The sequence below is a fragment of the Hydrogenophaga sp. genome, assembly GCF_019635465.1.
Classification (GTDB): Bacteria; Pseudomonadota; Gammaproteobacteria; order Burkholderiales; family Burkholderiaceae_C; genus Hydrogenophaga.
In genome coordinates this window covers 55,607-110,579 of the sequence record NZ_JAHBZK010000015.1, presented here as the reverse complement: position 1 = coordinate 110,579, position 54,973 = coordinate 55,607, and the positions used below count along the sequence as shown (strand labels likewise).

Genomic DNA, 54,973 nt, shown 5'->3' with positions numbered 1-54,973 from the left:
TGTGCACCGCCACGCTGTTGACGGTGGCGCCGGCCAGCACGGTGTTGGCGTCCACCTCGCCGACCTTGACGGGCTCGGCCGGGTCGCTCAGGTCGAGCACGTCGAGCCGGCCCGATTGGGCATTGACCACGAACACGCGCTGGGTGCCGGCGTCGTAGGCGGGGATCTCGGCCGCCGACACGCCGAACTGGCCGGTGCTGTAGCGGCCCAGGAATTCGAGTTCGATCGTGTCTTCGCCGCCTCCGCAGGCGGCCAGGGCCGCAGCGGCCACGACGGAAGCGCCCAGCCAGCGCAGCGGGCGCGATTGCAAAAGTCTCATCGGGTGTCCTTGTTCGGTTGGGAAATGTCCGCCCAAGGTTCTAGTGGCCGCGCGTGACGTGACCGTGACGGTCACATGACGGCGCCCGCCCTCACTGCCCGAAGCGAGGGCCGTCTTTGAGGAACTCGATCTCCTCGGGCGTGCTCTCGCGCCCGAGCACCGCGTTGCGGTGCGGAAAGCGCCCGAAGCGCACCACGATGTCGCGGTGCAGGCGGGCGTAGCGCAGGTGGTCGTCGAGCGTGGCGTGGTGCTCGGGGGCGGCCTGCGCGCGCAGCCGCTCGAAGCTGGCCACGCAGCGGTCCTGCAGGGGCAGCGATTCGGCGTGCGTGAACGGCATGCAGAGAAACACCCGGCCCACCAGCGGCAAGACCTCGTCGACGCGCGCATCCTGCGCGGCGGCGGCCACCTGCTGGGCGCGCGCGTCGCCGGCAAATGCGCGGGCCTGGCGCCGGTACAGGTTGCGCGGCAGCTGGTCCAGCAGCAGCACCAGGGCCAGCGTGCCCAGGGGGGTGGCGGTCCAGTCGCCCAGACCGCCGGCAATGGCCTCGTCCACCAGGGCGCCAAAGCGCGCGCGCAGCTCGGCGTCGTGCTCGGGTGTGGCATTGAACCAGTGGTCCGGAATCTGGCTGGGCCAGCCGATGGCCAGGCCGTCGGCGCACCAGGTGTCGAGCAGGGCCCGGGCGTCGGGGGGCAGGGTGGGCGCGGAGGGCATGAAGGGCATGAGGGGCATGGAAGGGGTCATGGGCGTCGTTTACGTGTTGCAACAGGTTTGACTGTGCATGCGGATCAGGCGATACACAGCGGGCATTCAATGGCGAGACGGCAGCATGCCGCACCACGGAGACCCACGATGCAAACCGCCCGAATCCCCCACCCCGCAACCCTGGCCAAAGGCCTGGGCGTGCTCGCCCTGGCTGCCAGCGCCTGGGCATTGTCCGGCACCGCCACCCAGGCCCACGCCCGCGACGACATCCAATGGTCCATCGGCGTCAATACCCCGGGCGTGAGCGTGGGCGTGTCCAACGCCCCGACCGTGGTCTACGGCTACCCGCACTACGGCTACCCCGTCTACAGCGCCCCGCCCGCGGTGGTGTACTCCCGCCCCGTGGTCGTCTACCCGCGGCCGGTGGTGGTGCAGAGCTACCCCGTGTACGTGGGCCCGCGCTGGGAAGGGCGCCGGCACGGCCATCGCCACGGGCATCGGCACGGTGGGCGGGGTTGGGACGATTGATGCGCCAGACCTCGCTTTGACAACCGGAACGGCCCGCGCGACGGGTCGTTTTGCTGTCTGCGTGGGCGAACGCGAGCTCACATCGCCCGAAACCGGTCTGCGTAGAGGCGGCTCACGCCGAACGATTCGCTCAGGCCTTTGAGGCTTAGGCGCCATTTGCCGGCTTCGTCGCGGGTGACGCGGTCGATGGCGTCGGCGCGCACCACGGTGCCGCGGTGGATCTGCCAGAACACCTCGGGGTCGAGTTGGGGCAGCAGGTCTTTGAGCGGGGTACGGATGAGGAATTCGCGCTCGGTGGTGAGCACGCGCAGGTATTTGTCGGCGGCTTCGATGGCGAGCACGTCGTCGATGGCGATGCGCTGCACGCTGTTGCCGACACTGGCCATGAGGTGGCGCAGAAGGGGTGTGGGTGCATGTGTTGGTGGCTGTGCGGCGGCATTGGCAAGCAAGGCACGCAGGCCGGCCCAGTCGGGCTCGGCGCTGGCGTTGCCGATGGCCTGCTGGCGCGCGGCCAGTGCGTCCTGCACGCGTTGCACGGTGCGCGCCAGGCGCTCGGACTGCACGGGCTTGAGCAGGTAATCCACCGCCTGGGCCTCGAAGGCCTGCACGGCGAAGGCGTCGTAGGCGGTGACGAACACCAGCACCGGCAGCGGCGTGTTGCCGGGCCAGTCGTGGGCGATCTCGGCGGCGGCCTCAAGCCCGCTGAGCGCGGGCATGCGGATGTCGAAGAACAGCACCTCGGGTTGCAGGGCCAGGGTCTGCTCGACGGCGCTGGCGCCGTCGCCCACGGTGGCGAGCACGCGCAATTGCGGCCAGGTGCGCACCAGTTCGGCTTGCAGCGCCTGCGCCAGCAGGGGCTCGTCTTCGGCGATGAGGGCGGTGGCGTTCATGCGGGGTGGGTGGCGCCGGGTGCGGACGACGCATTGGGGGCAGGCACGGTGTTGGATAGGGGCAGGTGCAGCGTGGCCGCGGTGCCCTGGCCCGGCGCGCTGCGCCAGTCCAGCCGGGCGGCGTCGCCGTACACGGTGTGCAGGCGTTCGCGCACCTGCGTGAGGCCGAAGCCGCCGTCCGCGTTTCGATCGGTGCCCACGCCGTTGTCGCTGATGGTGAGGCGCAGGCCGTTGGTGTCGGCGTGGGTGCCGGCGTCGGTGTCGGCGGCGGCCTCGATGCGCACCTCGCCGCCCGCGGCGCTGGGCTCCAGCCCATGGCGGATGGCGTTTTCCACCAGCGGTTGCAGCAGCAGGGGTGGCACGGCTTGATCGGCCAGTGCGTCGGGCAGCGACAGGTGCACCCGCAGGCGCGGGCCCATGCGCACCGCCATGAGCTGCAGGTAGTCGTCCAGCCGCGCGAATTCGTCGCGCAGCGTGTGGCGGCGCTGGTGCGCGTCGGTGCGCGAGGCGGCCAGCGTGGCGCGCAGAAAGCCATTGAGGCGGTCGAGCATGGCGATGGCGCGCGGTGGGTCGGCGGCAATGAGCGCGCGCAGGTTGGCCAGCGTGTTGAACAGCATGTGCGGCTCCAGCTGCGACTCCAGCAGCCGCAAGCGCGCCTCGCTGGCCTGACGCTGGGCTTCCTCGCTGGCCAGGCGCGCTTGCGCCAGCAGCTCGCGGGTGGTGAAGAAGTACGCGCCCACGCCACCGGCCACCAGCGACATCAGCAAGAGCACCAGCGTGCTGCGCGGCAGGTTGGCCAGCCCGAGCAGCAGCGGGCGTTGCAGCAAGGCGTTGGCCAGCATGTTGCCCAGCAGGTACCCCCCGAGCACGCTGAGCACCACCAGCACCGACAGGCGTTTGGCCCCTGGCCAGCCGCGTTCGCCGGCAAACAGGTAGCGGCCGAGATCGATGCCGATCCAGATGAGCCCGCCGATGCAGTGCGCGTAGACCAGGTTGACCAGGAAGCGCTCGTGCGTGCCCAGGGTGATGGCGCCCGCGATGAGGGTGTTGACGATCAGCACGGGCACCGCGTGGCGGCGCAGTGCGACGGAGAGGGGCATGGGCATGGGCGCAGTATGCAGGCAGGCAGGTTGTGCGTTGGGCGTTGGGCGTTGGGCGGGAGGATGCCGTGAGCGTGGTCGCTCAACGCTCAACCCCCAACGCAAAACGGCCCTCAGGCCTGCGGTCAGTGGAGATGGCGCTGCGCCTGCAGGCGGGCGCGTTCGTCGGCCATCCAGCGCGCGGTGAGGCCACCGCCGCCCAGGCCGACCCACACGCCCAGTCCGTGCAAGGCCAGACCCAGGCCCCAGCCCAGTGCGGGGTAGATGGCCCAGGTCTGGCCCTTGGCCATGGCCAGCGCGGCCAGGCCGAGGTTGACAGCCAGGTACACCAGGGCGTGCATGAACCAGCCCATGCGCATGCCGACGCGGCGGCGGGCGATGCGGTCGAGGTCGGCGTCGGTGGATTGGGGGGAGAGGTGGTGGGTTTTCATGGTTGTGGTTCCTTGGGGGTGGTTTTCAGGGTGGGGGATGGGGCGGCGTCAGGCCAGGCCCAGCCATTGGCCCAGCACCAGCTGACCCAGGTAGCGGTCGGGCATGAGCGTGAAGCTGCCGGCCACCAGGCAGCCGCCGATGTACAGCGCCAGCATGGAGCGCTGGTGGGCCTGGATGCGGCCTTTGGCCAGGTACCAGAACGCGATCGCCAGCGTGCCCAGGGTGATGGGCACCAGTAGATGGATGGGGGTGTAGCCCGCCAGGTTGGGCAGCTTGAAGTCGCGGATGAAGACTGCCGAGACGGAGGTGACCAGCATCAACGTGACCCAGGCGTAGCCGGCCGCTCGGTGCAACCGCGTGCGCACATGGCCACGGCGGCGCGCCCACAGGGCGATGGGGCCGATCACCGTGGCGGCGAGCGCGGCACTCAAATGGATGGCGATGAGTGGGGTGAGTTGCATGGCGGGCTCCGGTGGGGGGTCTGGGGTGGGCGTTGTGTGTTTTGCGTTGGGCGAACTGTCGGCTTGCCGGGGCGGCGACGCCATTGGCTTGGGACGGAACCGCGCATGGGTGGCGCGAATCGACATCGACGCGCCGTGAAATGCAGCCTCGCTTCCCTGTTGGAAGCGCTGCGGGCTTTACCAAACCGATACCTGAGCAGCACGGCACAGACGCAGCCCATTCCTACAATCAGGGCCTGTTTTCACCACTTTTCCGAGATGCGTTGCGAATCAAAACGGCCATGCGCAAGACGCGAAACGCAGACGGGCCGGTGGCCCGGCGAGGCTTCGCAACGCGGCGCATGGTCGTTTTGGCTGCAACCCGGAGGGAACGGGGTCAAAACAGCGCCACTCTTCGTTGCACTCCTAGGCCAGGCAGCCAGCCTGGCCGTCGTCCCGCGCCTTGATTGGCGCTGTTTTGACCCCGTTCGCACTCGGAAGAGTGGTGAGAACAGGCCCTAGCCACATGAAAAAGACGCTCTCGATCGCAGCCGTGGTGCTGCTGGCCCTGGCCGCAGGTGGCTGGTGGTGGACGCACCGGGGCAGCGCCGATGCCGCCACTTACCGCACGGCCGCCATTGAGCGCGGCGCGCTGCAGGCCAGCGTGTCGGCCAGCGGCACGGTCAATCCGGTGACGCAGGTGTCGGTGGGCAGCCAGGTGTCGGGGCAGATCAAGGCCATCAACGTCGACTTCAACAGCGAGGTCAAGGCCGGCCAGCTCATCGCCGAGATCGACCCGCAGAGCTTCGAGTACCGCGTGAACTCGGCGCAGGCTGACCTCGACGCGGCCGAGGCGGCGGTGGCGATCGCCGTGGCCAACGCCGCCTCCAGCCGAGCCAACGTATCGCGCGCGCAGACCGACCTGGCCGAAGCGCGTCGGGCCCACGAGCGCAACCTGAGCCTGGTAGCGCAGGCCTTCATTGCGCAAAGCGAGGCCGACCGCACGCGCGCCGCGCAGGCCTCGGCCGAGGAGGCGCTCAAGGCCGCGCAGGCGCTGGCCGGCGTGAGCGAGGCGCAGATCCAGAGCGCGCGCGCCAACGTGGCGCAACGCCGTGCCGCATTGGCCCAGGCCAAGGTGGACCTTTCGCGCACGCGCATCACCTCGCCGGTGGACGGCATCGTCATCAAGCGCGCCGTCGAGCAAGGCCAGACGGTGGCCGCCAGCCTGCAGGCGCCCGAGCTGTTCGTGATCGCGCGCAACCTGTCGGACATGCAGGTGGACACCAGCATCGACGAAGCCGATGTGGGCCGCATCCGTGCCGGGCAGAAGGCCACCTTCACCGTCGACGCCTTCCCCGGCCGCAGCTTCAGCGGCGAGGTGCGCCAGGTGCGCAAGGCCGCGACCAATGTGTCCAACGTCATCACCTACGTGGCGGTGGTCAATTTCGACAACGACGACGGCCGTCTGCTGCCCGGCATGACGGCCAACGTGCGTGTGGTGACCGAGCAGCGCGAGAACGTGCTCAAGGTGCCCAACGCCGCGCTGCGCGTGCGCATTGCCGGGGTTGAGCCGGCCGCCAAGGCACCGACGGATGGGTCGGCGCCGGCCACCGCCACCGCTGCGGGCGCGCAGACGCAGGCGCAGACGAAGCAGGCCGCGGCGGCCCGCGCCCCCGCGGCATCGGGTGGCGCGGGCGGCGGTGGCCGCGCAGGCGTCACCCGCGGGCGCCTGTACCTGCTGGGTGCCGACGGCAAGCCGGTGGCTTTCAACGTGGGCGTGGGCGTGAGCGACGGCAGCTTCACCGAGGTGCTGGTGCGCCCGGGCTCGCCGGCGGCCGAGGCGGTCAAGGAAGGTGCGCAGGTGATCACCGCGGCCACGGGTGGGGCGACCACCGGCGCGCCGGGCGGACGCCCGAGCGGCCCGCGCATGCCGTTCTGAGGCCGGCGCCATGGCCCTGATTGAAGCGCGTGCGCTGACCAAGACCTACGCCATGGGCGACGAGGCGGTGCATGCGCTCGCTGGCGTCTCGCTCGACATCGAGGCTGGTGACTTCATTGCCATCATGGGTGCTTCGGGTTCGGGCAAGAGCACGCTCATGAACATTCTGGGGTGCCTGGACCGGCCCGACAGCGGCCACTACCAGCTGGCCGGCGAAGCGGTCGAATCGCTCGACGGCGACGCGCTGGCGCGGGTGCGCAACCGGCGCATCGGCTTCGTGTTCCAGCAGTTCAACCTGTTGCCGCGCACCAGCGCGCTCGAGAACGTGGAGCTGCCGATGGTCTATGCCGGCGTGCCCACCGCCGAACGCCAGCGCCGCGCGCGCGCCGCGCTGGAGCGCGTGGGCCTGGGCCAGCGCGTGGCGCACACGCCGGCCGAGCTGTCCGGCGGTCAGCAGCAGCGGGTGGCCATTGCGCGCGCGCTGGTGAACGAACCTTCACTGATCCTGGCCGACGAGCCCACCGGCGCGCTCGATTCGCACACCAGCGAAGAGGTGATGCGCCTGCTGGCCGAACTCAACGCCCAGGGCATCACCGTGGTGCTGGTGACGCACGAGCCCGACGTGGCGGCCTGGGCCAAACGTCGGTTGACCTTTCGCGACGGGCAGGTGGTGGAGGACGTGCGGCAGACGCCCAGCCACACTGCGCAATCTCCAGCGGAGGCCGCATGAACACGCTGGCCGCCATTCGCAGCGCCTGGCGCGCGCTCACCGCCAACGCGCTGCGCAGCGTGCTCACCATGCTGGGCATCATCATCGGCGTGGCCGCGGTCATCACCATGATCGCCATCGGCGCCGGCGCCACCCAGCGCGTGCAGGACCAGATGCGTGCACTGGGCTCCAACATCATCCTGGTCACGCCGGGCAGCGTCACCTCGGGCGGTGTGCGCCTGGGCGCACAGGCCGGGCAGGGGCTGAGCGAGGACGACGCCACCGCCATCGCGCTCGAGATTCCCGAGGTGCAGGTGGCCGCGCCCAGCTCGCGCTCCAGCGGGCAGATCGTGGGCGGCGGCAGCAACTGGGCGACGCAGATCTTCGGCACCACCAACGACTACCTCATCGCGCGCGACTGGCCGATCGCCAGTGGCCGTGGTTTCGAGGCGGCCGAGGTGCAGGGCTCGGCCAAGGTGGCGTTGATCGGTCAGACGGTGGCGCGCGAATTGTTCGGCGACGCCGATCCGATCGACCAGGTGATCCGCGTGCGCACGGTGCCGGTCACGGTGGTCGGTTTGCTCGATCGCAAGGGCCAGAACAGCTTCGGACAGGACCAGGACGACGTGGTGATGCTGCCCATCTCCACCTTTCGCAACCGCATTCAGGGCGGTGGCGGTGGGCGCTTGAAGCGCATCGGCGCCATCAGCGTGAAGGTGGCCGACGGTCAGAACATGAGCAACGCCGAGCAGGGCATCAAGGACCTGCTGCGCCAGCGCATGCGGGTGCAACCAGGCGCCGACGACCCCTTCACCGTGCGCAACCTGACCGAGATCCTGCAGGCGCAGGAGGCGTCGAGCCGCATCATGACGCTGCTGCTGTCGGCCGTGGCCGGCGTCAGCCTGGTGGTGGGGGGCATCGGCATCATGAACATCATGCTGGTGAGCGTGACCGAACGCACCCGCGAGATCGGCCTGCGCATGGCGGTGGGCGCACGCGGCAAGGACATCCTGGCCCAGTTCCTGATCGAGGCGGTCACGCTCAGCCTGATCGGTGGCGCGATTGGCGTGGTGCTGGGCGCGCTGGCCACCTGGGCCACGGCGCAGTTCGCTGGCTGGCAGGTGAGCATGACGCTCAACTCCATCGGGTTGGCGGCCGGCTTCTCGGCCCTGGTGGGCATCTTCTTCGGCTTCTACCCGGCGCGCCGCGCCTCGCGCCTGCTGCCCATCCAGGCTTTGCGGCACGAGTGAGGATGACCAATGCCATCGCCGCGGTGCGGCGCTGATGACAGATGACTTCGCTGCTGCGCAGCGTGGATGACCAATGACGGAGACACACCCGTCATGGCGCAGCGCAGCTGCGCAGTCATCAAGCCGCAGCGCGGCGATGTCATTCGTCATGCCGCCCACCCACCCGTGCCCAGTTAGGATGCCGGACTTGCCAGCCAACACCCACGTTTCATGGACATCGCATTGCTGATCAAGGCCGCCCTGATGGGGGTGGTCGAAGGCCTGACCGAGTTTCTGCCGATTTCATCCACCGGCCACCTCATCCTCGCGGGGGCGCTGCTCGGTCTCAACGACGAAAAGGCCAAGGTGTTCGAGGTGGTGATCCAGACCGGCGCCATCTTCGCGATCGTGGCGGTCTACGCCCAGCGCCTGCTCGCCACACTCAAGGGCCTGCCCACCGGCGACCTGGTGGCGCGCCGGTTCACGGTCAATGTGCTGGTCGGGTTCTTCCCGGCGGCGTTGCTGGGCTTTCTGTTCATTGGCGCCATCAAGAGCGTGCTCTTCAACCCGCTGGTGGTGGCCACCAGCTTTATCCTGGGCGGGCTGGTGATCCTGTGGGCGGAACGCCGGCAAACGCGGGTGACCGAACACACGGTGCAGGCGGTCGATGACATCCGCTGGCCCGACGCGCTCAAGGTCGGGCTGATCCAGTGCCTGGCGTTGGTGCCGGGCGTGAGCCGCTCGGGCGCGACCATCATCGGCGGCATGCTGGTGGGCTTCAATCGGCGCGCGGCGACGGAGTTCAGCTTCTTCCTGGCCCTGCCGGTGCTGGTGGGGGCGGCGGTGTACGACCTCTACAAGCACCGCGCGCTGTTGTCGGCGGATGACCTGCCGTTTTTCGCGGTGGGCTTGGTGGTGTCGTGGCTGGCGGCCTGGGTCTGCGTGCGTTGGCTGCTGCGCTTCGTGGCCTCGCACACCTTTGTGGCCTTTGCCTGGTACCGCATAGCGTTCGGCGTGCTGGTGCTGGTCACCGCGCACTTCGGCTGGATTGCCTGGACCGACTGATCTGCCGGCGCCTGGCCAATTGCCTCAGCGCTTGCGTCAACCTTCGAGGTAGCGCTCACCCGACGGTTGCAGTGTGAAGGTGAAGGTGGCGCCCTGGCCAGTCTGCGCCTGCGCCTGCATCCAGCCTCCGTGGCGCACCACGATGCGCCGGGCCGTGGCCAGGCCGATGCCCAGCCCCTTGAACTCGTTGGGCATGTGCAGGCGCTGAAACGGCTGGAACAGCTTGCTGGCGCGTGCCATGTCAAAGCCGGCGCCGTTGTCGCTCACCGAAAACTCGCGCACGCCGTTGTGCCAGCGGCCGCTCACACGGATGCGCGCCTGGGCCGTCTGGCCGGTGTACTTCCAGGCGTTGTGCAGCAGGTTCTGCAGCAAGGCCTCCACCAGCGCGCCGTCGGCCATGGCCAGCAAGCCGGGCTCGACTTCCCATTGCACGTTGCGTTCGGGTTCGCTGGCGGCAAGCTCGCGCAACTGGCGCGTGGCCATGCGGCTGAGATCGACTGGCTCGCGCTGCAGCTCGCCGCGCGCCATCTGCGACAGGTGCAGCAGGCCGTCGATGAGCTCGCCCATCTTCTTGCTCGCTTCGCGAATGCGCTCCAGGTGCTTGCGGCTTTCGGTGTCGAGTTCGGGGTTGTCTTCTTCCAGCGCCTGGGCAAAGCCGTTGATGATGCGCAGCGGTGAGCGCAGGTCGTGCGCCACGGCGTACGAGTAGCTTTCGAGCTCGTCGTAGGCGGCCTTGAGTTCCTGGGTTCGCTCCTGGATGCGCTGCTCCAGCGAGGCATTGAGTTCGTGGATGTGCAGCTCGTTGAGCTTGCGCTCGGTGATGTCGAGCACACAGCCGAGGCCTGAGCGCACCTTGCCACGCTCGTCGCGCTCGAACTCGCCACGCACCTGGTACCAGCGCCAATCGTCACCCGACATGCGCAGGCGGTACTCGATGTTGTAGGGCGCGCCGTCGCGGAAGGTGGCGCCCCAGTTGGCCTTCACGTACTCGAGGTCGTCGGGGTGGGTGCGGTCGAGCATCTCCTGGTCGGTGAATCGCTGGGCCGGCAGCGACAGCACCTCGTCGGAGTTGCTCAAGGTGGTGAAGGTGCGCGTTGGCGCGTCGTAGAGCCAGCTGGCCATGCCGGCGAGCTCCTGCGCCTGGAACAACAGGCGTTCGGTGGTGCGCAGCTGCTCTTCCATGCGCTTGCGCTGTGAGATGTCCTGCACCACGACCACCAGGTAGTCGGGGGCGCCTTCGGCGGTGCGCATCATCGACACCGACAGCACCACCCAGATGGTGTGGCCCTGGCGATGGATGTAGCGCTTCTCGATGGTGTAGCTGTCGCCTTCGCCGCGGATCAGCGTGGCCAGGTGGTCGAGGTCGAGTTGCAGGTCCTCGGGATGGGTAAATCTGCGCCAGTCGCTGTCTTGCAGCTCGGTGCGGCTGTAGCCGATGAGGTCGCAGTACTTCTGGTTGATGCGGATCCAGGTGCCGTCGACGCGGGTGTGCGCCATGCCGGTGGCGCTGTGCTCGAAGGTGTCGAGCATCTGCTGGTGGCTGCGCTGCGCCAGGTTCATCGATTCGCGCAGCATGCGGTATTGCCGCTGCATGAGGGCAATGGCGCCCACCACCACCACCTGGGTCAGCAAGTGCCACAGGTTGAGCCAGAAGGCCTCGACCGGGTTGTCGAACGCCAGGCTGAAGTACGGCTTGACCAGCAGGAAGTTGATGAACAGCATGCCCAGCAACGTGCTGAACATGCCCACGCGAAAGCCGCCGTAGAGCGCGCACACCGCCGCCGCCAGCGACAGCGTGATGAAGCGCCCGCCCGATTCCGCCGGCGCCAGTGCCACGCGCATCCAGGCCAGCAGGGCGGTGACCAGCGCCGCCACCAGCAGGCGCTGCCACATGGGGCGGCGCGAAGGCTCCCAGGACGCCAGCCGCACGCGCCACCAGCTCAGTGGCGTGTGGGCGGTGGGGGTGGGTGGCGATGCGCTCACGGCGTCGAGGGTACACCTGCGGCGTTCGCCTGCCGTCCCCGGGAAAACGCCCGGTCGATTCGGCTCACTTGGGGGTGAGGGCGCTCAGCAGCTCGTCGATGGCGGCGGCGGTTTCCTGCGGACGTTCCATGGGGAACAGATGGCTGCCCTCGATGAGCCGAAGGCGCTCGGGGTGCGCCTTGCCCACCAGCCGGTGCGTCATGGTCATGCCGACCTGCTGCATCTCTTGCGAGCGGGTGCCACCCAGGAAGGCGACCGGGCATTGCAGCGGGTGGCGGCGCAGCAGGCGGTCGAGGTTGTGCGGCAGGGTGTTGTAGATGGCGGTCTCGACATCGCGCGAGAAGCTGAGCACGCGCTGGCGACCCTGCGGCGTGTCCTCGTCGTGCATGGCGTGGTCCACGTAGTCGCGCAGGCATTGCGGGTCCCAGTGGGCGAAGGCGCGTTTGTGCTGCAGGTGCGCCAGTGCGGCGGCGGCGTCGGGCCAGCGGTCCCGGCGGCGCTGACTCACGCGACCCGGCGAGACGGCACCAACCAACTGCGTGCGCTTGATGAGTTCGAGCGTTCGCGCGCGCCATCCGCCCAACACCGGCGAGTCGATCAGCAGCACGCCGAGCACACGCTGTCCACCCAGCACCGGATGGCGCGCCGCGCACATCAGGCTGAGGAAGCCGCCCAGGGAGTGCCCCACCAAGTAGGCGGGTTGCCCCGCGCGGGCCATCTCGGCATCGGCGAAGTCGGCCAGCTGCTGCACCAGGTGCGGCCAGTTGCTGGTGACCGGGTAGCGCGGGTCGTGGCCAAACCTGTCCACCGCCCGCACGGTGTGCCCGCGCGCGCGCAGCGAGCGGAACAGGCTCTGGTAGGTGGCCGCCGGGAAGCTGTTGGCGTGCGAGAAAAGAATCATGTTCGTTCGGCGTTGTGCGTCGGGCGTTCAGCGAGGGGGCGTTCACGCCCAACGCCCAACGCCCAACGCAGAACGCTCAACCTCAGATCAGTTTCTCGCGCGAGTTGGTGATCTTCTTCAGCGGGCGACTGCGCTCGCTCTCGCACAGCAGCGGCACTTCGGTCGCCTCGCCCTCCCAGGACGGGTCTTCGATGCCGTCGAAGACTTCGCGCAGCTTCTGGCCCCAGGAGTTGCGCACCATCAGGAAGTAGGGGTTGTTCTCGTCGATGCAGACGATCCGGTCGGTCTTGAGGGTGTCGGCCTCATAGACCACCATGTCCAGCGGCAGGCCCACCGACAGGTTGGACTTGAGCGTGGAGTCCATGGACACCAGTGCGCACTTGGCGGCTTCGTCCAGCGGGGTGTCGGGGGTGATCACGCGGTCGAGCACCGGCTTGCCGTACTTGGATTCGCCCACCTGGAAGAACGGCGTCTCGGCCGTGGCTTCGATGAAGTTGCCGGCGGCATAGACCTGGAACAGGCGCATGCCTTCGCCGCGGATCTGGCCGCCGAAGATCATGGAGACGTTGAACTCCACGCCAGCGCGCTTGAGCGATTCGCCGTCGCGCTGCCAGACGTGGCGCACCGCCGAGCCCAGCACGCGGGCGGCATCGAACATGCTGCGCGCGTTCCAGATGTTGATGGGGTCACCGCCTTCGTGGTCTTCGATCTGCTCGACCTGCAGGATCTCGCGCACCGACTGCGCCACGCTCAGGTTGCCCGCCGAGAGCAGGCACATGAAACGATCGCCCGGCTTCTCGTAGACGATCATCTTGCGGAAGGTGCTGATCTGGTCGAGGCCCGCGTTGGTGCGCGAGTCGGACAGGAACACCATGCCGGCCTTGAGTTTGACGGCGACGCAGTAAGTCATGGGGGTGGGGCGCGGGGCGTTGGGCGTTGTGGGTTGGGCGTTCGGCGCGGGGGTGAAACCGCCTTGGGGCGCTATTGGGCCATCTTTTTGAGCTGGTAGAGCTGGTCGAGTGCGTCGCGTGGCGTCAGCGCATCGGGATCCAGGGCCGCGAGGGCCGCCACGAGAGGGTGGGCCTCGGGTGCCTCGGCCACGGGCGGCGGCGCAAACAGGTCGACCTGGGTCTGTTGCTCGGCGCTGTGCGCCTCCAGCGCCGACAGGGTGTGGCGCGCGTGCTGCACCACCGCGGCGGGCACGCCCGCCAGCCGGGCCACCTGAATGCCGTAGCTGCGGCTGGCCGGGCCGGGTTCGATCTGGTGCAGGAACACGATGCCCTTGCTACCGCCCTCGGTGGCGCTTACGTGCACGTTCATGGCGGCGTGGTGCGTGGCCGGGAACTCGGTCAGCTCGAAGTAGTGCGTGGCAAACAGCGTGAAGCAGCGCACCTTGTCGTGCAGGTGGGCGGCAATGCCGCTGGCCAGGGCCAGGCCGTCGAAGGTGGACGTGCCGCGGCCAATCTCGTCCATGAGCACCAGGCTTTGCGGCGTGGCGGTGTGCAGGATCTGTGCGGCTTCGGTCATCTCGACCATGAAGGTCGATTGCGCATTGGCGAGGTCGTCGGCCGCGCCGATGCGGGTGTGGATGGCGTCGAGCGGGCCCAGGCGACAGGCCTGCGCCGGCACATGGCTGCCCATGCTGGCCAGCAGGGCGATCACCGCCACCTGGCGCATGTAGGTGCTCTTGCCGCCCATGTTGGGGCCGGTGATGACCTGCATGCGCGCCTTGCTGCCCAGCACCGTGTCGTTGGCGATGAAAGCGCCGCTGCTGGTCTCGGCCAGCCGTGCCTCGACCACCGGGTGGCGACCGCCGCGAATCTCGATGCCGGGCTCGCTGGTGAACGTCGGCTCGCACCAGCCCAGCGTGAGCGAACGCTCGGTGAGCGCGCACAGGGCGTCGAGCGCGGCCAGCGCGCGGGCCAATCGCGTGAGCGGGTCGATGAAGGCCTGCAGTTCGTCGAGCAGGCGCTCGTAGAGCCATTTCTCGCGCGCCAGGGCACGCTCTTGCGCCGACAGGGCCTTGTCCTCGAAGGCCTTGAGCTCGGGTGTGATGAAGCGCTCGGCGTTCTTGAGCGTCTGGCGGCGTTTGTAGTCGTCGGGCACGCGGTCGAGCTGGCCTTGCGTGACCTCGATGTAGAAGCCGTGCACCTTGTTGAACTGCACGCGCAGGTTGGCGATGCCGGTGCGGGCTCGCTCGCGGGCTTCCAGCTCGATCAGGAAGGCGTCGCTGTGGTTCTGGATGCCGCGCAGCTCGTCGAGCTCGGCGTCGAAGCCGTCGGCCATGACACCGCCGTCGCGCACCAGCGCGGCGGGTTCGGGCAGCAGGGCGCGTTGCAGCAGGTCGGCGCAGCCGGCGGGCGGTTGCAGGGCCTGGGCGATGTGACCCAGCAAGGCCTGTTCGGCGAGGGGTGTCAGCCCGTTGGCCAGCGCCTGCGCGCGCCCCAGCGTCTGGCCCAGGCCGACCAGCTCGCGCGGTTTGACCTGGCGCAGCGCGGTGCGGGCGGTGATGCGCTCGACGTCGCTGCAGCCCTTGAGTTGCGCCCGCAGCGCCTGCCAGGGCCCGCTGCGCAGCGCGCCGATGGCGGCCAGCCGGGCGCGGGCCTCGCTGCGATCGCGCTGCGGCTCCAGCAGCCATTGGCGCAGCGCACGGCTGCCCATGCCGCTGGCGCAGGTGTCCAGCAGCGAGAACAGGGTGGGGCTGGGATCGCCGCGCAGGGTCTGCACGAGTTCGAGGTTGCGCCGCGTGGTGGGCGGCAGGTCGATGCGCTCGTCGGCGCGCGCCACCTGCAGGCTGCGCACATGGGCCAGCGCGCGGCCCTGGGTGTGCTCGGCGTAGGCGAGCAGGGCGCCGGCCGCTGCATGGGCGGCGCCCATGCCCTCGGCGCCCCAGGCGGCCAGGCTGGCGGCCTGCAACTGCTCAAGCAACTTGCGCTCGCCCACGGTGGCGTCAAAGGCCCAGGCGGGGCGCAGCACGGCCACCAGCTTGCTGCCGGCAGCACCCGACTGCGTGGACAAGGCCTGCACGCGCTGCTCGAAGGCCGGCGTGGCGTCGGCGCTGTAGAGCAGCTCGCCCGGCGCGATGCGCGCCACCCAGTCGGCCAGCTCGTCGCTGGCGCACTCGGCAAGAAAGACGATGCCCTGCGTGAGCGACAACCACGCCAGGCCGCAACCGGTGCGCGCGCCGGCGTGCACCGCCATCAGCAGCGATTCGCTCTTGTCGGGCAGCAGCTCGGCATCGGTCAGTGTGCCGGGGGTGACCACGCGCACCACCTTGCGCTCCACCGGGCCCTTGCTGGCGCCCACCTCGCCCACCTGCTCGCAGATGGCCACCGATTCGCCGAGCTTGATGAGCCGGGCCAGATAGGTGTCCACCGAATGAAACGGCACGCCGGCCATGACCACCGGTTGCCCGGCCGACTGACCGCGCTGGGTCAGCGTGATGTCGAGCAGGCGCGCGGCTTTTTCGGCGTCGGCGTAGAACAGCTCGTAGAAGTCCCCCATGCGGTAGAAGACGAGCGTGTCGGGGTACCCGGCCTTGATGGCGAGGTACTGCGCCATCATGGGTGTGTGGGCGTCCAGCGGGGCGGTCACGGTGGGCAGCAAGGGTGCGGGCGGGCCCCGCAACAGGGGCACGCTTGGGTCGACGACGGCGCCCCGAGAGGCGCAACAAAAACAGCCAGCGACTGTAGCCGATCGACCCGGCTCAGCCGCCTTGTTGCTGGCGTCCGCGCGCCTGCACCTGCTCGCGCCGCGCGGCCAGTTCGTCGGCGCTCAGGCGCGCGGTCCAGGCCCGGTTGCGCTCGCGCTCCAGGGCCAGTGCCTCGCCCAGTGGCAGGCGGTGGCCGTCGTCGATGAGGCGTTTGTAGGTGACCAGCATGGCGCCGTCGGCGCTGGCGATGTCGGTGGCCAGCGCAAGTGCGGCTGGCAGCAGCGCCTCGGGCTCGACCACCCGGTTGACCAGGCCCCAGCGCTCGGCGGTGGCCGCATCCACGAAGTTGCCCGACATCGACATCTCCATGGCGCGCGAGCGGCCGATGAGGCGGCTGAGTTTTTGCGACAGCCCCCAGCCCGGCACGATGCCGATGCGCGCGTGGGTGTCGGCCACTCGCGCCTGGCTGCTGGCGATGAGGATGTCGCAGGCCAGGGCGAGCTCCAGGCCGCCGGTGATGGCCACGCCGTTGAGCGCGCCGATCACCGGTTGCGGCATGGCGTGCAAGGCCATCACCGGGTCGTTGTGGGGGCCGCTGGGCGGCATGCCGCCTTGCCCGAGTTCCTTCAGGTCCAGGCCGGCGCAAAAACCCTTGCCGGCGCCGGTCAGCACCACGGCACGCACGCTGGTGTCTTGGGCGACCGTCTGCAGGGCTTGCACCAGGGCTTCGCGCAGCGCCACCGACAGCGCGTTGAGCGCGGCCGGCCGGTTGAGGGTGATCAGGGCCACGCCCTCGTGCGGGCGTTCTAGGGTGACCAGTTCGGTGGCGTTCATGGCGCTTCGTTCGCTGATGGATCGTCAGCGGCGCATTGTGCGCAGGACACCGCCGGGTGTCCGTTCCTGCGCGACACCCCTGTTGGGGCCGGGGTGCTCAGTCCTGCGCGAGCAGGCGATCGCGCAGGCGCTGCCGCAGCGCTGGGCTCAGACCCATGGGGCCGGCCAGGTAGGCATCGATGCCGCCGAATTCTTCGTCGATGCAGCGCCAGGCGGTGTGCAGAAACGCGGGTTGCACCTGCCACAGCACTTCCAGCACCTCGGGCGGCGCCGGTTCTTCCACGCGCGCGTCGCGGCGGTAGAGGCGGTTGGTGAGCAGGTAGTCGGCCATGACGTCGTCGCGGTGCACGCCCAGCGCGCCCAGCAGCAGGGCCGCCGTCATGCCGGTGCGGTCTTTGCCGGCGGTGCAGTGAAAGACCAGCGCGGCGCGCTGCTCGGCGATGCGGGTGAGCACCTGGCCGAACACGGCGCCGTGCAGGCGCACGAAGTCGCGGTAGGTCTCGCACATCAGCTCGACCGCTTCGGCGCGGCCCAGGCCATGGGCGCTGGCCATGCGATCGCGCACACGGCGCAACACGGTGGGCTCGATGCCCAGGTGCTCCACCAGCACGCCGGGCAGCCGGTTGGGCAGTGCGCGCCGCTCGGCCTCGCCCCGCAGGTCCACGCAATGGGTCACGTCCAGGTCGGTCAGGCGCTGCAGGTCGGCCGAGCTCAGGCGGCCCAGGTGGTCGGAGCGGTAGACCAGGCCCCGGCGCACCGTCAGGCCGTCGTGGCCAGCGTGTCCGCCCAGGTCTCGGAAGTTGGATGCGCCCTCGAGCGAGACGGCGAGTTCGGTGCAAGCGGTCGTCATGGGGTGGGGGGTATCAAGCGAGGGCGCATTGTGCGCCGGTTTTCGCTGCAGTGCAGCATGCTCGCGACACCCCCTGTCGGACAGCTCAGCCAGCGTGAATTGCTTGGTGTAAGTCGAAATGGTGCATCAGTTCGCGCAACACCAACAGCAGCGCGGCCGCCCGACGCCCGGTGGGCAGGCCGACCAGCGCCTGGGGCTGGCCCAGTGCGCCGCTGGCCAGGCGCTGAAACAGGGTTTCGACCGTTTCGCGGTCGAGCGACTGACCCATTGGCAGGGTCGCCATGAGTTCGGCGACGCCAGGGTCGTCGCTCACCAGGGTGTGGCGCCCGCTGGCCCAGGTGGCCAGGCGGGTCAGCTCGTCTTCCACGTGATCGATGGCGTGTTCCAGCTCAACCGGGCGCGGCAGGTCGGCGCGGAAATGGCGCTCGGCGATGCGCTGCGGGGACAGCGCCACGGCCTCGGTCTGCCAGCCGCCTTGCCCATCGTCGCGGACCAGCCAGGCGTTGGCGTCTGCGACGTGAAAACCCAGCGCAGACCGACCGTCGACGGCGGCGTCTCGCAAAGCCCGTGCGAGGGTCGCTGGCACGGCGATGGCGCTTGGGGCGTTCATGGCGGCAGCCTACGCCGGGACTTGCGCGGGCGCGGTGCCGCCGGGCAGGTGGCGTTGCACGGCGGCCAGCGCGCGCAGGTCGATGCTGTGGCCCATGCCGTCGACGATGTCCAGTGACGCGGGCGATTGCAGCGCGGCCAGTGCGTCGCGTGCGTCGCGCGCGCACTGCACGGGCATCACCGGATCGGCGCTGCCATGCACCAGGTGCACGCGGGTGTCTCCCAGGGGGCGCTGGGGCGGCTGGGCAAAGCGCCCGGCGATGGCCGTTACCGAGTGCGCCAGGCCCGGTGCGTGCTGTGTGGATTCGAGCGCCATGATCGCGCCCTGCGAGAAGCCGATCAGGTCGGTGGCCTCGGGGCCCACGCCGCAACTGGCCTGCCAGTCGCGCACGGCCTGCACGAACAGCGGCATGGCCGCGGCCACGCGGGCGGGCCGGTTGGCCTCGGTGACCTCGCGCACCGAGAACCACTGCCAGCCTTGGCCCAGATCGCTGGCGAAGGGCGCGCGCAGGCTGGCCACCAGCGTATTCGGCCTTGATCTGGCCAGCGCCTGACCCAGGGGGACCAGGTGGTGCGGTTGGGCGCCCACGCCGTGAAACAGCAACAGCAGGCGGGCCGGACTGGCCAGCCGATGGATCATTACGGCGTTCTGGATGACGTCTGGCATGGGTACCTCAGGCGCTGGCCGCCGGGGCGAACAGGAATGCGTCCATCGCCAGCACGCCGTAGGTGATGCCGCCGTCGATGAGCGAGCCCGTGACGCCAACACCGGCTGCGCCCGCCGCCACCATCAACGGCAGCAGGTGCTCGGTGGTGGGGTGAGCGCGCCGCGCATGGGGCGCCTGGGCCATGGTGGCTTGCAGGCGGGTGCTGTCGCCGGCACCCACGACCTGGCGTACCCAGGCCGCGAACTCGGTGGCATAGGCCTCGCCTTCACTCTGGCCGGCCCGCACTTCGTACAGGTTGTGGGTGAGGCTGCCGGAGCCCACGATCAGCACGCCTTGCTCGCGCAGTGGCGCCAGTGCCTGGCCAAAGCGGAAGGCACCCGCTTCGTCCAGCCCGGCTGGCAGCGAGACCTGGAACACCGGCACGTCGGCATCGGGGTACAGGTAGAGCAGCGGCACCCAGGCGCCGTGGTCCAGGCCGCGGGCTTCGTCGCCCACCACCGGCCAGCCGGCGTCGTGCAGCAGTTGCAGGGTCTGTTGCGCCAGCTCGGCATGGCCGGCGGCGGGGTACTGGATCTCGTAGAGCGGCTGGGGAAAACCGCCGAAATCGTGAATCGTGGCGGGTTGCTCGCTCAAACCGACGCGCACGCCGCGCGACATCCAGTGCGGCGACACCACCAGCACTGCGCGCGGGCGCGGCAAGCTGCGGCCCAGCGCCTGCAGCTGCGGGCCGGCCAAGCCGGGTTCCATGGCGAAGGTGGGGGCGCCGTGCGAAACAAAGAGGGTGGGCATGCGGTTCATGAGGGGCTCCGTTGGGCGCATTGCGGCCCGTGTGGACCCGGCAGCGCGCGATGAAGTCACTGTAGGAGTTGCGGAACAAGAGATAAATCGGGTTCAATGCAACTTACTGTTCCGATATGTGAGACAAATGGACCGATTCGATGCCATGCGGGTGCTGGTGGCGGTGGTGGATGCGGGCAGCTTCGTGAAAGCCGCCGACGCGCTGGGCATGTCCAAGGCGGCGGTGTCGCGCCACGTGGCCGACCTCGAGGCGCACCTGGGCGTGCGGCTGTTGCACCGGACGACACGCCGCCTGTCGCTCACGCCGGAGGGAGAGCTCTACCACCTGCGGTGCCTGGAGGTGCTGGCGCGGGTGGACGAAGCCGAAGCCGAAATCACCTCGCGCAGCGGCGAGGTCAGCGGCGTACTGCGCATCAACGCGCCCTTCACCTTCGGCCTGCTGCACCTCGCACCGCTTTGGATGGAGTTCATGGCCTTGCACCCCAAGGTGACGCTGGACGTGACCCTGGCCGACCGGATGGTGGACCTGGTAGAGGAGGGCTTCGATCTGGCAGTGCGCATCGCGCGCTTGCCCGACTCCAGCCTCATCAGCCGCCAGCTCAGCCGCACGCGCGTCGTGCTGTGTGCCTCACCTGAATACCTTCACCGCCACGGCACGCCCTCGCATCCGGCCGAGCTGGCGCGCCACAGCGTGATCAGCTACAGCCTGTTTTCCATGGGCGAGCACTGGGTGTTCGATGGCCCGGAAGGGCCGGTGGGCGTGAAGGTGAACCCGCGGCTGCGCAGCAACAACGGCGATACATGCCGCCTGGCCGCGCTGCGCCATCAGGGCATCGTGCTGCAGCCGTCGTTTCTGGTCGGGCCCGACATTCAGGCCGGGCGCCTGGTGGAGATCCTGCCCGAGTACCGTTCCGTCGAACTGGGCATCTACGCGGTCTACCCCTCGCGCAAGTTCGTGGCGCCCAAGGTGCGGGTGCTGATCGACTTTCTGGCCGAGGCGTTCGCGATGCAGAGCTGGGGGGCGCGCGCCGCCTGAGCCCGCAAGGCGCGTGGCACACCTGAGCGCGTCGCTGTCACCGGCCCTCTTTGGCCGAGCCGCTGAGCGCGGCCGCCAGCTCGATGACTTCGCCGGTGATGGCCTCCTGGCGCCACTGGCGCTCCTCGGCACGCAGCCCTTGCACCATGCGTTGCACGTTCTCGCTGGCGGCGGCCATGGTGCGCAGGCGGGCCAGCTGTTCGGCCGCGTGCCCGTGCAGCACGGCGCGCGTGAGCTGTGCGGCGACGTATTCGACCAGCAGGTCGTCAATCAGGCGCGCCGGCTCCACATTGAGCCGCGGTGCCTTGGTCGGTGGGCGATCGTCGGGTGCGGGTTGTGGCGTCAGGTTTCGGCGGCGGATCAACAGGTTTTCGCCTTCGTTGGAAACCGCCAGTTCGCTGCCGATGATTTCCACCGCATCCAGCGGTTCGCTGGCGAGCGCCCGGGCCAGGGCGGTGTGCAGTCGATCGCCCAGCGTGGACGCCGCGTCGGCATGCGCCACCATGGGCGCAAACCACTGGGGTGTGCAACCGCGGGCGTGTGCCAGCCGGCGCAACTGCGATCCGACCATCAGCACGCGGCCGCCGGTGGCTTCACCGGCCGCGTCCAGCACCCGCTCGCTCAAGCCGCCGTTGAAGCCCTGCTCGGCGCCGATCAGCACGGTCAGCGTCACCCTGGGCGCGGCTGCACCCGGCGCGCGCGCGGGCGCTGGCGGCAGCAGCGCACGGGCCTGGCCCATGGCGGCCGTCACCGTGCGGGTGTAGTCGTCGATGCCGGCGATGAGGGTGCGGGCTTGCTGCAGCCGGGCCGCGGCCACGCCCCGCATGGCGTTGGCCAGATCGCCGAACGCGGTGACCGTGCCCAGGCGGTGGTGCAGGTCTTGCGCGCTGGCGTCCATGGCTCAGGCCTTGATCAGTCGGGCCACGCTTTGCAGCAAGGCCTGGCGCTGGTCCGCGTCGATGTGCTCGCGCGTCGCCAGGCGCGCGCTGAGCTCGGGGTCTGCGCGCAGCGCCTCACGCAGGCCGCCCAGGCTGTCTTTGACCTGGGCGGGTTCGAGCGGGTCGAGCACGCCGCCCTGCAAGGCCAGCAGCAAGGCCATCTGCAGGGCGACCGTCTCCGGTGCCAGGCGTGGCTGGGCCAGCACCGCGCGAATGCGGCGACCACGCGCGATGCGGGCCTTGACGTGCTCGTCCAGTTCGGTGCCGAAGCGTGTGAAGGCTTCGAGCTCCAGGAACTGCGCGTAGTCCAGCCGCAGCGAACTGACCACCTCGCGCATCAACGGCGCCTGGGTCTTGGCGCCGACGCGGCTCACGCTCAGGCCGGTGTCGATGGCCGGCAGTTGCCCGAGGTGGAACTGCTTGGTGTCGAGCACGATCTGGCCGTCGGTGATCGAGATCAGGTTGGTCGGGATGTAGGCCGACAGGTTGCCGGCTTCGGTACGGGCAATCGGCAATGCCGTGAGCGAGCCGCCGCCGCGCGCCGGCGACAGGCGCGCGGCGCGTTCCAGCAACTGTGCATGCACGTGGAAGATGTCGCCAGGGTAGGCCTCGCGCCCCGGGGGCTGGCGCATGAGCAGGGCCAGCTCGCGGTGCGTGGACGCGTGCAGGCTGAGGTCGTCGACCACGATCAGCGCATGGCCGCCCCGGTCTCGAAAATGCTCGGCCATCGAAAAGCCGGCAAAGGGCGCCAGCCATTGCAGACCCGGCGCGTCGGCACCGGTGGCCACCACCACGATGCAGCGCTGCAGCACCTGCGCATCGCGCAAGGCCTTGACGACCGCCGACACCGCTTCGGACTTCTGCCCGACGGCCACGTAGACGCCCACGATGTCGCTGTCGCGCTGCGCAATGAGCGCATCGATCGCGATCGAGGTCTTGCCCGTGCCGCGGTCGCCGATGATCAGCTCGCGCTGGCCGCGCCCCAGCGGAAACAGCGCGTCCAGCGCCAGCGTGCCGGTGTGCACCGGCTCATGCACCGCGGCGCGGTCCAGGATGCTCGGGGCCGGGCGGTGCGCGGGCAGGCGTTCGGGTGTGACCAGTGGCGGTCCGCCGTCGAGCACGCGGCCCAGGGGGTCGACCACGCGCCCCAGCAGTGCATTGCCCACGGGCACGCGCACCACGTCGCCGGAACGCGCCACCGCTTGCCCGACCTCGATCGCACGGTGGTCGTCCAGCAGCACACAGTGCGCGCTGTCCTCGTCGAGGGCGGCCACGTAGCCCTGCCGCCCGCCGGGAAAGTGCACCAGCTCGTTCAATCGCACGTCGGGCAGACCCGACACCTGCGCGATGCCATCGGCCGCAGCGCGCACCCGGCCCCGCTGCACCAGTCGGGGCCCGATGGGCAGACCGGCCACGCGCGCCAGGCCGCGCTCGCGCCAGGCCTGTGCGTCGAGCAAGGGCATCTCTTGTGGGGTCATGGCGAAGGTGGTGATTGCAGTGCGGCTTTCGCGCTCGCCAGCGCATCGGCCCAGTGGTTGGCCACCACGGCGTGATCGAAGCGCAGCTCCACGCCCCTGATCAGGGCCGCATCAACGGCGAAACTCAACGTCAGTTCGGGCGAGACCAGTTCGCGCAGCGCCTCGCTGGCCTGCCGCTGGGCCGCGGCGTCCAGCGGGTGGGCGCTGACCAGCTGGGCCGACGGTGGTTTGTCTGCGTCCAGCCAGGCGCGTCGCTGTGCGGCCGCTGCTTGCCGGACCTGCGCCAGCGCAGCCTCCAGAAACCCCGCGTCGCCTCCCTCGGGGGCCTGGCTCAGCAAACGCGTGGCGAGCGTCTGCGCTACCTGCGCCGCCTCATCGGACAGGTGGGTTGCGGCGTCGCGGCGCGCCGCGGCGATGTCGTGTTGCGCGTCGTCCATGGCGGCCTGTGCGGCCTGTTGCGCGCGCTGCGCAGCGGCGTCGCGTTCGCGCGCCGCTTCGGCCCGTGCTTCGCTCAGCACCGCCTGGCGCGATGCCTCGAGCGCCGCCTGGCTGTCGCTGAGTGTCTGCTGACGCGCGTCGGCGGCGGCTTGCGTGGCCTGTGCCTGGGCCATCGCGTCGGCCACCTGACGGCGGCGCTCGTCGATCAGCCGCAGCAGCGGGCGATAGAACAACCAGCGCAGCAGCGCGAGCAGAACCAGCAGGTTGATCAACTGCAGCAACAGGGTCCAGCCATCGATCTGCACGCCTTGGGTCCTCAGCGAATGAACGGGTTGGCAAACAGCAGCAGCAAGGCCACCACGAGACAGTAGATGGCCGTGGTCTCGATCATGGCCAGGCCCACGAACAGGGTGCGCGAAATGGTGCTGGCGGCCTCGGGCTGGCGGGCGAGCGCGTCCATGGCGGCGGCCACCGAGCGGCCCTCGCCCAGGGCCGGGCCGAGCGCGCCGAAGGCGACGGCGAAGACGGCGCCGGCAATGCTGACGATCTGGATCCAGGGGATGTCCATGGGCTTGCTCCTTGGGATGTGGGGTGTCGGAAAGTGATGGGTGGCGTCAGGCGGTGCCATCGCCGGCGGCGGCGGCGATGAACACCATCGCCAGCACGGTGAAGATGTAGGCCTGTATGAAGCCGGTGAGCAGCTCCAGCGCCATGAACGGGATCGGCACCAGCAGGCCCGCCAGGCCCAGCACCACGGCGGTGATGAACATGCCGCTCATGATGTTGCCGAACAGGCGCACCGTCATCGAGACGACGCGGGTCACGGCCTCCAGCAGGTTCAGCGGCAGCACCAGCACATTGGGTTGGGCATAGGTCTTGAGGTAGCCCCACAGGCCATGGCGGTGCAGCCCGGAGACCAGCACCGCGGCAAACACCAGCAGCGCCAGCGCCAGATCGGTTTCGAGCGCGCCCGTGGGCGGCTCCACACCGGGCACGAATCCGCTCAGGTTGGCGCCGAGGATGAACACGAAGATCGTGCCCAGCAGTGGCAGAAACGGCGCGGGGTCGATCTTCATCGTCGAGCGCATCTCGTCGGCGAGCGTGCTCACCAGCAGCTCGGCGCCGGCTTGCAGGCGCCCGGGCGACCACAGCGACAGGCGCCGGGTGGCGCTCCAGCCCAACAGGGCCAGCAGCGCCATGACGCACCAGGTGATCACCACCGGGCGGGTGATGGGCACCGGCCCGAGTTGCCACACGACCTCCAGGTGGAAGGGGTTTCGGGTCATGGGGTCACATCCTTGCGCACCTGGCCCACGAGGAACTGGCGCGCGAGCAGCACACCCAGCGCGAACGCGATCAGCGCACCAGCACCACTGGTCACCGCCCACCACATGGCAGCGCCCATGGCGGCAATGCGCGCCAGGTGCACCAGTGCCAGCAGCCACCACGTGCGGGTGTTGCGCTCGATCAGGCGGTGCACCAGCCAGCGCAGCGAGCCGAAGTACGCCGCACCGGCCAGTCCGCCGGCGCCGGCATGGCCGATCAGGGTCCACCAGTCGTTCATCGTCAGGCCCATCGTCATCGTGTGTGTACCCAGTGCCATGCGCTCCAGCAACCCAGGGCCAGGCCGACGAGCAACAGCGCCGCCGTGAACGTCAGGCCGGTGTGCCAGAGCCGGTCCAGCCAACGCCCCAGCGCAATGCCGCCCAGTGCGGGCAGCACGATCATCCAGCCAAGCACCCCCACCGCGGCCAGTTGCCGCATCAGCGAGGGTTCGCCCTCGCGCCGGCTGAGCTCGGCGCGCTCTCGGTGCCCGCTGATCTGGCGCGCCAACTCGTCTTCGCTGCTCATGGCAGTGTCCCCAGGTCGGTGTGCGCAGTGACTGCGCTGCGCCGCAGGGGGCGCATGAGTTCACGCAGGGCGCGCAGCTCCAGTTGCCGTGTCTCGCGCTGCGCTTCGTCCTGCGCGAGCTGGCGCGAATGCAGCCGCGCGATCACCGTTTGCTCCAGCAACTGGAGGTCGTCGCCGGCAATGGCTTCGCGGGTGGCCACGTGGATGTCGTTGCCCTGGCGCATCGCCAGCACGCCGCCGCGCACCGCGCAGTGGTGCCATTGATCGCTTTGGTCGCGCCAGCTCACAACGCCCACGGTCAACACCGCGAGCAGATCCTCGTGCCCGGGCCACAGGCCGAAGCCGCCGCTGGCGTCGCTGGCGCGCACCGAGCGAATGCCCTGCGCGTCGATGGCCACGGCGCCAGGGTCGGCGATGCGCAGATGGATGTCTCGCGCCTGAGGCCAGGGGGGTGAACCGCTCATGCCTTGTCCACCCGTGCGCGGGCTTCGTCCAGTGTGCCGACCATGAAGAGCGCGCTCTCCGGCCAGGTGTCGCATGCGCCGTCCAGGATCGCCTGGCAGCCATCGAGGGTCTGAGCGCGCGCCACCCGGCGCCCGGGATTGCCGGTGAAGGCCTGCGTGACGGCAAAAGGCTGGGTCAGGAAGCGCTGCAGTTTGCGCGCGCGGTCCACGAGGCGGCGGTCGTCGACCGACAGCTCTTCGACACCCAGCAGCGCAATCACGTCCTGCAGTTCCCGGTAGCGGGCGATGGTCTCGCGCACCGCACGCGCCAGGTCGACGTGGCGCTGACCGACCACCTGCGCATCGAGCAGGACCGATTGCGACGCGAGCGGATCGACCGCGGGGTACATGCCTTCGGCGGCGAGCGCGCGCGAGAGCATGACGCGGCTGTCGATGTGCGTGGCCAGCGCGGTCACCGCAGGGTCGGTGAAGTCGTCGGCCGGTACGTACACCGCCTCGATGGCGGTGAGCGAGGCGTGCTCGCCGCAGGCGATGCGCTCCTGCACCGCCGCGACCTCGCTGGCCAGGGTGGGCTGATAGCCCACACGCGACGGCAGGCGACCCAGCAGGCCCGACACCTCGGCGCCGGCCTGCACGAAGCGAAATACGTTGTCCATGAGGAGCAGCACATTGCGGCGCGCCTCGTCGCGGAAGTACTCGGCGATGGTCAGCGCGGCCAGCGGCGTGCGCCAGCGTGCGCCCGAGGGTTCGTTCATCTGCCCGAAGACGAGCACGCTGTGGTCGATCATCCCGGAGTCGCGCATGTCCTGCAGCAGCTCCTGCCCTTCGCGGCTGCGCTCGCCCACACCCGCGAACACCGACAAGCCCTGGTAGGTGCTGGCCATCACCTGGATGAGCTCCATCACCAGCACGGTCTTGCCGACCCCTGCGCCGCCGAACATGGCCGCCTTGCTGCCCATGGCCAGGGGCGCGAGCAGGTCGATCACCTTGATGCCGGTCTCGAACACCTCGACGGCGGCACGGCGGCGCTGCATCGGCAAGGGTGCCTGGTGAATCGCTCGCCAGGGCGTGTCCGCCGGCAGCGCCGGGCCACCGTCGCCGGGTTGGCCCACCACGTCGATCAGGCGGCCCAGCAAGCCCTCGCCGACCGGCACCGTGAGCGCATCGCCGCTGTCCACCACGGGCGTGGCGCGGGCCAGGCCGTAGGTCTCTTGCAGTGCCACGGTGCGCACGGTGCGCTCGTCCAGCTGGGCCTGAACCTCCAGCATCAGCGGGCCGGCCTGATCCCACTGCACCTGCAGTGCCTGCGTCACGGGGGGCAGGGCGCCGGCATCGAATCGCACGTCCACCACCCCACCGTGCACCGCCACCACGCGGCCGGTGGCTGGGTGGGTGGTGGTGGCGGGCGTCGATGCGGGCGTGGGCATGCGGGGCGTCGGGCGGGTTGGTCAGGCGGGTCGGTCAGGCGGTGATGTGAAAGCCGTTGTCGGCGAAGGTGACCGACCCTGTCAATGGGGCACCGGCGTCGCTGGCCAGAAATGCGGCGATGCGGCCGATGGCGGGCAGGTCGGTGAGTTGGTGGCCGGGGGTGCGCGCCCTGACGCTGTCGATGAGTTCGTCGAAGTGGGCAATGCCCGACGCCGCACGCGTGTTCACCGGTCCGGCGGACAGCGCATGCACGTGCACACGGCGGGGCGCCAGCTCCACCGCCAGCGAGCGCACGCTGGCCTCCAGGGCGGCCTTGACCGGCCCCATGAGGTTGTAGTGGTCGACCACGTGCTCGGCGCCGTAGTAGCTCACGGTCATCAACGCGCCACCGTCGCTCATCAGCGGCAGGGCCAGCCGGGCGGCGCGAATGAAGGAGTGGCAGGACACGTCCATGGCCAGCGCAAAGCCCTCGGCCGAGCTGTCGATGAGGGGCGCGTGCAGATCGTCGCGCGGGGCGAAGGCGATCGAGTGCAGCACGAAGTCGAGCCGCCCCCAGGTGCGCGCGACCTGCTCGAACACCGCTTCGAGCTGGCCGGGCACGCTCACGTCGCAGGCCAGCATGAGGTCGGCGCCCAGGGCCTCACCAAGCGGGCGCACATGGGGCTCGGCCTTGTCGTTGAGCCAGGTCAGCGCAAGGCGGGCGCCGGCGTCCACGAAGGCTTGTGCGCAACCGAAGGCGATGCTGTGCTCGTTGGCGATGCCGATCACCAGGCCGCGTCGCCCGTCGAGATCGATGGGGGAACTCATGCACTGGCCTCCAGCAGATGCAGCATGTCGTCGACGATGGTGCGCTCCTCGTCGGTGGCCAGCACGTAGGCGCGCAGCCGGCTGTCGCGGCTGGAGATGCAGGGCCCGTGGCGCTGGTTGGCCGCGTCGTCGAGCGTAAGACCCATCCAGGTCAGGCGCTCGGCGATCATGGCCCGCAGGGCGGCGTCGTGCTCGCCGATGCCGGCGGTGAACACCAGCGCATCGAGCCCGCCCAGCGAGGCGGCCAGGCGCGCGACTTCGCCGGCACAGCGCATGGCAAAGATCGTCAAGGCCTCGCGCGCCGCCGGGGCCGGGCTGGCGTGCAGGTCGCGCACGTCGGCGCTCACGCCCGACAGACCGAGCAGGCCGCTGCGGTGGTACAGCAGATCCTCGACCTGCTGCACCGTGAGCCCCTGCGCCTGCAGCAGGTGCAGCACCACGCCAGCGTCGAGCGCGCCGCAGCGCGTGCCCATGGGCACGCCGTCGAGGGTGGAAAAGCCCATGCTGGAGTCGACGCTGCGACCGTCCAGCATGGCGCACAGGCTGGCGCCGCTGCCCAGGTGCAGGGCCACCACGCGGCCACTGGCGTCGGCTGGGGCAAAAGCAGCCAGGGCACGCGCGATGTAGGCATACGACAGACCGTGAAAGCCGTAGCGGCGCACGCCCGCGTTGTGCCAGTGTTCGGGCAGGGCGAAGCGGCGCACGGCATCGGCCTGTGTGCCGTGGAACGCGGTGTCGAAGGACGCCGTCTGCGGCAGGTCGGGCCGCAGCGCCTGCACGGCGCGGATCAGGCGCACGCTGTGCGCCTGGTGCAAGGGCGCCAGGGGCGTGAGTGCCTCGATCGCGTCCAGGGTTGTGGCATCGATGGCCACCGGCCCGTGAAAGTGCAGGCCGCCATGCACCACCCGGTGGCCGACCGCCCCGAGTTCGCCCAGGGCGTGGTGCGATTCCAGCTCGGCCAGCAGGGCATCGGTGACTTCGTGCAGGGACTCGGTCACGGGCGCATTCAGCGTCAGCGCGTGCGCCTCGCCGTGGAGTTGAAGGCGCAGCACCAGCGGCGTGCGATGAAGGTCCAGCGCACCGCGACCCACTTCGTGCGCCGCCTGATCGCGCACCTCGTACAGCGCCAGCTTGATGGACGATGAGCCTGCATTGAGTGTGAGCAGCAGCATCGGCGTCACCGCGATGGGCCGAGCACGCCGCGCCTGGCCGACACCAGGCGGGCCAGTGCCACCGAAGCCAGCCGCACGCGAACGGAGTCGGCGCGGCTGGTGAGGATAATCGGCACCCGCGCGCCCACCGCCAGCCCGGCGGCATCGGCGTCGCTGAGGTAGATGAGCTGCTTGGCCAGCATGTTGCCGGACTCGAGGTCGGGCACGAGCAGGATGTCCGCCTGACCCGCCACCGGCGATTCGATGCCCTTGGTGCGGGCAGCGGCCAGGCTCACCGCGTTGTCAAAGGCCAGCGGGCCATCGACCTGCGCACCCGTGATCTGACCCCGGGTCGCCATGACGGTCAGTGCGGCGGCGTCCAGCGTGGCCGGCATGGCGGCGTTGACCGTCTCGACCGCGGCCAGCACCGCCACCCGGGGCGTCTCCAGGCCCATGGCGTGCATCAGGTCGACCGCGTTCTGGCAGATGTCGCGCTTGTGCGCCAGGGTGGGTGCGATGTTGATGGCGGCGTCGGTGACCAGCAAGGGCTTGGGGTAGCTGGGCACGTCCATGGCGTACACGTGGCTGATGCGACGTTCGGTGTGCAGCCCCGAGCCAGGCGCGACGATGGCGCCGAGCAGCTCGTCGGTGTGCAGGCTGCCTTTCATCAGGGCGCTCACGCGCCCCTTGACCGCCAGTTCAACCGCCCGCGCGGCGGCCGCGTGGCTGTGCTCGACCGCTTCGATGTCGATGCCGGCCAGCGAGATGCCGGCCGCGTCTGCCACGGCGCGCAGCCGCGCCTCGGGCCCGACCAGCACCGGGTCGAGCAGGCCCTGCTCGCGCGCTTCCATAGCCGCCTGCAGCGCCTGCGCCGAGCAGGGGTGCACGATGGCGGTGGGCATGGCGCCCAGGCCGCGCGCGTCGCTCAGCGCCTGGGCGTAGCGGCTGTGACGCTGCACCGCCACGTCCGGCATGGGCATCATGGGTCGGCTGATCTTGACCTTGGGCGCCAGCACCACGGCCTGGCCCGACAGCACCACCTGACCGGTCTGGTCGGTGCAGGTGGTGGTCAGCTTCACCTGGCCGCGGCTGGCGTCTTTTTCGATCACCTCGACGGTGGCGGTGATCTCGTCGCCGGGCTGCACCGGCTTGCGAAACCGGATGTCCTGGCCCAGGTAGATGGTGCCGGGGCCAGGCAGTTGTGTGCCCAGCACGGCAGAGATCAGTGCCGCGGTCCACAGGCCGTGCACGATCACGTGGCCGAAGCGGTCGTCGGCGGCGTAGGCCGGGTCCATGTGTGCCGGGTTCATGTCGCCCGACGCAGCCGCGAAGAGGGCGATGTCGCGTTCGCTGGCGGTGCGTGTGATGGACGCGCGCTCGCCAATGGTGAGTTCGTCGAAGGTGCGGTTGTGCAGCAGGGTCTCGATGGTCATGCGTGGCCCTTCAGTGGCTCAGCGCTCGAGCACATAGCTGCCCGGCGCGTCGGCCAGCGGCGGGAAGGTGCGGGCACCCATCGACGGCGGGCGAACCGCTCGGGGGCTGCCGTGCCCGCTGAGCCAGTCGTGCCAGGCGGGCCACCACGAGCCCTCCTGCGCCACATGGTTGGCCTCCCAGTCGTCGGCGCTCTGGTGCAGGTCGCCCGGCATGCGGGTGGCCAGGCGGTAGTGGCGGTGCGGGTGGCCGGGCTCGTTGACGATGCCGGCGTTGTGGCCGCCGTTGGTCAGCACGAAGCACAGCTCGGTGTCGGTGAGCTGGTGCAGCTTGTAGACGGAGTGCCAGGGCGCCACGTGGTCGCGCTCGGTGCCGACCAGAAAGATCGGCAGCTTCAGGTCCTGCAGGGCCACCGGGTGGCCGTCCACCACGTAGCGGCCGCTGGCCAGGTCGTTGTCGAGGAACAGCCGGTGCAGGTATTGCGAATGCATGCGAAACGGCATGCGTGTGGCGTCGGCGTTCCAGGCCATCAGGTCGATCATGGGCGCGCGCTCGCCCATCAGGTAGTCGTGCACGGCACGCGACCAGACCAGATCGTTCGACTGCAGCATCTGGAAGGCGCCCGCCATCTGGTCGGCCGTGAGGTAGCCGCGCTGCCACATCATGCTGTCGAGCATGTGCAACTGCGCCGGGTCGATGAACAGCCCGAGCTCGCCGGGTTCGGTGAAGTCGGTCTGCGCGGCGAACAGGCTCATCGAGGCCAGGCGCTCGTCGCCGGCGCGCGCCATGGCGGCGGCGGCGATGGTCAGCAGCGTGCCGCCCAGGCAATAGCCCACGGCATGCACCTTGCGCCGCGGCACGATGGCGTTGACCGCGTCCAGCGCGGCCATCACACCCTCCTGGCGGTAGTCGTCCATGCCGAGGTCGCGCTCGGCTTCGCCCACGTTGCGCCAGGACAGGCAGAACACCGTGTGGCCCTGTTCCACCAGCCAGCGCACCATGGAGTTCTGCGGCGACAGGTCGAGGATGTAGTACTTCATGATCCAGGCCGGCACGATCAGCACCGGCTCGGCCTTCACGTGGTCGGTGGTGGGGCTGTACTGGATGAGCTCAACCAGGCGGTTGCGCATGACGACCTTGCCTGGCGTGCAGGCCAGGTTGCGACCCACCTCGAAGGTCTCGGTGCCGGCGGGCGGGCGGCTGCTCAGGCGCCGGGTGGTGTCTTCCCAGGCGTTGTTCAGGCCGTTCCACAGGTTCAGGCCCTGCTGCTGGCGGGTCTGGTCAATGACTTCCGGGTTGAGCCAGGGCAGGTTCGACGGCGACCACATGTCCAGCAACTGGCGGCAGGCGAAGGCGGTCACCGCCTCGCTGTGAGGCGCGGTGCCCGGTACGTTGTGCGTGGCCGCGCGCCACCAGGCTTCGGTGCGCAGGAAGGCGTCGGCCATGCCCTTGAGCCAGGGGTGTTGCTGCCACGCGTCAGCACGGAAGCGGGGGTCGCGTGCCAGGTCCGGGTTGGCTTCACCGCAGGCGAAGGCGGTCGCGCTCTGGGTCATGGCCGTCAGCAGCGCCAGGCGCTTGCCGGGTGCCCCCGCGAGGTGCATCGCCCAGTCGGCCCAGGCCAGCGCCAGCGATTCCGGCGAGAGGCCGCCGGTGGCGCGGGCCATCCAGGCCTCCCTGAGGCAGTCGAGGGCGTGCGGTGTGTCGGGTGCAGTGGGTAGGTCGGCCATGCGCGGTCGTGGGCATCAAATGGGTGGATGGCTGGCCCGTCCCTTTCGGGCTGACCAAGTTCGGTCGATTCTGGGCAGGGTTTGTGTCGCTCTTATTGATGCAGCGCAACATGCGGGCCTGCGTTGGTGTTGGCGCCAAGCTGCAAGCACCCGGGTGGCGCTCGGGCATCCACAGACTGTGCTGGTCAGTTGGGCACAAGCTTGGTTCAATCCCGTCGCGATGACAGACCCTTGGAGACACGGATGCTGATTGCCCAGGTATCGGACCTGCACGTCTGCGCACCGGGGCGGCGGCTGGACGGTCGCGTCGACACGCACGGCATGGCGCAGGCGTTTGTGCAGGCTTTGCTCAAGCGGCGCCCCTTGCCCCAGGCCCTGGTGCTCAGCGGCGACCTGGTCGACGCCGGGCGACCCGAGGAATACCGCCACCTGCTCGACGCGCTGGCGCCGCTGGCCCTGCCGCTGTACCCGGTGGCCGGCAACCACGACGAGCGTCAGGCCCTGCGCGCGGCCTTCGGCGAGCGCTTCGGCCCGCACCAGCACGCCATGGACAGCCACCTGCAATACGCGGTGGACCTGGGTGAGCTGCGGCTGCTGGTGCTGGACACGGTCGTGCCGGGCGCGCCCCATGGCGAACTGTGCGCGGCGCGCCTGGCCTGGCTGGCCGACCGGCTGGGCGAGGACCCGCGCCCCAGCGCCATCGTGATGCACCACCCACCCTTTGCCACCGGCATCGGGCACATGGACGCCATGGGGCTGTTGGCCGGTGCCGTCGAACTCGAGGCCCTGGTCAGGCGTCACCCGCAGGTGCAGGGCATCTGGTGTGGTCACCTGCACCGCACCATCGTCACCGGCTTCGGCGGCGCACCCGCCGCAACCAGCCCGAGCTGCGCGCACCAGATCGCCCTGACCCTGCAAGGCCATGGCGCCGATGGCTACACGATGGAGCCGCCGGGCTTCATGCTGCACACTTGGCACGGCGGTCGACTGGTGAGCCACGTGGTGCCGATCGGCGATTTCGGCGGAACGCACCCATTCTGAATGCGGGTTCACACCCAAGGCGGGCGCGGCGGGGCATGGGGCACAATGGCCCGGCACTGCCGCCGACTGCGCCTTGGAAACCGAAGCCTCACGCCCGTCTTCACACCCGGTCGATGCAACCGACGCGTTGCCGTTCCGCGCGTTCTTCCTGGCCTTGCCGGTGGCCGCGGCCATTTCGCGCCGTGTGGATGGGCGACTGATTGAAGTCAACCCGGCCTGGGAGGCCCTGACCGGCGATTCGCGGGCTGAAGCGATCGGGCGCACCACGACCGAGCTCGGGCACTGGCGCGGCCTGGACCGCGAAACCTTTCTGGCCCATATCCCCGGCGAGATTCCGCCGACGCGCCTGCACTTTCACGGCGGCGTGGCGCACCTGGTGCGCATGCACGTGGCCGTGTACGGCGAGGGGCACGAGCAACTGCTGCTGGTGCAGATGATCGAGGCCGAGCGCGAGGTGGAGGCCATCCAGGCGCGCGAGCAAAGCGAGCAGGCCTTGTGGCAAGCCAACATCGAGCTGCAGCAGCGCGTCGAGTTGCACCAGATCATCGAGAAGACGGCCCGCGTCGGGCACTGGACCAATGCCGAAAACGACCAGGAGGTGATCTGGTCCGACGGCCTTTATGCGATTACCGGCATGACGCCGCACGACCGCATGACGCGCAACGACGGACGCAGCGGCATTCACCCCGACGACATGCCGACCTGGTTGCGCCTGCGCAAGGCCCTCGACGGCGAGGAGATGGTGTTCCGCTGGACACGCCCCGATGGCGAGATGCGCTACATGCGCACCCGCATGGGCCAGACCACCGTCAAGGGCAACCCGCAGACCGATTTCGGTGTGTTGCAGGACATCACCTCGGAGCGGGAGATCAGCAACCGGCTGTCCGAGCAGCTCAAGCTGCTGCAGAACATTGCCGCCCGTGTGCCCGGCGTCATTTACCAGGCGGTGCTGGGCGCCGACGGTGTGAGCCGCATCACCTATGCGAGCGAAGCCGTGCGCGATCTGTTCGGTGTCGAGCCCGAGGCATTGACCAGCGATGCCGCGTACCTGTTCGACATTCTTCATCCCAAGGACAAACCGCTGGTGATGGTGGCGCTGGCGCGCTCGGCCGAAGACCTGGTGCCCTGGCGCCAGACGTATCGCGTGGTGTTGCCAGAGCGCGGGGTTCGCTGGCTCAGCACCGAGGCCTTGCCGGCGCGCGAGGCCGACGGCAGCGTCGTCTGGCATGGCTTCAGCACGGACGTCACGCTGGAGCAGGAGGAGCGGCAGCGGCAGGCGCGCATCACGCGGATGCTGGCGGCGATTTCCCAGGCCCAGTCGCATTTCATCGAGGGCAACGACCAGCGGCTGGCGTTTGACGGTCTGCTGGCGGCGTTTCTGTCAGTGACCGGCAGCGGCTACGGTTTTCTGGCCGAGGTGCTGTACGACGACGAAGGCGCGCCCTACCTGCGCACCCGTGCGATCACCGACATCTCCTGGGACGAAGCCTCGCGCAACTTCTATCAGTTGCACCGCGACAAGGGCATGGAGTTTCGCAACCTCAATACCTTGTTCGGGCACGCCTTGCGCAGCCGCGAGCCGGTGATCGCGAACGACCCGGCCAACGATTGGCGATCGGGCGGCATGCCCGGCGAGCACCCCGATCTGGACGCGTTTCTCGGCATTCCGCTGTCGGTGGGTGACCGTCTGGTGGCGATGGTGGGCCTGGCCAATCAGCCGGGGGGCTACAGCGACGCCGATGTGGCGTTTCTGGAACCCCTGCTGGGTTCCTTGCGCCAGTTGGTCGTGGCGAGCCGGGCACAAGAGGAGCAGTTGCGCACACGCGCCCAGCTTGAGGACACGTCGGCGCTGCTGGCCGACAAGAGCCAGGCCTTGCGCCTCACGCTCGACAGCATCAGCCAGGGGCTCGTGAAGATCGAGGCCGACGGCCGCATCGGCATCTACAACACCCGCTTCCTTGAATTGCTGGACCTGCCTGAAGAGGTGGTGAGCAACCACCCGCAGCACGACGATGTGATCCGTTTTCAGACCGAGCGCGGCGACTTCGGCCCCGATCTGACCTGGGTCGACTCGCATGCGCGCGAGTACATCAGCCTGCGGCCGGACGCGCAGATGCCGGCGGACTTTCTGCGTCGCACGCGCCAGGGGCGCACGCTGGAGATCCGCACGTTCCAGTTTCCCGATGGCGGCATCGTGCGCACCTATGCGGATGTGAGTTCGTACATCGCCGCCCAGGATGCGCTCAGGGACGAACGCCAGCGCCTGGCCTGGGTGCTGGAGGCCACCCGCCCCGGCATCTGGGAGACCAACCTCAGCGACCGCACCATGGTGGTCAACGAGCGATGGGCCGAGATGATCGGCTACACGCTGGACGAGCTGCAACCCATCTCCTACGACACCTGGTACTCGCGCGTGCACCCCGACGACCGGGCAATGGCCATTCGCCTGCGTGAGCGCCACGCCGCCGGCGAGTTGCCGTATTACGACTGCGACATCCGAATGCGGCACAAGGACGGCCACTGGGTGTGGGTCAACACCCGCGGGCGCGTGCACAGCCGCGACGAGCACGATCGCGCGCTGTACATGTCGGGTACCCACCTGGACGTGAGCGACCGCGTGGCCGCGCAGGAGCAGATCCGCGCGCTCAACGCCAGCCTGGAGCAGCGCGTGAGCGAACGCACGGCGCAGCTGGAGCGGTCCATGCGCGACATGGAGGCCATCTCATATTCGATTGCGCACGATCTGCGCGCGCCACTGCGCTCGGTCAACGGCTTTGCCCAGGTGGTGGCCGAAGAGGAGATGGAGCGCCTGAGCCCGCAGGGCCGCGAAATGTTCCAGCGCATCTCGCGCTCGGCGCGCAACATGGGCCAGATGATCACCGACATGCTCGAGTTGCTGCGTGTGGTGCAGGTTGAACTGGAGCCACGCCCGGTGGACATGGTCGCGCTGGCCCATGCGGTGGCCGAAGCGCTGGGCCCTCAAGCACCCAACGCACGCATCGACGTGGGCGAGATGCCACTGGCCATGGGCGACGCCACCTTGCTGCGCCAAGTGCTCAGCAACCTGGTGGACAACGCCATCAAGTACTCGCGCCAGAGTGCGGCACCGCGGGTGGTGGTGGGCTATGACGCGGCGGTGCGCGCGTATTTCGTGCGCGACAACGGCATTGGCTTCGACATGACACGCGCGGCCAAACTGTTCGGTTTGTTCCAGCGCCTGCATGCACAGACCGACGTGCCCGGCATGGGCGTGGGCCTGGCCATCGTCTCGCGCATCGTCGAGCGCCACGGCGGGCGCGTGTGGGCCGAGTCAGCGCCGGGGCAGGGCGCGACGTTCTGGTTCAGTCTGCCGCGCGCCTGAACTGGGAACACCCCGCCGCGCTGCGCGCGACCCCCTCAAGGGGGCTGAGGGCCGCGGCTCCAAGCCTGCCTGCGCAGGCTTGGACGGCCCGAAGAGGCAGCGACTCAGGCGCTGTCGCGGCCTGCAAGGCACACCTGAGGCCCGGCAAAGCCGGTTCCTCGGCGTCTCTGGATGAAGTCCCGTCACTCCGCAGGCGAGTCGTCCGTCTTCGGCGCTGCCACCGTCTTGCGTGCGGCAGCGCGCGCCTGGCGCACGGCCGCCTTGTCGCCCGCACTGGCGAACTTGCTGTACTTGGCGGTCAGGGCGACGAGCTGGCCATAAACCTTGGGGTTGGCGGCCAGGCATTCCTTTTGTTCGAGGAAGTCCGGCTCACCGGTGAAGTTGCCGATCAGGCCACCGGCCTCGGTCACCAGCAGGGCTCCAGCGGCCACGTCCCAGGGCGACAGGCCCATCTCGAAGAAGCCGTCGGAGAAGCCGGCCGCCACATAGGCCAGGTCGAGTGCGGCCGACCCTGGGCGGCGCACGCCGGCCACCTTGGGCATGACTTCGCCGAGCATCTGCATGTAGGTCTGGAAGGCGTCGCCCGGGCGGAACGGGAAACCGGTGGCGAGCAGGCAGTCGCGCAAGGCGATGCGCTTGGCCACGCGGATGCGGCGTTCGTTGAGGTAGGCGCCGCGCCCGCGGGTGGCGCAGAACAGGTCGTTTCGGGTGGGGTCGTAGACCACGGCCTGCTCGATGCGCCCATCGACCATGAGCGCAATGCTCACGCAGTAGACGGGGAAGCCGTGAATGAAGTTGGTGGTGCCGTCCAGCGGATCGATGATCCACACGTGGTTTTTGTCGCGGCCCTTGCCGGGCTGCTGCCCGGACTCCTCGGCCCAGATGCCGTGATCGGGGTAGGCCGTCTTGAGGGTTTCGATGATCGCGGCTTCGGCCGCGTGATCGATTTCGGTGACGAAATCGTTGGTCTGCTTGGCGGTCACGCGGACCGTCTCAACGTCGAGCGCGGCGCGGTTGATGATGGCGCCGGCGGCGCGTGCGGCCTTGATGGCCACATTGAGCATGGGGTGGTAGCTGGACGACATGAATTGTGACCCTCGCACGGGCGCGGGTGTGAAGAGCGGGTTGGGGGCCGCCAGGCGCCCGGCGATGCGGGGCAGCGACAATGGCGGCGATTTTACCCGGCCCTCATGAAAACCCGTTTTGTCCTGATCGAAACCAGCCACGCCGGCAACGTGGGCGGTGCCGCCCGTGCCCTCAAGGTCATGGGCTTTGATGATCTGGTGCTGGTGCGCCCGCGCTGGCCCAACGTGCTGCGCAAGGAAGAGACCATCCAGCGCGCCAGCGGCGCCAACGACGTGCTGGCCAGCGCCCGGGTGGTGGATACGCTGGACGAGGCGTTGGAGGGCATGACGCACCTGTGCGCCACTGCCATGACGCCGCGCGACTTTGGCCCGCCCACGCGCTCACCGAGAGAGCACTTCGGTGAGCTGCTGGCCTCGGCGTCGCCCCCGGCGGGCATCGCCTTCCTGTTCGGCAGCGAGCGCTTCGGTATGGCCAACGACGACGTCTACCGTTGCCATGTGGCCCTGTCGATTCCCACGGCACCGGGTTATGGCTCGCTCAACCTCGCGGCCGCGGTGCAACTGGTGGCCTACGACTGGCGCCAGGCGCTGGGGGGCTTTGCCGTGGCCTCGCCCGCGCCGGTGCGCGAAGCAGCCGACGCCGCCGCCGTGGCTGGCATGCTCGATCACCTGCAGCAGGCGCTGGTGGCGGTGGACTTTCTCGACCCGGCCGCGCCCAAGAAGCTGATGCCGCGCCTGCAACAACTCTTCAACCGCGCGCAACCGAGCGAGGAAGAAGTCCACATTCTTCGCGGTGTTGCCCGCGCCATGCTGCAGACCGCCGAGCGCGCGAAACGCTAGACTGGCCAGCCTTTCCGATCTGGCAACGCCCATGTTCAAGCGACTTCGCTCCGACATCCAGTGCATCCTCGAGCGCGACCCTGCCGCGCGCAGCGCCTTCGAGGTCCTGACGTGTTACCCGGGCTTGCACGCCGTGGTGCTGCACCGTCCGGCGCATTGGTGCTGGACGCACGGCTTCAAATGGCTGGGGCGGTTCATCTCGCACATCGGGCGCTTTCTCACCGGCATCGAAATCCATCCCGGTGCGGTGATTGGCGAGCGCGTGTTCTTCGATCACGCCATGGGCACCGTGGTGGGCGAGACGGCGGTCGTGGGTGACGGCTGCACCATCTACCAGGGCGTGACGCTGGGCGGCACCTCGCTCTACAAAGGCACCAAGCGCCACCCCACGCTGGGCCGTGACGTGGTGGTGAGCGCCGGTGCCAAGGTGCTGGGCGGCTTCGAGGTGGGCGATGGCGCCAAGATCGGCAGCAACGCGGTGGTGATCAAGCCGGTGCCGGCTGGCGCCACGGCGGTGGGCATTCCGGCGCGCATCATTCCCAGCAAGACCGGTGAGAGCGCCGACGTCACCGAAGACGCCAAGCCCAAGTTCTCGGCCTACGGCGTCACGCAGGAAGACGATCCACTGTCGCAGGCCATGCGCGGCCTCATCGACAGCACGGCGGGGCAGGAGCACCAGATCGCGCTGCTGTGGCAGGCGATCGAGAAGCTGGCCGAAGCCCGCGAGCGCGACTGCGTACCCAGCGACGCGCAGCGGCAAGAACACTTCGAGGCCGACAAGCTCAATCAGCTGGTCGGCAAGTAGGGGCTGGCAGGGGGCGCGCCCCCTTGCTCAGTGGTGGTGCCCGTGGGCGCCGTGGGCGTGCCCGTGCTGCACCTCTTCGGCGCTGGCGGCCCGCACCTCGAGCACCTTCAGCGCGATCCTCAGCGACTCACCGGCCAGCGGGTGGTTGCCGTCCAGGTGGACCATCGGGCCCTTGATCTTGACGACGGTGAAGACCTGCTGACGGCCTTGCTCATCGTGGCCTTCGAGCTGGCCACCCACCTTCACGCCGGGCGGGAACTGGGTCTTGGGGATGGTGGTGACCAGCGATTCGTCGCGCAGACCGAAGGCCTGCTCGGGCGAAAGGGTGATGTCGGCGGCAAAGCCGGCCTCCTTGCCCTGCAAGGCCGATTCGATGCCGGCCAGCGTGTTGCCGTAGCCGCCGTGCAGATAGGCGCGCGCCGTCTTGCCGTCGTCGAGCAGCTTGCCCTTGGCGTCGTGGATGCGGGCGGTGACGGTGACGACGGTGTCCTTGTCGATCTTCATGGTTTGTCTCGTGTTGGGGATCAGCGTGCGGGACGCACGGCGTTCTTCGGGCGCCAGCCTTTCACGACCTCGTCGTTGGTTTCGAGGTAGGGGCCGCCAATGAGGTCGACGCAATAAGGCACCGCGGAAAAGATGCCGTTGACGCGCACGGAGCCGTCGGCGTTGCGCGCGCCTTCGAGCGTTTCGGCAATCGCTTTGGGTTGACCGGGGAGGTTGATGATCAGGCTGTTGTCGCGGATCACCGCCACCTGCCGCGACAGGATGGCCGTGGGCACGAAGGCCAGGCTGATCTGACGCATCTGCTCGCCAAAGCCGGGCATCTCCTTGTGGGCCACGGCCAGGGTCGCTTCGGGTGTCACGTCGCGCTTGGCCGGACCGGTGCCGCCGGTGGTGAGCACCAGGGCGCAACCAGCGTCCACCAGTTCGATCAGCGTGTCGCTGATGCGGGCCTGCTCGTCGGGAATGAGTCGCGGCTCGAACTGGATGGGGTTCTTCAGGGCTTTCGTGAGCCAGTCCTGCAGCGCCGGCAGCCCCTTGTCTTCGTAGACGCCGGTGCTGGCGCGGTCGCTGATGGACACGATGCCGATGCGCACCGTGTCGTGGTCGGGTGTCGGGTGGCTCATGGTGTGGGTGGGGAGAGATCTTCGTCGCGCGAGAGCGCGGCCTTCACGAGTTGGAAGACTTCGCGATAGGCCTTGCCATGGCGCTGGGCTTCGCCCGGGCGGTCGGGGTTGGCGCTGGCGTCCTTGCGCGCCTGGCGGATGAGGGTGCGCAAATGCTGCACGTCGGCTTCGGTATCCAGCGCCAGCCAGTCGGTGAGCGCACCGTCGTCTGCAATGAGGCGGTCGCGCCATTCTTCGGCGCGGTGCAACTGCAGCGTGGCCTCGGCCGACGGCTTGCGCTGCTCTTCGATGGCGGCTTCGATGGCGGCGATGGTGTCCTCCGGCAACTTGCGCATGCGCTTGCCGATGTACTGCATCTGCCGGCGCCGGCCTTCGAAGTTGGTGATGCGGCGCGCATCGTCGAGCGCGTCGATCAGGCCGTCGTCGAGGGCCAGGCGCTCCATCAGATCGGTGCGCAGGGTGAGCAATTGCTCGCCCAGCGACTGCAGGTGATCGCTGTGCTTCTTGAGGTCGGTCTTGCTCAGGCCGTCGGTGCCTTTTGCTTCGCGCTTGAGTTCCTGATCAAGCTCGCTGCCTTCGGCCACGAACTGGCCGCGCACGAAATAGCCTCGGGTGGGTTTGCGGGCCATCGGGGGTCGCTTCAATGGGCATCTGCTCGGGCGGCAGCGCCTCGGAAATGGGGCCCGTATCATAGCGGCCGCCATGCCCAAGACCACCCCGAACTCCCCGCTCCCCGGATTCCACTACAGCCGCCATCAGTTCGAGGAACTGGTCGAGCTGGCCCTGTCGCACGCCCGCAAACTCGGCGCCAGCGACGCGGGCGCCGAAGCCTCCGAAGGCTCGGGCCTGAGCGTGTCCGTGCGCAAGGGCGAACTCGAGAACGTCGAACGCAACCGCGACAAGTCGCTGGGCGTGACGGTCTATCTGGGCAAGCGCCGCGGCAACGCAAGCACGTCCGACTTTTCGCCGGCCGCCATCCGCCAGACCGTGCAGGCCGCCTACGACATCGCTCGCTTCACCGCCGAAGACCCGGTGTCGGGCCTGCCCGACGCCCAGGACATCGCCGACAGCTACCCCGACCTTGACCTGTTCCACCCCTGGGATCTGAGCGCCGAACGTGCCGCCGAGATCGCCCTGGCTTGCGAGGCGGCGGCCTTTGCCACCAGCAAGCAGATCAGCAACAGCGAGGGCGCGGGCGTGTCGGCCCAGCAATCGCATTTCTTCACGGCCCACATGCGCGATGGCGTGCGCGGCAAGCCGGGTGTGTTCAGCGGCGGGTACGCCAGCTCGCGCCACAGCCTGTCGGTGGCGCCGATCGCCGGCAAGGGCGATGCCATGCAACGCGACTACTGGTACAGCTCGCAGCGCGCCCCGCAAGACCTGGCCGCCCCCGAGGTGGTGGGGCGCTACGCCGCCGAGCGTGCGCTCTCCCGGTTGCGCGCGCGCAAGATCAAGACCACCGAGTGCCCCGTGTTGTTCGAGTCGCCGCTGGCGGCCGGCCTGCTGGGTGCGTATGTGCAGGCCACCAGCGGTGGCGCGCTGTACCGCAAGACCACCTTCCTGGCCGACAGCCTGGGCAAGTCGGCCATGGCCGCGCATCTCGACATCGCCGAGGACCCGCACCTGCGCGGCGGCAAGGGCAGCGCACCGTTCGACGATGAAGGTGTGCGTACCTCGGCGCGCAAGGTGGTGGATGCGGGCGTGGTGCAGGGGTACTTCCTGTCGACCTATTCCGCGCGCAAGCTCGGTATGCGCACCACGGGCAACGCGGGTGGTTCGCACAACCTCACGCTCACCAGCCGCCTCACGCGCGCCGGCGACGACCTGGACGCCATGCTGCGCAAGCTGGGGCGCGGTCTGTTCGTGACCGAGCTGATGGGGCAAGGTGTCAACCCGGTCACGGGTGACTATTCCCGCGGTGCTTCGGGCTACTGGGTGGAGAACGGTGTCATCGCCTACCCGGTGCAGGAGATCACCATCGCCGGCAACCTCAAGGACATGCTGTTCGGCATCGAGGCCGTGGGCGCAGACGCCTACAACTACGGCGCCAAGACCGTGGGTTCGGTGCTGATCAACCGCATGAAGATCGCCGGCAACTGAGCGCGCTGGTGCGCCCTTACCGTGTGGCGTCCTGAAGCCCTTGCGCTAATCGCCGCCACCTGCTGGGCGGTGGCGGCCCTGTTTTCGGCGCCCGCGGCGCAGCGTCTGGGTGCGGTGGCCTTCAGCCGATGGCGCATGCTGTTTGCGAGCCTGCTGCTGTGGGCGCTCGCCATCTGGGGTGGCGGTTGGCGCAGTCTGGACGCGTCGGCCTTCGGTCTGCTGGCCGTGTCGGGTGTCATTGGCATCTTTGTTGGTGACACCGCCTTGTTCGCCTGCATGAACCGGCTCGGGCCGCGCCGATCAGGGGTGCTGTTTGCGACCCACGCACTGTTCTCGCTGCTGCTGGCCTGGCTGTTCCTGAGCGAGTCCCTGTGGGGGTGGGCTTTGGTGGGTGCCGGCATGCTGGTGTCGGGGGTGATGCTGGCCATTCTGAGGGGGCGGCGCAACGACGAGGACCATGCGTGGGAGCAGACCCGGGGACGGCTGGCCGTGGGTGTGTCCTTGGGCCTGCTCGCTGCCCTGTGTCAGTCGGTAGCCACGCTGATGCTCAAGCCGCTGATGGCCTCAGGCATCGACGCAGTCGCCGGTTCGGCGATGCGCATGAGCACAGCCTTTGGCGCCCATGCCTTGCTCTGGCTGACCGGGTGGTCCCAGGCCCGCGCACGACTGGCCATGCGGTGGCGCGAAGCAGGGCAGGTGTTTGGCAGCGCTGCCATCGCCATGGCCCTGGGCATGACCTTGATTCTTCAGGCCATGAAATTGGGCCAGGCGGGCGTGGTGGCCATCCTGTCGTCGGTCACGCCCATTGTGGTGTTGCCCTTGCTCTGGTTGGTGTATCGCCGCCGGCCGGCGTGGGGCGCCTGGGTGGGCGCGACACTGGCGGTGGTGGGCACCGCCTTGATACTTCGCTGACCACGCACGCTCCGGTTGGGCCCGTCGGGTCACTTTCGCCGGACAAACAGGTTGCGGCGAGCGTCTTCTGGATAGGCAAAGGTGATCTTGCCGCCGCGTACCTTGCCCATGACGAGCATGTCCTCGGTGAGCGCGTCCTTGTCATTCGGCGAGAACGGCCGCTCATAGGTGGCGATGACGCCATAGTAGGTGCGTCGCGGGTTCTCCAGTGCGGCCTTGATGGCGGGCCCCGAGAACTTGCCGTCGCGAATCGACAGCAAGGCGTACATCAGAAGATAGGCCGCGTCATAGCCTTGCGCGGCGGCCATCGGCACCTTCATGCGCTGGTTGAATTTGCGCGCGTAGTTGGCCAGGAAGGACGCGCGCCGTTCGTTGCTGGGCTCGGCAATGAAAGATTGCGCGACGAGTGTGCCTTCCGATGCCTGGGGCGCGCCTTCCAGGAAGAAGGGGAATGAGAGCGCCCATCCGCCCACGATGGGCACGTCCCACTTCATGGCGCTGCGCCCGTTGGCGATGACGGCGTTTTCCGGCCCGACGGTGTAGGTGAAGATGGCGTTCGCACCCGTGGCACGTGCTTCGCCAAGCTGTTTGCTCAGGTCGGTGACGCCGGTCGGAAAGCGGCCGACGTAGGCGGGCTCGAGTCCGTGGCTTTTGAGGGCGGCCACTACGTCCTTGAGGCCCGCTTCACCGTAGCCCGTCGTGTCTGCCAGGATGGCCACGCGCGTCCAGCCCCGCCTGATGAGGTCGTTGACCACAAAAGGCGCCTGGATGGCGTCTCGCGCGCTGTTGCGAAAGATGTAGCTGTCGGGTGCCGGGAATTGGGTCGTGACGGGCGTGCCCGCCGAGCAGGGCACGATGAGCGGCTGTTGGGCCTTCTGGAACAGTGGGATGGCTTTGAGCGCCACCCCGGTGTTGCAGAAACCGATGGTGGCCACAGTGCCTTGCTGAAGCAGGGCTTCACTCTCTCGCACGCCTGCTGCGGGTGCGCTTTCATCGTCCTTGACGACCAGCTCGATGTGTCGGCCAAGGTAGCCGCCGACCCGGTTGAATTCTTCCACAGCGATCTGGATGCCCCGAAGCATCTCGGTGCCCGCATCGGCGGTGGAGCCGCTGAGGGGGCCGATGGCGCCCACCTTGATGGTGGGCGCTGTCTGCGCCAGGCCCAGAACCGGCCAGGCCAATGCCAGCGCTGCGAGCCAATTGAAGCGACTGCGGGCGAAGTTTGTGTGGGTGGTTGTCATCGTTGGGACCCATGTGTGGGTTGCACAGGGGTGCAACGATGACGCGGGTGACCATTGGATCACCAGGTGTTGTCGACGGCCGATTGGGCCACCCGTCCGGGCGGGTGGCGCCTACCGCCTCCGTATTAGCCGATGGCGCAGCCGCTTGGCCTCGCCACCGCCCTCAGGCTTTGGTGAGCGCTGCCTTGACCGCCGCAGACACCTGGCCCATGTCGGCCTTGCCCGCCAGGCGCGCCTTGGCAGCGCCCATGACCTTGCCCATATCGCCGGGGCCTGTCGCGCCCAGTTCGGCAACCAGCGCCTGAACTTCGGCGGCCACCGCTTCGGCCGACAGGCGCTCGGGCAGGTAGGCCACCAGAACCGCCATTTCGGCGGCTTCCTTGGCGGCCAGATCGGCACGCCCGCCTTGCTCGAAGGCCGCGATCGAGTCCTTGCGCTGCTTGACCATCTTGTCGATCACACCGACCACCGCGGCGTCGTCGAGCTCGATGCGCTCGTCGACTTCCTTTTGCTTGATGCCCGCCGTCAGCAGGCGGATGGTGGCCAGGCGCTCGCTGTCCTTGGCGCGCATGGCGTTTTTCATGTCTTCGGTGATGCGGGCTTTGAGGCTCATGGTGCGATTCCGGGATGGTGCAAACAAAAAAGCCCGCGCAAGCGTCCTTGGGCGGGCTTTCGATCGGCCAGCGGCCGAGGCGTTCAGTACAGCTTCTTGGGCAGTTGCATGGAGCGCACGCGCTTGAAGTGGCGCTTGACGGCGGCGGCCTTCTTGCGTTTGCGCTCGGCGGTGGGCTTTTCGTAGAACTCGCGGGCGCGCAGGTCGGTCAGCAGGCCGAGCTTTTCAATGGTGCGCTTGAAGCGACGCAGAGCCACGTCGAACGGCTCGTTGTCTTTGACACGGATAGTGGTCATGTATCAATCAATTCCGAAATGTGCGGCCAGAGGATGGCGGGTAGATCAGGCCCGGCCTTCTTGACTGCGATGGGTCCCGTCAAAAACTAGTATTGGCCGACGGGGTTTGCCAGCAAAGCCCGCGATTATAGCCATTTCCGGGCGGTTGGCTACCCGGGCGGGCAGGCGGGGCGGGCGCGGTGCTACAGCGCCTGGGCGCAGGCATGGGCCGACGCCCAGGCCCACTGGAAGTTGTAGCCCCCCAGCCAGCCGGTGACGTCAACCACCTCGCCGATGAAATGCAGCCCCGGCTGCCGTGACTCAAGCGTCTGCTGAGACAGATCGCGGGTATCGACGCCGCCGCGCATCACCTCGGCCTTGCGCCAGCCTTCGGTGCCGGTGGGCGTCAGGGTCCAGCGCTGCAGCTGCTCGGCCAGGCGGTTGAGGGCCTTGTCGGCCGATTCGATCACCGGACGCTGCCAGTCCGGGCTTTGCGCCGTCCAGGCCTCGGCCAGGCGGGTGGGCACCCAGGTGGCCAGCTCGTTGCCCAGGCGTTTGTGCGAGCGCAACTTGGCCTTTGCCAGCTCGTCGGCGAGGTTCACGGTGGGCGCCAGGTCGATGCGAAGCGGCGTGCCGGGCGACCAGTAGCTCGAAATCTGCAGGATGGCCGGGCCTGACAGGCCGCGGTGGGTGAACAGCAGGTCTTCGTCGAAGGCCATGCGTGTCTTCTTGTCGCCGGTCTCGATGCGCACCGGCAGGGCCAGGCCAGCCAGGTCGGCGTAGGGCGCCCAGTGAGCGCCGTCAAAGGTCAGCGGCACCAGGGCAGGTCGTGGCTCGACCACACGCAGGCCAAACCGGGTGGCCAGCTTCAGGCCGAAATCCGTGGCCCCGATCTGCGGTACCGGCAGGCCACCGGTGGCCACCACGACCTTGGCGGCCTGAACCGTGCCGCGATCGGTGTCGATTTCATAGTTGCCGCTGCCGCTCTGGCGCACGTCCGCCATCGCACAGGGTTGCCAGCGCGTCACGCCGCCGGCGTCGCACTCGCGCAGCAGCATCTGGATCAGGTCGTCGGCCGAGCGGTCGCAGAACAGCTGGCCCTTGTGCTTCTCGTGCCAGGCAATGCCGTGGCGGTCCATCAGTGCGATGAAATCGGCGGGCGTGTAGCGTGACAGCGCGGAACGGCAGAAGTGCGGGTTCTCGCCAACGAAGTGCTTCTGCGGCGCACGCACGTCGATGTCGCGGTTGGTGAAGTTGGCGCGGCCGCCTCCCGAGATGCGGATTTTCTCGGCCACCTTGGCGCTGTGGTCGATGAGCAGCACGCGGCGACCGCGCTGTCCCGCCAAGCCGGCACAGAACAGGCCGGCAGCACCGGCGCCGATGACGACCGCGTCCCAGACCGCGTCCCGGATGGCGCCGCTCAAGGCTCAGCCCCTCCAGGTGAAGGGAAAGGCCAACTGGCGAAGAAAGCCCTTGGGCACGTAGCCGCCGAGCACCCCGTAACGCTCCGGCCAGACCTTGGGGCTGTTGACCGCAGTGCCGAACAGGTGGTCGAGGAACGCATAGTGCGCGGCGTAGTTACGGTCCAGCGCTTCCTGGTCCTGGCTGTGGTGCCAGTGGTGGAAGTTGGGTGTGACGATCAGGTAGCGCAGCGGCCCCAGTCGCACGCTGACGTTGGCGTGGTTGAACACCGCCTGAAAGCCGACCACGATGATGTAGGCGTCGATCACCGGCTTGGAAAAGCCGAGCAGGAAGATCGGGCCGAGCACGGCGGTGCGGGTGATCACGGTCTCGAGGATGTGCTGGCGCGAGCCCGCCAGCCAGTCCATGTGCTCGGTGCTGTGGTGCACCGCGTGCAGCCGCCACAGCAAGGGCACCTCGTGGTACGCGCGGTGCGTCCAGTACTGCGCCAGATCGGCCACCAGGATGCACAGCGGCAGCGCGGCCCAGAACGGCAGCGTGGCGACCCAGCCCTGCACGCCCTGCGTGGGCACCCAGCCGAAGATGCGGTGCACCAGCAGGTTGGTGAGCAGCAGCATGAAGCCCACCAGCATGTGGTTGACCAGAAAGTGGTGGAAGTCGGTTTGCCACTCGGGACGAAACACCGGCTGGTCCTTGCGCAGCTTGAACAGCTTCTCGATGAAGATGAACAGCAGCGCCGAGCCCAGCAGATCGAGGATGAACCAGTCCAGGCCCACATAGGGGGTGTGGTCCGGGAAATTCGGGTCGACCTCGACTGCGTGCCCACCGAGCAGTGCCGACAGCAGCACCAACGCAAAGGCCGAACCCGCCAGCCACGGTGCGCGCCGGGCCACCAGGTTCATCAGGCTCAGGCCGCCGGCCAGCACCAGCGACCAGAACAGGATCTGGCGCATCAAGGCCACGTCGTACTGGCGCCGCAACTCGGGCGTGGTGAGGTACTCGGGGAAGTGAAAAGCCATTACGCCCAGAAAGCACAGCACCGCCAGCACCAGGGCGATCACGCCGGTGACCAGCCCGCGCCCTGTGCGCAGTGCGCCGTGACCTTCGGCGAGTGAATTCAGCTTGTCGAGCATGCGACCTCCTCTTGTTGGGGCCGCAGTGTAGTGGGGCGAATCAGCCGGCGCGCCGGCTGCGCTCGGCCAGCTCGCCCGCCTTGCGAGAGAGCTGGTCGATTTCGGTGGTGATGTCGGACAAGGTATTGGCCACTACGGCGAATTCACGCCCGTGAACGCCTGCGCGTGCGGCCATGACCTGGGCGTTGAAGCTCACCACCTTGGCCTCCTTGGCGACGCCCTGAATGTCGCCCACGATGCCGGTGAGCTCTTTCATGAGTGCATCCGCGCGGGTGCGCGCGATCTCGTCGAACGCGGTGGTGGCGGTGTTGAGCGCCTCAAGCACCCGGTCGGTATGGGCAACGACCTCGGCCACGGTATCGCCTGCCCTGGGGTTGCCCGCTTCGATCTGGGTCAGCGCCTGCTGCATGAGCTGTACGAAGCCGGCCACCAGCGGGCCGATCCGGTGCGTGCCTTCGTAGGTGTCACGTATGCGTTGTGCGCCGTCGGCATCCAGTTGCGCGACCGTGGCCTGCAGGTGTTGCTGGCTTTCGCTGAACATGCGCAGGCTGCGCTGCGCGGCCTGCAAGCGTGCGCCGTCACCCTGCGCGGCCAGCACCGTCTGCAGGATCATCCGCTGCGACAGCATGCGCTGGCGGGCGGCCAGATTGACGAGTGACAGGCCGGCGATGTGCGGGGGTGTTGGCCCGGCTGAGTGCGCGGCCGGGTTGGGCGAAAGTGGTGCGGCAATGGACGTCATGCGCATCACAAGCAATCGCTGCGCCACGCGGGTGGCGCGGTTGCGTCAGGCCACGCGCGCCGTGCGATCGGTCATGGCCAGTGAAAGCAGACCCTGCATCACGTCGCCGATCACGATCACCGACGGACTGCCCAGGCCTTCAGACTCGATGGTGGATTGCAGTTGGCCGAGTGTGGTGATGGCGTGGCGCTGGTGCGGCAAGGACGCGTGCTGCACAACCGCCAGTGGCGTGTGCGCGGGCAGGCCGTGCAGCAGTTCGTCCTGGATGTGTGCGGCACCCGAAATGCCCATGTAGATCACCAGCGTCAATCTGGCGTCGTACGCGGTGGCGGCCAGTGCGCGCCAGTCGGTGCCGGCGTCGCCCGGCTTGGCGTGGCCGGTGATGAACACCACGCCGTGTGCGTGGTCCCGGTGCGTGAGGGGCACACCGAGCGAGGTCACGGCGGCCAGGCCCGAGGTGATGCCGTTGACCACCTGCACCGCAATGCCCTCGGCCTGCAGGTGCTCGATTTCTTCGCCACCACGGCCAAAGACGAAGGGGTCACCGCCTTTGAGGCGCACCACGGTTTCGCCCTCGCGCGCGGCCATCACCATCAAACGGTCGATGAAGGCCTGCGGTGTGCTCTTGCAGCCCCCGCGCTTGCCCACGTGAACGATGCGGGCGTCGGAGCGCGCGTGCGCCAGCACGGCGTCGTTGACCAGGTCGTCGACCAGCAACACGGTCGCCGCGCCAATGGCGCGCACGGCTTTGAGCGTGAGCAGTTCCGGGTCGCCCGGGCCGGCGCCCACCAGGGTGACGGTGCCGGGCCGAAAGTCAGACGGCGAGGAGTTCATGGGAGTTGACCTCCGAAAGGATGCAGTCGGCCTGCCGGGCAATGGGTGCCGGCAGGGGCAGCGCGCCGTCGAGCACGGCGCGAGTGTAGGCCGCGGTGGCGGCGGCGTCGATGGCGGGCAGCTCGGGCAGCTGCACCAGCGGGCCTTCCTGCGCGGGCACGCGCTCGCGGCGCTCGCCATCGCGAAAGGCTTCGATGCGTGGCTGGCGGCGCGCGTCGGCCACGGGTTCGCCTTCGGTGCCACGCAAGAGGAGCGCGTGAGCACCGGTGAGTGCAAAGGTCTCGGCCATGCTCACCGCGTATTCGGGGTGGGTGTAGCTGCCGACGATGAGCGCTGGCCCTGCCACCGGGTTCATGAGCTTGACCAGGCTGTGGCCCGGGTTGCGCAGGCCGACGCTTCGGCGTACGTCAAGCAGGCGCTTGAGGCCCGGCAGCAGCGCTTCGGTGGGCACAAAGGCGCACTGCCCGGGGGCGATGGCGCGCACCTGGGTGAGTGGCTCGATGCCCAGCGCCGCGAACACCGCGTCGGCGGTGATGCGTTTGTCCTCGGTGGGGGTGCCGTGCACCAGCACGGCGGCGCCCTGGCGCGCCAGCCACAGCGCCAGCAAAGGGGTCAGCAGCGGCAGCTTGCGCGCGCCGTTGTAGCTGGGCAGCACCACCACTGGCTTGTGGTTGCCGGGGATGCGTTGCAGGCGCACATGGGTGGCGTCCAGAAAGCCGGCCATCTCCTCGGGTGTTTCGCCCTTGATGCGCATGGCCAGGCAAAAGCCACCCAGGGCGAGGTCGCCCACGGTGCCGTCGAGCACCTGGCCCATCAGGTCGGCGGCCTGCGCGCGCGTCAGGGCACGGGCCCCGTCCTTGCCGCGGCCGATCTCCTTGATGTACTGGCTGATGCCCATGGGTGGCGGATTGTGGGTGAGGGTTGATGACTTGTCGTTATATGGTGGCCTCGGCCGCCGGGTGGGCGCTCAGGCGCACCAGGCGTTGCAGTTCGGGCACACAGGAGCCGCAGTTGGTACCGCAGCGCAGCGTGGCCTGCAGGCTGGCCAGCCGCTCGGCGTCGTCGCCGTCGGCCTGGGCCAGGTGGGCCTGAATCGCGTCTTCGCTCACGTCGAAGCAGGTGCACACCTGGCGGCCACGCGCGGGCATGGCCACGGGCGCCTGGGCGCCCGGCAGCAGGAGCAGGCGGGCGTCGATGGCCAGCGGTTGCTCGTCTTCGAGCAGGGGTTTGAGCCAGGTTTGCGCGCGTGTGTCGCCGGCGATCAGAAAGGCCCGCAACCCGGGCTGGCCGTCGGCGCGCTGCTCGCGCAGCACCACCCGGCGTTGCCCGGCCCGCGCGTCTTCGTAGCGCAGCGCGCCGCTGTCGTTCAGGCCCAGCGCCGCTTCGATGCGCGCGAGCAGGTCGGGTGAAGGCGCCTCGGCGGCCGACGCGCGCAGCAGCACACCGCTGCGCTCGCGCCCGAAGGGCACACACAGGGCAAAGGGCAATTCGGGCAGCAGCTGACGCAAGGTTTCGCGCGCGCTGATGGCGTTGGCCTCCGGCAGCCAGGCCATGGCCAGCAAGGTCCAGGCTTGCTCGGCGCGCTCGATGCGCACCGCGGCGTGCTTGAGTTCCGGCTGCTTTGAGTCAGGGCAGTGCGCCGAGGTGGTGATGGCGTTGATGCCGGCAATGGGTTCACCATCCTTGCCGCGCCCGCTGAGGTACTCGGCGCCCCAGTGCATGGCAATGAAGGCCTGCGTGAGCGCGACCGACTCGCTGGCGCGGGCGGGCAGGCGCAGCGTGCCGCGCTTGCTGGTGACTTCTGCAATATCGCCGTTGGCCAGGCTCAGGCGCGCCATCTCCTGCGGATGCAGTTCGACGCAGGGCTCGGCCACGTGGCCGAACAGACGGCCCAGCGTACCGGTGCGGCTCATGCCATGCCATTGATCGCGCAGCCGGCCGGTGGTCAGCGAGAAGGGAAAGCTGCTCTGGCGTGGTTCGGCCACGGGCTGATAGGGCGTGGCCACGAAGCGGGCCCGCCCGTCCGCGGTGGGAAACACGCCGTCTTCGTACAAGCGCTCGCGGCCTTGCGATGCGCCTTGCGCGAACGGCCATTGCTGCGGGCCTTGCTGCTCGAGCAGGGCATAGCTCAGGCCGGTGATGTCCAGGTCGCGTCCACGCGTGGATTCGCGGTGTTCGTTCCACACCGATTCGGGCGTGTGGTAGGGGAAGAGGACGTTGCCCGGGCGCAGGCGCTGTGCAAAGTCCACGCCGATGCGCCAGTCGTGGCGCGTCTCGCCCGGTGCCGGGATCGCCGGGCGCACGCGCGTGATGCGGCGCTCGCTGTTGGTGACGGTGCCGTCCTTTTCGCCCCAGGTGGTGGCGGGCAGCAGCAGGTCGGCCAAGTCGGCGGTGGCGGTGGTGAGAAAGGCCTCCTGCACCACCACGAACTCGGCGCGTTGCAGTGCGCGGCGCACGGTGGCCTGGTCGGGCATGGATTGCGCGGGGTTGGTGCAGGCAATCCACAAGGCCTTGACGGCGCCGTCGGCGGCGGCCTCGAACAGCTCAACCGCGGTCAGGCCGGGCTTGGCGGGCACGTCAGGCACGCCCCACAGCGCGGCCACCTCGGCGCGATGGGCCGGGTTGGCGAGGTCGCGGTGGGCCGAGAGCAGGTTGGCCAGGCCACCGACCTCGCGCCCGCCCATGGCGTTGGGCTGACCCGTCAGCGAGAACGGGCCCGCGCCGGGTTTGCCGATCTGGCCGGTGGCCAGGTGCAGGTTGATCAAGCTGGCGTTCTTGGCCGTACCGCTGCGGCTCTGGTTGAGGCCCTGGCAGTACAGGCTGAGCGTGGCTGGCGACAGGGCGAACCAGCGCGCGGCGGTCAACAGATCTTCTTCGCGCAGGCCACAGACCTGCGCCACACGCGCGGGCGTGGCGTCGCGCACCAGTTGCTTCAAGGCATCGAAGCCGGTGGTGTGTTGCGCGATGTAGGCGTTGTCGGTCCAGCCCTCCCACAGCATCAGGTGCAGCAGGCCGTGGAACAGCATCACGTCGGTGCCGGGCTGCAGCGGCAGGTACAGGTCGGCCAGGCCGGCGGTGTCGGTGCGTCGCGGGTCGGCCACGATCACCTTCATGTCGGGCCGCGCGCGTTTGGCGTCCTCAATGCGGCGAAACAGCACCGGGTGTGCGTAGGCCGCGTTGCTGCCGATGATGAACAGACAGTCTGCGTGGTTGACGTCGTCGTAGCACGCGGGTGGCGCGTCGGCGCCCAGGGTCTTCTTGTAGCCCGCCACCGCGCTGCTCATGCACAGGCGCGAGTTGGTGTCGATGTTGTTGGTGCCGATGAGGCCCTTGGCCAGCTTGTTGAAGACGTAGTAGTCCTCGGTGAGCAACTGGCCGCTCACGTAGAAGCCCACCGCGTCGGGGCCGTGGGTGTCGATCACGGCATTGAACCGCCTGGCCGCCGTGTCGAGCGCGTCGTCCCAGCCGACGCGCTGCGCCGGTGCGCCGCGGCTGGCGCGCTGCATGGGGTACAGCAGTCGCGCCTGCGCCGTGATGGCGGGGCTGGCGGTCAGGTGCAGCGTTGCCCCTTTGCTGCAAAGGCGCCCGAAGTTCGCCGGATGGTCGGGGTCGCCGCGCACGCCGGTGATGCGCGCGCCGTCGCTTTCAATGATGACCCCGCAGCCCACGCCGCAGTAAGGGCAGGTGGAGCGGGTGTCGTTCATGGCTGTGGCTTGCGGCGAGCGGGGCCGGCGATGGGACGGGCCAGGTCGGTGCCCAGCGTGGCGAGCTCGTGCGCATCCAGGTGCACCCGCCCTTCGATCACGCGCACCGCAAAGCGCGGGGTGCAGCCTTCGTCGGGCGCCTGGGCCTGGCCGCTGTCGAGGCCGATGGTCCAGTTGTGCAGCGGGCAGGCCACGCGCTGGCCGAACACGATGCCCTGGCTCAGGGGGCCGCCCTTGTGGGGGCAGCGGTCGAGCAGGGCGAACACCTCGTTCTCGGCGTTGCGGAAGATGGCGACGTCCACGCCGCGCTCGCGCGGCACGGTGCGCGAGCCCAGCACCGGGATGTCGTCGACCGAGCAGATGGCGAGCCAGGCGGGTTGTTCGGCGCTCATGCCAGGCTCCCTTCGGCGACGGGCGCCGCGTGAATCGGAATGTATTGGCGCGTGTCGACGGCAGCGGCCTGGTGCTGGAACCAGGGATCGGGCTCGCCGTCGAGGGCGAACTGCAGCTGCGCCCACAGCGCCTTGCGACCTTCGGCGTCGTCGAGGATGCGGCGTTTGACGTGGTCGAGCCCGACGCGCGCCACGTAGTGGACGGTGCGCTCCAGGTACCAGCCTTCCTGGCGGTACAGCTCCATGAACGCGCCGGTGTATTCCATCACCTCCTCGGCGGTCTTGAGCTTGACCAGGAACTGGGCGACCTCGGTCTTGATGCCGCCGTTGCCGGCCACGTACATCTCCCAGCCGCTGTCCACGCCGACGATGCCCACGTCCTTGATGCCGGCCTCGGCGCAGTTGCGCGGGCAGCCGCTGACGGCGAACTTGACCTTGTGCGGCGCATACATGCGCCACATGGCCCGCTCCAGGTCCTTGCCCATTTGAGTGCTGTCCTGCGTGCCCATGCGGCACCACTCGCTGCCCACGCAGGTCTTCACCGTGCGCAGTGCCTTGGCGTAGGCGTGGCCACTGGGCATGCCGATGTCCTTCCACACCGCGGGCAGGTCTTCCTTCTTCACGCCCAGCAGGTCGATGCGCTGGCCGCCGGTGACCTTGACGGTGGGGATCTGGTACTTGTCGACCGCGTCGGCGATGCGGCGCAGTTCGTCGGCGGTGGTCTCTCCGCCCCACATGCGCGGGATCACGCTGTAGGTGCCGTCCTTCTGGATGTTGGCGTGCATGCGCTCGTTGACGAAGCGGCTCTGCGGATCGTCCCTGGCTTCCTTGGGCCAGGTGCTGATGAGGTAGTAGTTGATGGCGGGGCGGCAGGTGGCGCAGCCGTCGGGCGTTCGCCAGTTGAGGCCACTGAACACCGCGGCGCGCGTGGTCAGGCGGTTGGTGCGGATC

Annotated in this window: 54 protein-coding genes and 1 pseudogene (2 of these 55 cut by a window edge); 12 read left to right on the top strand and 43 right to left on the bottom strand. The window is 69.0% G+C overall.

The annotated features are described in order from the left end of the window. A protein-coding gene (locus KF871_RS14495) for a choice-of-anchor I family protein (RefSeq protein ID WP_291143889.1) crosses the window boundary here: on the bottom strand, positions 1-319 show its 5' portion. The gene continues 1,526 nt to the left of window position 1, outside the view; the window shows 319 of its 1,845 coding nt (coding positions 1-319); it begins with the start codon at positions 317-319; its stop codon lies beyond the left edge, outside the window. A 91-nt stretch (positions 320-410) separates the two neighbouring features. Then, positions 411-1,061 carry a DUF924 family protein gene (locus KF871_RS14490; protein WP_291143887.1) on the bottom strand — a complete coding sequence of 217 codons (651 nt, stop codon included), beginning with the start codon at positions 1,059-1,061 and terminating at the stop codon, positions 411-413. A 108-nt stretch (positions 1,062-1,169) separates the two neighbouring features. Here KF871_RS14490 and KF871_RS14485 point away from each other — a divergent pair, with 108 nt between their 5' ends. Continuing rightward, a complete protein-coding gene (locus KF871_RS14485; protein WP_291143884.1) occupies positions 1,170-1,550 on the top strand; it encodes a hypothetical protein in 381 nt (126 codons plus the stop codon). 77 nt (positions 1,551-1,627) lie between these two features. Here the strand turns inward: KF871_RS14485 and KF871_RS14480 are convergent, their stop codons facing one another. From KF871_RS14480 to KF871_RS14465, 4 genes are all read right to left on the bottom strand, one after another. Beyond that, positions 1,628-2,440, bottom strand: a complete 813-nt coding sequence (locus KF871_RS14480) for a LytTR family DNA-binding domain-containing protein (protein ID WP_291143881.1) — start codon at positions 2,438-2,440, stop codon at positions 1,628-1,630. Further along, complete coding sequence (locus KF871_RS14475) at positions 2,437-3,540, bottom strand: sensor histidine kinase (RefSeq protein ID WP_291143878.1); 1,104 nt, start codon at positions 3,538-3,540, stop codon at positions 2,437-2,439. The genes KF871_RS14480 and KF871_RS14475 overlap by 4 nt, the downstream gene beginning before the upstream one ends. A gap of 125 nt (positions 3,541-3,665) precedes the next feature. Continuing rightward, positions 3,666-3,971 (bottom strand): 2TM domain-containing protein, encoded by a 306-nt coding sequence (locus tag KF871_RS14470; protein WP_291143875.1) that lies wholly within the window; start codon positions 3,969-3,971, stop codon positions 3,666-3,668. A 48-nt stretch (positions 3,972-4,019) separates the two neighbouring features. Beyond that, complete coding sequence (locus tag KF871_RS14465; protein ID WP_291143872.1) at positions 4,020-4,433, bottom strand: DUF2306 domain-containing protein; 414 nt, start codon at positions 4,431-4,433, stop codon at positions 4,020-4,022. Between the two features lie 505 nt (positions 4,434-4,938). Between KF871_RS14465 and KF871_RS14460 the strand changes: the two genes are divergently transcribed. From KF871_RS14460 to KF871_RS14445, 4 genes are all read left to right on the top strand, one after another. After that, on the top strand, positions 4,939-6,351 hold the full coding sequence (locus tag KF871_RS14460; protein ID WP_291143870.1) for an efflux RND transporter periplasmic adaptor subunit: 1,413 nt from the start codon (positions 4,939-4,941) through the stop codon (positions 6,349-6,351). Between the two features lie 10 nt (positions 6,352-6,361). Beyond that, entirely contained in the window at positions 6,362-7,081 is a 720-nt protein-coding gene (locus KF871_RS14455; RefSeq protein WP_291143867.1) for an ABC transporter ATP-binding protein, read from the top strand. Beyond that, positions 7,078-8,310, top strand: coding sequence for an ABC transporter permease (locus tag KF871_RS14450; protein ID WP_291143865.1), 1,233 nt, complete (start codon positions 7,078-7,080; stop codon positions 8,308-8,310). Before KF871_RS14455 ends, KF871_RS14450 begins: the two co-directional genes overlap by 4 nt. A gap of 210 nt (positions 8,311-8,520) precedes the next feature. After that, positions 8,521-9,354 carry an undecaprenyl-diphosphate phosphatase gene (locus tag KF871_RS14445; RefSeq protein ID WP_291143861.1) on the top strand — a complete coding sequence of 278 codons (834 nt, stop codon included), beginning with the start codon at positions 8,521-8,523 and terminating at the stop codon, positions 9,352-9,354. Between the two features lie 36 nt (positions 9,355-9,390). Here KF871_RS14445 and KF871_RS14440 read toward each other — a convergent pair whose 3' ends face one another. The 9 genes from KF871_RS14440 to KF871_RS14400 all read right to left on the bottom strand — a co-directional run bounded on the left by KF871_RS14440 (position 9,391) and on the right by KF871_RS14400 (position 19,649). Next, entirely contained in the window at positions 9,391-11,337 is a 1,947-nt protein-coding gene (locus KF871_RS14440; protein ID WP_291143858.1) for a PAS domain S-box protein, read from the bottom strand. Positions 11,338-11,401: 64 nt separating this feature from the next. Then, positions 11,402-12,238, bottom strand: coding sequence for an alpha/beta hydrolase (locus KF871_RS14435; protein WP_291143856.1), 837 nt, complete (start codon positions 12,236-12,238; stop codon positions 11,402-11,404). 82 nt (positions 12,239-12,320) lie between these two features. Continuing rightward, positions 12,321-13,148 (bottom strand): proteasome-type protease, encoded by an 828-nt coding sequence (locus tag KF871_RS14430; RefSeq protein WP_291143854.1) that lies wholly within the window; start codon positions 13,146-13,148, stop codon positions 12,321-12,323. Between the two features lie 71 nt (positions 13,149-13,219). After that, positions 13,220-15,802 (bottom strand): DNA mismatch repair protein MutS, encoded by a 2,583-nt coding sequence (gene mutS, locus KF871_RS14425; protein ID WP_291143928.1) that lies wholly within the window; start codon positions 15,800-15,802, stop codon positions 13,220-13,222. 142 nt (positions 15,803-15,944) lie between these two features. Continuing rightward, positions 15,945-16,724 carry an enoyl-CoA hydratase gene (locus KF871_RS14420; RefSeq protein WP_291143851.1) on the bottom strand — a complete coding sequence of 260 codons (780 nt, stop codon included), beginning with the start codon at positions 16,722-16,724 and terminating at the stop codon, positions 15,945-15,947. 97 nt (positions 16,725-16,821) lie between these two features. Then, on the bottom strand, positions 16,822-17,574 hold the full coding sequence (locus KF871_RS14415) for a tyrosine-protein phosphatase (RefSeq protein WP_291143848.1): 753 nt from the start codon (positions 17,572-17,574) through the stop codon (positions 16,822-16,824). Between the two features lie 85 nt (positions 17,575-17,659). After that, the gene (locus KF871_RS14410; protein WP_291143846.1) at positions 17,660-18,184 is read right to left on the bottom strand and encodes a hypothetical protein; all 525 of its coding nucleotides are present in this window, start codon (positions 18,182-18,184) and stop codon (positions 17,660-17,662) included. Between the two features lie 9 nt (positions 18,185-18,193). Next, positions 18,194-18,850 (bottom strand): esterase, encoded by a 657-nt coding sequence (gene ypfH / locus KF871_RS14405; protein WP_291143843.1) that lies wholly within the window; start codon positions 18,848-18,850, stop codon positions 18,194-18,196. A 7-nt stretch (positions 18,851-18,857) separates the two neighbouring features. Then, the gene (locus tag KF871_RS14400; RefSeq protein WP_291143841.1) at positions 18,858-19,649 is read right to left on the bottom strand and encodes a class III extradiol ring-cleavage dioxygenase; all 792 of its coding nucleotides are present in this window, start codon (positions 19,647-19,649) and stop codon (positions 18,858-18,860) included. Between the two features lie 127 nt (positions 19,650-19,776). Here KF871_RS14400 and KF871_RS14395 point away from each other — a divergent pair, with 127 nt between their 5' ends. Continuing rightward, positions 19,777-20,685 (top strand): LysR family transcriptional regulator, encoded by a 909-nt coding sequence (locus tag KF871_RS14395; RefSeq protein ID WP_291143838.1) that lies wholly within the window; start codon positions 19,777-19,779, stop codon positions 20,683-20,685. A 37-nt stretch (positions 20,686-20,722) separates the two neighbouring features. On the opposite strand, the gene KF871_RS14390 is transcribed toward KF871_RS14395, so the two are convergent. From KF871_RS14390 to KF871_RS14330, 13 genes and pseudogenes are all read right to left on the bottom strand, one after another. Further along, the gene (locus KF871_RS14390) at positions 20,723-21,583 is read right to left on the bottom strand and encodes a F0F1 ATP synthase subunit gamma (protein WP_291143835.1); all 861 of its coding nucleotides are present in this window, start codon (positions 21,581-21,583) and stop codon (positions 20,723-20,725) included. 6 nt (positions 21,584-21,589) lie between these two features. Beyond that, positions 21,590-23,101: pseudogene (locus tag KF871_RS14385) on the bottom strand (F0F1 ATP synthase subunit alpha); the annotation flags it as partial. After that, positions 23,098-23,844, bottom strand: coding sequence for a hypothetical protein (locus KF871_RS14380; RefSeq protein ID WP_291143832.1), 747 nt, complete (start codon positions 23,842-23,844; stop codon positions 23,098-23,100). The pseudogene KF871_RS14385 and the gene KF871_RS14380, both read right to left, overlap by 4 nt. A gap of 11 nt (positions 23,845-23,855) precedes the next feature. Then, entirely contained in the window at positions 23,856-24,107 is a 252-nt protein-coding gene (locus KF871_RS14375; RefSeq protein WP_291143829.1) for a F0F1 ATP synthase subunit C, read from the bottom strand. Between the two features lie 46 nt (positions 24,108-24,153). Next, positions 24,154-24,825 carry a F0F1 ATP synthase subunit A gene (atpB, locus tag KF871_RS14370; RefSeq protein ID WP_291143826.1) on the bottom strand — a complete coding sequence of 224 codons (672 nt, stop codon included), beginning with the start codon at positions 24,823-24,825 and terminating at the stop codon, positions 24,154-24,156. Further along, positions 24,822-25,103, bottom strand: coding sequence for an ATP synthase subunit I (locus KF871_RS14365; protein ID WP_291143823.1), 282 nt, complete (start codon positions 25,101-25,103; stop codon positions 24,822-24,824). The genes atpB and KF871_RS14365 overlap by 4 nt, the downstream gene beginning before the upstream one ends. A gap of 14 nt (positions 25,104-25,117) precedes the next feature. Beyond that, positions 25,118-25,390, bottom strand: coding sequence for an AtpZ/AtpI family protein (locus KF871_RS14360; RefSeq protein ID WP_291143820.1), 273 nt, complete (start codon positions 25,388-25,390; stop codon positions 25,118-25,120). Next, positions 25,387-25,854: a F0F1 ATP synthase subunit epsilon gene (locus KF871_RS14355; protein WP_291143817.1), complete on the bottom strand. Its 468-nt coding sequence runs from the start codon at positions 25,852-25,854 to the stop codon at positions 25,387-25,389. Before KF871_RS14355 ends, KF871_RS14360 begins: the two co-directional genes overlap by 4 nt. Then, a complete protein-coding gene (atpD, locus tag KF871_RS14350; protein ID WP_291143815.1) occupies positions 25,851-27,281 on the bottom strand; it encodes a F0F1 ATP synthase subunit beta in 1,431 nt (476 codons plus the stop codon). Before atpD ends, KF871_RS14355 begins: the two co-directional genes overlap by 4 nt. A 34-nt stretch (positions 27,282-27,315) precedes the next feature. Next, a complete protein-coding gene (fabI, locus tag KF871_RS14345; protein ID WP_291143925.1) occupies positions 27,316-28,077 on the bottom strand; it encodes an enoyl-ACP reductase FabI in 762 nt (253 codons plus the stop codon). An 8-nt stretch (positions 28,078-28,085) separates the two neighbouring features. Continuing rightward, positions 28,086-29,270 carry an acetate/propionate family kinase gene (locus KF871_RS14340; RefSeq protein WP_291143814.1) on the bottom strand — a complete coding sequence of 395 codons (1,185 nt, stop codon included), beginning with the start codon at positions 29,268-29,270 and terminating at the stop codon, positions 28,086-28,088. Further along, positions 29,267-30,673 (bottom strand): bifunctional enoyl-CoA hydratase/phosphate acetyltransferase, encoded by a 1,407-nt coding sequence (locus tag KF871_RS14335; protein WP_291143812.1) that lies wholly within the window; start codon positions 30,671-30,673, stop codon positions 29,267-29,269. Before KF871_RS14335 ends, KF871_RS14340 begins: the two co-directional genes overlap by 4 nt. An 18-nt stretch (positions 30,674-30,691) precedes the next feature. Next, positions 30,692-32,398: an alpha/beta fold hydrolase gene (locus tag KF871_RS14330; protein ID WP_291143810.1), complete on the bottom strand. Its 1,707-nt coding sequence runs from the start codon at positions 32,396-32,398 to the stop codon at positions 30,692-30,694. A gap of 243 nt (positions 32,399-32,641) precedes the next feature. On the opposite strand from KF871_RS14330, the gene KF871_RS14325 reads away from it, so the two are divergent. Both KF871_RS14325 and KF871_RS14320 read left to right on the top strand, forming a co-directional pair. Next, entirely contained in the window at positions 32,642-33,439 is a 798-nt protein-coding gene (locus tag KF871_RS14325; protein ID WP_291143808.1) for a phosphodiesterase, read from the top strand. A 73-nt stretch (positions 33,440-33,512) separates the two neighbouring features. Then, a complete protein-coding gene (locus KF871_RS14320) occupies positions 33,513-36,800 on the top strand; it encodes a PAS domain-containing protein (protein WP_291143806.1) in 3,288 nt (1,095 codons plus the stop codon). A gap of 182 nt (positions 36,801-36,982) precedes the next feature. On the opposite strand, the gene KF871_RS14315 is transcribed toward KF871_RS14320, so the two are convergent. Next, complete coding sequence (locus KF871_RS14315) at positions 36,983-37,885, bottom strand: inositol monophosphatase family protein (RefSeq protein ID WP_291143804.1); 903 nt, start codon at positions 37,883-37,885, stop codon at positions 36,983-36,985. Positions 37,886-37,990: 105 nt separating this feature from the next. Here KF871_RS14315 and KF871_RS14310 point away from each other — a divergent pair, with 105 nt between their 5' ends. After that, positions 37,991-38,725 (top strand): RNA methyltransferase, encoded by a 735-nt coding sequence (locus KF871_RS14310; protein WP_291143795.1) that lies wholly within the window; start codon positions 37,991-37,993, stop codon positions 38,723-38,725. Between the two features lie 31 nt (positions 38,726-38,756). Further along, complete coding sequence (gene cysE, locus KF871_RS14305; protein WP_291143793.1) at positions 38,757-39,530, top strand: serine O-acetyltransferase; 774 nt, start codon at positions 38,757-38,759, stop codon at positions 39,528-39,530. Positions 39,531-39,557: 27 nt separating this feature from the next. Here the strand turns inward: cysE and KF871_RS14300 are convergent, their stop codons facing one another. The 3 genes from KF871_RS14300 to yjgA are packed head-to-tail and all read right to left on the bottom strand — an operon-like array spanning position 39,558 to position 41,286. Further along, positions 39,558-40,034 carry a peptidylprolyl isomerase gene (locus tag KF871_RS14300; protein WP_291143790.1) on the bottom strand — a complete coding sequence of 159 codons (477 nt, stop codon included), beginning with the start codon at positions 40,032-40,034 and terminating at the stop codon, positions 39,558-39,560. Between the two features lie 20 nt (positions 40,035-40,054). Next, complete coding sequence (gene mog / locus KF871_RS14295) at positions 40,055-40,657, bottom strand: molybdopterin adenylyltransferase (RefSeq protein ID WP_291143788.1); 603 nt, start codon at positions 40,655-40,657, stop codon at positions 40,055-40,057. Continuing rightward, positions 40,654-41,286, bottom strand: coding sequence for a ribosome biogenesis factor YjgA (yjgA, locus tag KF871_RS14290; RefSeq protein WP_291143785.1), 633 nt, complete (start codon positions 41,284-41,286; stop codon positions 40,654-40,656). Before yjgA ends, mog begins: the two co-directional genes overlap by 4 nt. Positions 41,287-41,359: 73 nt before the next feature. Here yjgA and pmbA point away from each other — a divergent pair, with 73 nt between their 5' ends. Both pmbA and KF871_RS14280 read left to right on the top strand, forming a co-directional pair. Next, complete coding sequence (gene pmbA, locus KF871_RS14285; protein WP_291143782.1) at positions 41,360-42,757, top strand: metalloprotease PmbA; 1,398 nt, start codon at positions 41,360-41,362, stop codon at positions 42,755-42,757. Between the two features lie 21 nt (positions 42,758-42,778). Next, the gene (locus KF871_RS14280; protein ID WP_291143779.1) at positions 42,779-43,669 is read left to right on the top strand and encodes a DMT family transporter; all 891 of its coding nucleotides are present in this window, start codon (positions 42,779-42,781) and stop codon (positions 43,667-43,669) included. A 29-nt stretch (positions 43,670-43,698) separates the two neighbouring features. Here KF871_RS14280 and KF871_RS14275 read toward each other — a convergent pair whose 3' ends face one another. The 11 genes from KF871_RS14275 to nirB all read right to left on the bottom strand — a co-directional run. Continuing rightward, on the bottom strand, positions 43,699-44,910 hold the full coding sequence (locus KF871_RS14275) for an ABC transporter substrate-binding protein (protein ID WP_291143777.1): 1,212 nt from the start codon (positions 44,908-44,910) through the stop codon (positions 43,699-43,701). A 163-nt stretch (positions 44,911-45,073) separates the two neighbouring features. Further along, on the bottom strand, positions 45,074-45,523 hold the full coding sequence (locus KF871_RS14270; RefSeq protein WP_291143774.1) for a GatB/YqeY domain-containing protein: 450 nt from the start codon (positions 45,521-45,523) through the stop codon (positions 45,074-45,076). An 83-nt stretch (positions 45,524-45,606) separates the two neighbouring features. After that, positions 45,607-45,819: a 30S ribosomal protein S21 gene (gene rpsU / locus KF871_RS14265; RefSeq protein ID WP_009520186.1), complete on the bottom strand. Its 213-nt coding sequence runs from the start codon at positions 45,817-45,819 to the stop codon at positions 45,607-45,609. A 182-nt stretch (positions 45,820-46,001) separates the two neighbouring features. Then, complete coding sequence (locus KF871_RS14260; RefSeq protein ID WP_291143771.1) at positions 46,002-47,222, bottom strand: NAD(P)/FAD-dependent oxidoreductase; 1,221 nt, start codon at positions 47,220-47,222, stop codon at positions 46,002-46,004. Positions 47,223-47,225: 3 nt separating this feature from the next. Beyond that, positions 47,226-48,353 (bottom strand): sterol desaturase family protein, encoded by a 1,128-nt coding sequence (locus tag KF871_RS14255; RefSeq protein WP_291143768.1) that lies wholly within the window; start codon positions 48,351-48,353, stop codon positions 47,226-47,228. Positions 48,354-48,393: 40 nt separating this feature from the next. Further along, the gene (locus KF871_RS14250; RefSeq protein WP_291143765.1) at positions 48,394-49,092 is read right to left on the bottom strand and encodes a methyl-accepting chemotaxis protein; all 699 of its coding nucleotides are present in this window, start codon (positions 49,090-49,092) and stop codon (positions 48,394-48,396) included. A gap of 45 nt (positions 49,093-49,137) precedes the next feature. Next, complete coding sequence (cobA, locus tag KF871_RS14245; protein WP_291143762.1) at positions 49,138-49,926, bottom strand: uroporphyrinogen-III C-methyltransferase; 789 nt, start codon at positions 49,924-49,926, stop codon at positions 49,138-49,140. Next, positions 49,907-50,824, bottom strand: coding sequence for a DNA-binding protein YbiB (gene ybiB / locus KF871_RS14240; RefSeq protein WP_291143760.1), 918 nt, complete (start codon positions 50,822-50,824; stop codon positions 49,907-49,909). The genes cobA and ybiB overlap by 20 nt, the downstream gene beginning before the upstream one ends. Before the next feature lie 37 nt (positions 50,825-50,861). Continuing rightward, the gene (locus KF871_RS14235; protein ID WP_291143757.1) at positions 50,862-53,630 is read right to left on the bottom strand and encodes a nitrate reductase; all 2,769 of its coding nucleotides are present in this window, start codon (positions 53,628-53,630) and stop codon (positions 50,862-50,864) included. Next, entirely contained in the window at positions 53,627-54,022 is a 396-nt protein-coding gene (gene nirD, locus KF871_RS14230) for a nitrite reductase small subunit NirD (RefSeq protein WP_291143754.1), read from the bottom strand. The genes KF871_RS14235 and nirD overlap by 4 nt, the downstream gene beginning before the upstream one ends. Next, positions 54,019-54,973: the end of a nitrite reductase large subunit NirB gene (gene nirB / locus KF871_RS14225; RefSeq protein ID WP_291143752.1), read on the bottom strand. 1,523 nt of this gene lie beyond the right edge of the window; the window shows 955 of its 2,478 coding nt (coding positions 1,524-2,478); the start codon falls outside the window, past its right edge; the stop codon is at positions 54,019-54,021. The genes nirD and nirB overlap by 4 nt, the downstream gene beginning before the upstream one ends.

What these genes read in the sequence shown, in the direction of transcription:
- KF871_RS14270 (WP_291143774.1), bottom strand. Translation starts at nt 45,523, where the DNA reads ATGAGCCTCAAAGCCCGCATCACCGAAGACATGAAAAACGCCATGCGC.
- cobA (WP_291143762.1), bottom strand. Translation starts at nt 49,926, where the DNA reads ATGAACTCCTCGCCGTCTGACTTTCGGCCCGGCACCGTCACCCTGGTG.
- KF871_RS14250 (WP_291143765.1), bottom strand. Translation starts at nt 49,092, where the DNA reads ATGACGTCCATTGCCGCACCACTTTCGCCCAACCCGGCCGCGCACTCA.
- rpsU (WP_009520186.1), bottom strand. Translation starts at nt 45,819, where the DNA reads ATGACCACTATCCGTGTCAAAGACAACGAGCCGTTCGACGTGGCTCTG.
- KF871_RS14435 (WP_291143856.1), bottom strand. Translation starts at nt 12,238, where the DNA reads ATGATTCTTTTCTCGCACGCCAACAGCTTCCCGGCGGCCACCTACCAG.
- KF871_RS14480 (WP_291143881.1), bottom strand. Translation starts at nt 2,440, where the DNA reads ATGAACGCCACCGCCCTCATCGCCGAAGACGAGCCCCTGCTGGCGCAG.
- KF871_RS14315 (WP_291143804.1), bottom strand. Translation starts at nt 37,885, where the DNA reads ATGTCGTCCAGCTACCACCCCATGCTCAATGTGGCCATCAAGGCCGCA.
- KF871_RS14410 (WP_291143846.1), bottom strand. Translation starts at nt 18,184, where the DNA reads ATGAACGCCCCAAGCGCCATCGCCGTGCCAGCGACCCTCGCACGGGCT.
- KF871_RS14420 (WP_291143851.1), bottom strand. Translation starts at nt 16,724, where the DNA reads ATGAACGCCACCGAACTGGTCACCCTAGAACGCCCGCACGAGGGCGTG.
- atpB (WP_291143826.1), bottom strand. Translation starts at nt 24,825, where the DNA reads ATGACCCGAAACCCCTTCCACCTGGAGGTCGTGTGGCAACTCGGGCCG.
- KF871_RS14445 (WP_291143861.1), top strand. Translation starts at nt 8,521, where the DNA reads ATGGACATCGCATTGCTGATCAAGGCCGCCCTGATGGGGGTGGTCGAA.
- KF871_RS14400 (WP_291143841.1), bottom strand. Translation starts at nt 19,649, where the DNA reads ATGAACCGCATGCCCACCCTCTTTGTTTCGCACGGCGCCCCCACCTTC.
- KF871_RS14325 (WP_291143808.1), top strand. Translation starts at nt 32,642, where the DNA reads ATGCTGATTGCCCAGGTATCGGACCTGCACGTCTGCGCACCGGGGCGG.
- KF871_RS14310 (WP_291143795.1), top strand. Translation starts at nt 37,991, where the DNA reads ATGAAAACCCGTTTTGTCCTGATCGAAACCAGCCACGCCGGCAACGTG.
- KF871_RS14490 (WP_291143887.1), bottom strand. Translation starts at nt 1,061, where the DNA reads ATGACCCCTTCCATGCCCCTCATGCCCTTCATGCCCTCCGCGCCCACC.
- KF871_RS14235 (WP_291143757.1), bottom strand. Translation starts at nt 53,630, where the DNA reads ATGAACGACACCCGCTCCACCTGCCCTTACTGCGGCGTGGGCTGCGGG.
- atpD (WP_291143815.1), bottom strand. Translation starts at nt 27,281, where the DNA reads ATGCCCACGCCCGCATCGACGCCCGCCACCACCACCCACCCAGCCACC.
- KF871_RS14465 (WP_291143872.1), bottom strand. Translation starts at nt 4,433, where the DNA reads ATGCAACTCACCCCACTCATCGCCATCCATTTGAGTGCCGCGCTCGCC.
- KF871_RS14360 (WP_291143820.1), bottom strand. Translation starts at nt 25,390, where the DNA reads ATGAGCAGCGAAGACGAGTTGGCGCGCCAGATCAGCGGGCACCGAGAG.
- KF871_RS14390 (WP_291143835.1), bottom strand. Translation starts at nt 21,583, where the DNA reads ATGGACGCCAGCGCGCAAGACCTGCACCACCGCCTGGGCACGGTCACC.
- KF871_RS14460 (WP_291143870.1), top strand. Translation starts at nt 4,939, where the DNA reads ATGAAAAAGACGCTCTCGATCGCAGCCGTGGTGCTGCTGGCCCTGGCC.
- ypfH (WP_291143843.1), bottom strand. Translation starts at nt 18,850, where the DNA reads ATGCCAGACGTCATCCAGAACGCCGTAATGATCCATCGGCTGGCCAGT.
- ybiB (WP_291143760.1), bottom strand. Translation starts at nt 50,824, where the DNA reads ATGGGCATCAGCCAGTACATCAAGGAGATCGGCCGCGGCAAGGACGGG.
- KF871_RS14475 (WP_291143878.1), bottom strand. Translation starts at nt 3,540, where the DNA reads ATGCCCCTCTCCGTCGCACTGCGCCGCCACGCGGTGCCCGTGCTGATC.
- KF871_RS14365 (WP_291143823.1), bottom strand. Translation starts at nt 25,103, where the DNA reads ATGAACGACTGGTGGACCCTGATCGGCCATGCCGGCGCCGGCGGACTG.
- yjgA (WP_291143785.1), bottom strand. Translation starts at nt 41,286, where the DNA reads ATGGCCCGCAAACCCACCCGAGGCTATTTCGTGCGCGGCCAGTTCGTG.
- KF871_RS14375 (WP_291143829.1), bottom strand. Translation starts at nt 24,107, where the DNA reads ATGGACATCCCCTGGATCCAGATCGTCAGCATTGCCGGCGCCGTCTTC.
- nirD (WP_291143754.1), bottom strand. Translation starts at nt 54,022, where the DNA reads ATGAGCGCCGAACAACCCGCCTGGCTCGCCATCTGCTCGGTCGACGAC.
- KF871_RS14470 (WP_291143875.1), bottom strand. Translation starts at nt 3,971, where the DNA reads ATGAAAACCCACCACCTCTCCCCCCAATCCACCGACGCCGACCTCGAC.
- KF871_RS14415 (WP_291143848.1), bottom strand. Translation starts at nt 17,574, where the DNA reads ATGACGACCGCTTGCACCGAACTCGCCGTCTCGCTCGAGGGCGCATCC.
- KF871_RS14450 (WP_291143865.1), top strand. Translation starts at nt 7,078, where the DNA reads ATGAACACGCTGGCCGCCATTCGCAGCGCCTGGCGCGCGCTCACCGCC.
- KF871_RS14485 (WP_291143884.1), top strand. Translation starts at nt 1,170, where the DNA reads ATGCAAACCGCCCGAATCCCCCACCCCGCAACCCTGGCCAAAGGCCTG.
- KF871_RS14275 (WP_291143777.1), bottom strand. Translation starts at nt 44,910, where the DNA reads ATGACAACCACCCACACAAACTTCGCCCGCAGTCGCTTCAATTGGCTC.
- KF871_RS14255 (WP_291143768.1), bottom strand. Translation starts at nt 48,353, where the DNA reads ATGCTCGACAAGCTGAATTCACTCGCCGAAGGTCACGGCGCACTGCGC.
- pmbA (WP_291143782.1), top strand. Translation starts at nt 41,360, where the DNA reads ATGCCCAAGACCACCCCGAACTCCCCGCTCCCCGGATTCCACTACAGC.
- KF871_RS14455 (WP_291143867.1), top strand. Translation starts at nt 6,362, where the DNA reads ATGGCCCTGATTGAAGCGCGTGCGCTGACCAAGACCTACGCCATGGGC.
- KF871_RS14355 (WP_291143817.1), bottom strand. Translation starts at nt 25,854, where the DNA reads ATGAGCGGTTCACCCCCCTGGCCTCAGGCGCGAGACATCCATCTGCGC.
- mog (WP_291143788.1), bottom strand. Translation starts at nt 40,657, where the DNA reads ATGAGCCACCCGACACCCGACCACGACACGGTGCGCATCGGCATCGTG.
- KF871_RS14330 (WP_291143810.1), bottom strand. Translation starts at nt 32,398, where the DNA reads ATGGCCGACCTACCCACTGCACCCGACACACCGCACGCCCTCGACTGC.
- KF871_RS14335 (WP_291143812.1), bottom strand. Translation starts at nt 30,673, where the DNA reads ATGACCATCGAGACCCTGCTGCACAACCGCACCTTCGACGAACTCACC.
- KF871_RS14300 (WP_291143790.1), bottom strand. Translation starts at nt 40,034, where the DNA reads ATGAAGATCGACAAGGACACCGTCGTCACCGTCACCGCCCGCATCCAC.
- cysE (WP_291143793.1), top strand. Translation starts at nt 38,757, where the DNA reads ATGTTCAAGCGACTTCGCTCCGACATCCAGTGCATCCTCGAGCGCGAC.
- KF871_RS14395 (WP_291143838.1), top strand. Translation starts at nt 19,777, where the DNA reads ATGGACCGATTCGATGCCATGCGGGTGCTGGTGGCGGTGGTGGATGCG.
- KF871_RS14430 (WP_291143854.1), bottom strand. Translation starts at nt 13,148, where the DNA reads ATGACTTACTGCGTCGCCGTCAAACTCAAGGCCGGCATGGTGTTCCTG.
- mutS (WP_291143928.1), bottom strand. Translation starts at nt 15,802, where the DNA reads ATGATGGCGCAGTACCTCGCCATCAAGGCCGGGTACCCCGACACGCTC.